Source organism: Cecembia lonarensis LW9, from assembly GCF_000298295.1.
In the GTDB taxonomy this organism is placed as follows: domain Bacteria; phylum Bacteroidota; class Bacteroidia; order Cytophagales; family Cyclobacteriaceae; genus Cecembia; species Cecembia lonarensis.
This window is the reverse complement of sequence record NZ_AMGM01000014.1, coordinates 1-57,671: the sequence shown is the minus strand read 5'-3', so window position 1 is coordinate 57,671 and position 57,671 is coordinate 1. Positions and strand designations below refer to the sequence as shown.

The following is a 57,671-nucleotide window of genomic DNA, read 5'->3' as shown; positions in this document are numbered from 1 at the left end:
TTTTTAAGAGATTTCGCTGATAAATCGATTTGAGGATAGAATCTAATCTCTACTTTTCCGTCATTTTCAAGTGCGACAGATTTCATGTAAGAAATATATTTTTCTTTTTTAGTTAAGTTTTCATTATCAAATTCTGACCTGCTTAGAAGTTTTCCCGAAAAGACAATATTTGTATCAATATGAGGGGTAAATGCATGGGGAATATCCACGCTAGACAAATGGTACATAAAATCCAATGTTGAATCATGGGCTTCAAGGATAAGTCCTGGTAGTCCATTTAATCTCCAAGGTCCAAATGGCACTTGGATTTCAGGGGTAAACCAAGCTTCCCAGTCCCTGCCTAATATTGTTGCTGTGGCCTTAATGCTAGCATATTTCCCAATTATTTTCTTCTCGTCAGTGATTTTCCACTCGATCGGTAAAATCTCCTCTTTAATGTTTGCGAACGTACTTTTATTCCAGAATGACTCTCTGGCATATTGTTCCTGTGTCAAAAAATCCAGAAAAAAAACTGTACCATAAGGGTCAAGATTGTTTCTTGGAACCTCTATCCGTTCAGTTCCATTAGGAGAGGAAATGAATTGGACAACTACCTTATTTTGATCCTGAATATAAAGGGACTTTGAGGCCGAGAAATATAAGGTCGCCTTTTCGATTTCATATTCATTTGGATAACCGTTTTCATTTGGAGGGGATGCGATAGCCAATTTTCCTGAATAGGCACGATAAGTAATTTTACCTTCCTGAGCTAGTATTTGTGATGGGAAAAGACCTATCACAATCGTGAAGATTAGTAATAATATGTAAGTTTTCATGATTCTTGGTTTTGGTTTTCAAAATGAATTAGATAGGTGTTCATATTTGTTTCACCAAAAATCATTTAATTATTCCTGACTAAGCGTTATGCAGTGTTAACCAGTGTTAAATCTTCCGTTAATAGATTTTTTGAATTTATATTAGCATATTATGCAACAGGTGAATTTTAAAAAAATGTGGGTCATGGTATGGCTTGTTGCCTCATTGGCACTGGCCTTACAGCTATTCCGAATTTGGGACACCTATACGTCTCTACAGCAAAAATTTCATAGGGACATCAAAACAGCATTGGATAGAGCTGTCGAGCATTATTATCTAGAATATGGAACCCGGACTATATCCATTAGAACTGATTTTTTTGAAAAGCTAAATGAAATTGACGAGGGTATACCTATTCCAAAGGAACCAAGCAATTCAAAAGTACAACGTCAGGGGAATGAATTAGAGAAAGAGGATTTTACTCAAAACAATCTGGCTGTAGTCAAGGTCTCCAATGACACCGTAAATATGCTGCTGCTCAAAGGTTTTCTTGAAAATGAAATGGACTATTATGGCTTAAAAGGAGTTTACAGTATCAGTCATTCCTTAAGGGGCATAGAATTAAACAAAATAGCAACAGGGAACATTTCAGCCCAAGGATACAACATTACATCGGATACAAGAGAAATACCCTTAAACCATAGGATTGAATTAACTTATCACCCAGATTTTTCTTACATATTCGTTCAAGGAGGAATAGAGATATTGCTGTCAATGGTATTTCTGCTCCTATTTATTTTTGCACTTTGGAAGTTGTATAGTACAGCAAAAAGGCAAAGAGATTTGGTAACTTTGAAAAATGATTTTGTTAATAATTTAAGCCATGAATTTAAAACACCCATTTCAGCTGCAAAAGTTGCAATCGAGGCCGCTCAGAACTTCAACCCTGAAAACAACATAGAAAAAAATAAAAAATACCTCGCAACTGCCGGCAACTATCTCGATCAGGTATCAGATATGATTAACCGATTATTGGAGGCTGCAAGTTTTGAATCTGAAAGTAATGTTTTGGAGAAAATTAAAGTCGATTTGGTGAAACTGGTTGAAGGCATTTTAAAAGAATCTCCATTTGATCATCATTCTAACCGAATTGAATTTTTTAGCAATATTTCTTCTGTTAACATTCAGGCAGATCAATTCCATTTGAAAAGATCACTTGTGAATGTATTGGATAATGCCTTAAAATACGGTGGGCAAAAAATAATCATTAGACTTGAAACAGACCAAAATGAAGTATCCTTGTCCATTTCTGATAATGGTCCTGGCATTGCCAAGGAACAAATTCCTAAAATCTTCGAACAGTTCTACAGAATTCCAGGGGAAAATCTACATCTCATAAAGGGTCATGGGATAGGACTGTTCTTTGCCAAAAAAGTCATTGAGGCACATAATGGTTCAATTGAGTTGAACTTGAAAAACGGATGGACTAATTTTATAATTAAAATACCGAAAGTATCATGAAAGGAAAGATTTTACTGGCAGAAGACGAGATTTCTTTGGGAGAAATCATCAAAGAAAGTCTTGATAGTAGAGGTTTTTTAGTAGAACATGTTGCATGTGGCAAAAAAGCAATCGAGGTTTTCAAGTCGTTCTCACCTGATATTGTCGTTTTGGACATTATGATGCCCCATAAAGATGGATTTGAGGTTTCAAGAGAGATCAGAATGTTGGACCGAAATGTTCCAATAATTTTTCTAACAGCAAAAAACAGAACCCAAGATGTTATAGATGGATTTGAAAACGGGGCCAATGATTTTATAAAGAAGCCTTTCAGCATGGAAGAACTCATAGTTAGGATAAATTCCCATTTACGAATTTCGAAAATCAATTTTGAACAACAGTGGGTATCAATTGGAAAATATAAATTCAATTTTGAACACCAGATTTTGGACCTACATGGGAAAGAAACCACTCTAACCTATAAGGAATCATTACTTTTAAACGAATTGATCAAAAAGCGGAATCAAGTTTTGGACAGGTCTTACATTTTAAATCTTGTCTGGGGGACTGATGATTTTTTCTCCGCAAGAAGCATGGATGTATTTATCACCAAAATCCGAAAATATCTTAAAGATGATCCTTTAATAAAAATTGTTAACATCAGAGGTATTGGATATAAGTTGGTTGTTTGAATTTTATTAAAGGTATTTAAACTTTTAAATCAGCACCGACTCCAAAATAATCAAGGTACCCATATAAAATCCTCCCGTCATTTTCTCGCTTTCCCCAAAATTAGAACAACCTCAATGACCAATTGTATTAGGTTAAGAACAACCGACAAGATTTATACTCGGTCTGGCTAAATTTCCTAATTCACCTTTTGTAATTCACTAAAAGTAAATTACAAAAGGTGAATCAAATTGCAGAATGTTTATTTTATCTTTTCCGGGAGTCAGCAAAGTATCTTAAACGAACTGTTCAGCAGTCCCTCCAGACCATTTTTCAGAAGTGCCACTCCCATTAAAATAGAAAAAATACATAGGCCCGAATATAAGGAATTCATCATCCGCCATTTTAGCTTAGCTGGAAAATCCATACCCGAGCAAATGGTAGATGAAGTGCTGGAATGGACCAAATGCTATACGTACTATGTCCAAATGCTTTGCAATAGGCTATATCAATTGCCTAATAGACAATATTTAAAGGAAGATTGGCTAAAATGCGCCAAGGACATACTTAAGGAACAGGAAGCATTCTTCATCCATTACAGAACTCTTCTGAGCCCACAACAATGGAAGCTTCTTGTCGCCATTGCCAAAACAGGTGAAGTAACAGCACCAACTTCCAAAGATTTTATAGGAAAAAATAACCTTGGCAATCCCTCAACTGTCTTTAAATCTCTGGATGCGCTTAGAGATAAAGAAATGATTATCAAAGCATACGATAAAGATGGTAACACAACCTACGAAGTATATGATGTTTTTTTTGAAAGATGGATACAGGGGCTGTATTAAATACCGAAAGGCTATCAACTATGCAGAAAATGTAAATCAAAAGTGAAGAGAATACAAGAACCAAAAATAGAGTTTTTCTAATCATAGCTAGGGAGAGATACTGGAAGCTTATTTTAAAAATATTACCTAACATTAGGCATTACTAGGTTTTGGGATTGTGAATATGTATGGTTTTTGTTAATAAAACCATAAATATATCCCTTAAGCCCTCAACAGGTTATTTCCCTTTGCCTTTCTTTTAAGGTAATAATTGTATGCCGGATAAATCAGCACCGACACCAAAATGATCAAAGTACCCAAATAAAATCCTCCGGTCATTTTTTCCTTCTCCCCAAAAATCAATACAGCCAGAATGATCCCATAAACAGGTTCCAGGTTGATGGTCAGGTTGACTGCAAAAGCTGTAATCCTACGCATCAGTTCTACGGATACAGAAAAAGCATAAACCGTACAAATACCACTAAGAATCAACAACCAAAACCAATCCATCATATCAGGCTGCATTAAGAGTCCCTCAGGAGCAAAAAAATAACCATAGAAGGGCAGCAGAAATGCCGAAAAAAGAAAAGCCCCAAACATTTCATAAAATGTCAACACATAGGGACTGTGACGCTTGGCAAAGCGCCCATTAATAACAGTGAATACCGCGCTCAAAAAAGCAGAACCGATGGCCATTACCAAACCCAGCCAATAATCCAATTCAAACCTGAAAATCACATATAGTCCTGCGATCACCATCAATCCCAAAAAAATTTCAAAAGGCTTTATCTTTTTTTTATTGGCGAGCGGTTCTAGGAATGCGGTCCACAAAGAAGTAGTGGCCATCCCGGCCAGGCAAACGGAGGCAGTGGATACCCTGGCCGCCCCAAAAAACAGCAACCAATGAAGGGAAATGATAAAACCAGTTCCAATGATTTTACCCAACTCCTTTCGGGGAAGACGGATGGAAGTTTTTCTCCAAAAGAAAATCAATCCCAAGATTATCGTGGCCAGAAGTGTCCTATAAAATACAATCTCCAAAGACCCGATACTGATCAAGAGGCCTAAAATAGCGGTGAAACCCCAAATCAATACTATGAAATGAAGCATCAAATAATCTTTGACAGTGGAGTCAGGTTGCATATTATCTTGGAACAGTCTTATATAGTACCAAACCTGTGATGGCGAAAACGATATTCGGAATCCAAACAGACAAAAGCGGGTAGGCAGTGCCTGCCTCCGCAAAAGTTCTGGAAAGCAAAAACATCAAAATATAAATGAAAGCCAAAAGGAAACCCAATGCAATCTGAAAACCTGATCCCCCTCTTGTTTTTCGGGAAGAAACGATGACACCAATAAAAGTCAGGATTACCGCAGCAAATGGAGACATAAACCTGACATACTTTTCTATCCGATAGTAATTGACGTTATCTGCTCCCCTATCTTCCAATATCTTGATCTGCCTATTGAGATCAGGTAACTTCAAGGTCTCGTGGTGGTTGACCGGCAGATCGAAGTCATTGGGTGTTATGGAAAGCAAAGTATCCAGTGACTCCCCTACAGTATATTCCTCTCCCCAGTCATGCAGTTCTCTCAACCTCCAGTTTTTGATGGACCAGGAGTTGATGGCAGTATCCCATACAATACGGTCTGCTGAAAGTTTGGCCATCAACTGTCCATCCCTAATCTGTTCCAGGGTGAAATTGTATCCTGTATTTCCTGAAGAGTAATACCTGGAAATGTAGGCGTACACATCAGGGGCAACTTTAATATGTATGTTGTTTTCCGTGTAAAATTTACTCTCCTCCATCCATCTGGATTTAAACTCGGTAACTCCTGCTGTAGCTCCGGGCAATACCCATCCATTCAAAAGGAAAGCTGCTATACCAATCATAGAGGCCCCAATAAAATAGGGTACAAGGAGCCTTACAAAGCTAACACCACTACTCAAAATGGCAATAATTTCTGTCCTACCTGCCATTTTTGAGGTAATAAAGATTACAGAAATAAACACTGTTATGGGCGTAAGGAGGTTGTTCAGGTAGAGACCGTAATTTCCCAAATAGATAAGAATATCCTTTGCGGGGACCTTATTGCGGATAAAGGCATCATTCTTCTCGGTAAAATCCAGTACCAAGACAATCAAAATCAACATCAAGACCACAAAGAAATAGGTCTTGAGAAAATCCTTGATGATGAGTTTATCCAGTATTTTCATATCAGAGTCTGCGGCTAACTTTTTCTACCATCTGGTTTTTCCAAACAGCAAAATCTCCTGCAATAATATGTTCCCTAGCCTGACCTACCAACCATATGTAGAAACTTAAATTATGAATACTCGCAATCTGCGCTGCCAGAATTTCCTTGGCTATGGTAAGATGCCTTAGGTAGGCTTTGGAATAAAACGAACTGACATAGGAATTGATATGTGGATCAATAGCACTGAAATCATCCTTCCATTTTTCATTCCTGATGTTGATAATCCCCTCTGAGGTAAACAACATGCCATTTCGGGCATTTCTGGTGGGCATCACACAATCAAACATGTCAACACCTAATGCAATCCCTTCCAATATATTGGCAGGCGTACCCACGCCCATGAGGTACCTGGGCTTATCTTTTGGAAGGATATCGGTTACCATGTCGGTCATGGCATACATTTCCTCCACTGGTTCACCTACTGATAAACCGCCTATGGCATTGCCTTCTCTATCACAAGAAGCCACAAACTCTGCAGATTGTTTCCTTAATTCCGGAAATACAGAACCCTGTACGATAGGAAAAAGTGTCTGGCTGTATCCATATTTTCCTTCTGTACTATCAAATCTATCGATGCAACGTTTCAGCCAGCGATGGGTGAGTTCCATGGATTTTCTAGCATATCCAAAATCACAGGGATAAGGCGGGCATTCATCAAAGGCCATGATGATATCTGCACCTATGATCCTTTGGATATCCATTACCCGCTCCGGGCTGAACAAATGCTTGGAACCATCTATGTGGGATTTGAAAACCGCACCCTCCTCGGTCAGCTTACAGTTTTCTGCCAAAGAGAACACCTGATACCCCCCACTATCTGTTAAAATGGGCTTAGACCAACCATTGAATTTATGCAGTCCCCCAGCTTTTTCCAGAATATCCAAGCCTGGCCTAAGGTACAGGTGATAGGTATTCCCCAAAATAATCTGTGCTTTGACATCATACATCAATTCACGCTGATGCACCGCTTTGACAGAACCAGCTGTACCTACAGGCATAAAAATAGGAGTTTGAATATCCCCATGGTCCGTTTTTATGGTGCCTGCCCTGGCTTTACTCTTGCTATCAGTATGTTCTAATTTGAATTTCATCTTAAATATTTGATGGATAAGGCTTTCTTTCCATTTTCCTTAAAGCGATTTGAATCCGGAGACAAAAATATAAGCTTATTCTTAATCCATCCTCAATTTGATTTTATATTTGCGCCCGTAAAGGTAAGGGAATGGTTACAGAAATTCTATTGGTGTTTTTTTTGGTTGCGCTTGGGATACAGCTTTTTTATATCCTTGTCATTTTTGGCCGCATGTCATTTTGGTACAAAAAGAAAAACCAATCCTCAGATTCCCAAAGTGAAGGCGTAACGGTCATTGTGGCTGCCCATAATGAAAAAGACAATCTTAAAAAGCTGATCCCCATTCTTTGCAGTCAGGATTATCCAGATTATGATGTTTTGGTTATCAATGACCGATCTTGGGACGGCACAAGGGGACTTTTGGAAGAAATGATGTCCCAATACCCAAAACTGCGTACCGTTACCGTGGAATATACCCCCAACCACGTAACAGCCAAAAAATATGCACTCACGCTGGGCATTAAAGTAGCCAAAAACGATGTGCTTTTGCTTACAGATGCTGATTGCATTCCAAAAAGTGATCAATGGATCCGCTTGATGACCAAGCCTGTGCGCAATGAAGGAAAAACCTTTGCTTTGGGGTTTTCACAGTACAACCATGGCAAAGGTTTTCTCAACAAATGGATTCAGTTTGAAACCCTTTGGACAGGTCTCCAATACCTATCTTTTGCTGTTTGGAAGTCTCCATTCATGGGAGTGGGAAGAAATCTTTGCTACAGAAGGAATTTTTTCATGGAGAAAAAAGCCTTTAAAGGCTTATGGCACATCACAGGTGGCGATGATGACCTTTTTGTAAACCTATATGCCAAGGGTAAAAATACTGCAGTAGTAATCGATCCTGACAGCATAACCCTTTCAGAACCAAAGAACACCTGGAAATCATACTTTCTGCAAAAGAAAAGACATTTCCACGCAGGAAAATATTACAGAGTTGGTGACAAACAAAAAATAGGCATTTATGCCTTTACCCACCTGCTTTTTTGGGTTTCTTCAATTTCTTTATTAATTATTTGGGGTTCGGAGCAAAATTGGGAACATTTTGGAATCATTTTAGGTATAATTATTGTTCGATCCATACTGCTCACATCAGTATTCACATCAGCAAGAAAAAAACTGGAAGGGAAGACCAATGTTTTTTGGACAGGTTTATTCGACTTGATGTATGTGGGGTATTTTTGGATTATTGGCGCATTAGGATACCAATCAAAAAAAGTTAGATGGAAGTAAACGAAAGAGGATTTTCAAATAAGGCATTAGAAGATTTTGATCTCATTGACAGGGCTGTTCTTGAAAAGGACCAGCAAGCATTTGCCACTTTGATGAAGCGCTACAAAAAGGCGGTTTACTTCATGATCTTGAAAATGATCAGGGATGCGGATGATGCCGAAGACCTGACCATGGAAGCCTTTGCAAAAGCTTTTAAAAACCTCCATAAATTTAAAAAGGACTATACCTTCTCCACCTGGCTTTTCAGAATTGCTACCAATAATACGATTGATTTTATTCGTAAAAAGAAGCTCAAGACCATGAGTTTAAATACTACCATGAGCGATGACAGCGGAAATTCCGTTACCATTGACGTGGAAGATGATGACAACAATCCCCAGGATGAATTTATCAAATCCCAGAGGATTGAAATGGTTAGGGTTTTTGTCGATAAACTTCCCGCAAAGTACCGCAAGCTGGTTCAGTTGCGCTATTTTGATGAACTTTCTTATGAAGAGATTGCCCAAGAACTGGAAAAGCCTTTGGGTACTGTCAAGGCACAGTTACACCGATCAAGGGAATTGCTCTATGAAATAGCCCAAGGGAAGGAGCGTCACATATAATCAGACAAACAACTTTTTATCCCGAATATAATCCTCTACAGGCTGAGGTAGTAAATATTTCACCGAATGTCCGTTTTTAATAGATTCCCTTATAAAAGTGGCTGAAATATCCATTAGGGGTGCCTCTACAAATTTCACATTCGGGTGACTGAATTCCGGATGTGATCCAGGCCTGGGATAAACATAAAGTCCAAAATATTCCAGGATCTGTTCATAATTTTTCCACTTGCAGAAATGCGTAAGGTTATCCCCACCAATAATCAGTTTGAATTGGTGTTGGGGATACTTGTCTGCAAGAACGGTAAGTGTATCGATAGTATAACTGGGACGGGGCATATGGAACTCCACATCGCTAGCCCTAAAATAGAAATGATCGGCGATGGCGAGCTCTACCATTTTTAGCCGATCAAATTCATGAAGTAATGACTTTTGCTTTTTGAAGGGGTTTTGAGGACTCACTACAAACCAAATTTCATCAAGGTCTGTGTTATCCTGCATCACATTGGCAATGATTAAATGTCCAATATGAATAGGATTAAAAGATCCGAAAAAACATCCTATTTTCAAAGCTAATTAGGGATTATTTGGAAAGGAAAGCAGCAACCATTTGTTCAGCCTCTTCAAAAGAATGCTGTATATTATCATTGACAATCACTGCGTCAAATTTATCAGCAAATGTCATTTCAAACTTGGCTTTATATAACCTTCTAGAAAGACTTTCTTCTGATTCTGTCCCCCTATCTTTCAACCTTTCCTGAAGCACTTCCATAGAGGGCACTTTTACAAAAATCGCCAAGGCCTTATCTCCAAAATATCTTTTAAGATTTAGTCCACCTTTTACATCTACATCAAAAATAACATGCTTCCCATTATCCCAAAGGCGTTGGATTTCCTCTTTCAAGGTACCATAAAAATTCCCCTCATATACCTCTTCCCACTCAATAAATTCATTTTCATCTATTTTCTGCTTGAATTCTTCCGGAGAGAGGAAATAGTAATCTTTCCCATTTTGCTCTGTTCTCCCTCTTTTATCACGAGTAGAGGCAGAGATGGAGAACCCTAAGTTCGGAAATTTCCCTAAAAGGTGCTTAACGATGGTTGTTTTCCCAGACCCAGAAGGAGCTGAAAAAATAATGGCTTTACCTGAAGGCATGGGTTTTTATTTAACTTCTTGAACCTTTTTGCGGATGTTTTCGAAGAGATCCTGGGGTGTAATTTGCTGACAACACTTGGTTTTCAGCAATTCTTTGATTGCCATTTCCAAATGAAAGTACCTATAACAGGGATCACATTTTTCCAGCTTTTCTTTCAGTATCTTATCACTTTCCGGGATATTTTCTCCATCCAAGATACTTTCTAAAAGCTGGAAACATTTCTGCTGCTCGGCACAATTTACTTTCCGTTCTCCAGCTGATGATAAGTTTTTATCCATTGTATGCTAAATAAGTAATTATTTCCTCACTATCAATCCTCTTTAAAAAGCATTGATCTATTCTTCTTCATCCGTATTATAACCCATGTTCTGAGCATAGGAACGTAATTTCTCTTTCAATAAGTTCCTAGCCCTGTGCAACCTTGATCTAACTGTACCGATAGGAATATCCAAAATCTTGGCCATTTCCTCATAGGTAAACCCTTCCAAATCACATAAAATGATGACTGTCCTAAAGTCCACTGCCAAGCTATTTAAAGCATTGGAAATCTCATCCCCCAACATGTCTTTTACCGCATCCACGCGAAGATCAGTAGTCCCGCTATAATCAACATCATCCGAGTTGTAATAAGTTTCAACTTCCTGATAATCAACTTTAGCAGGCTGCTTACTTTTTTTTCTGTAGTCGTTAATGAAGGAGTTTTTGAGAATCCTAAAAAGCCAGGCTTTGGCATTGGTACCTTGCTCAAATGAATTGATAAAACGATAGGCTTTAAGGTAAGTATCCTGCACCAGATCCTTAGCATCATCCTCATCAAAAGTCAAACGGTAGGCAAAATTGTACATGGAATCTATGTGAGGCATAAATTCCTGATCAAATATATGGTTCTTTTCCTTATCGGAATATTTTTTGCGCTGCACTTCTGACATAAGCTCCAAAAGTAATCAATGGCTAAATTTATCACTAATTTTTTTCAATAAAGTCAGGGCTTTTAGCTTATTTTGAATGCTTTTAGCAGACTAACCCTGGCCGGCGGCATGTTTATATTCAAACTTATATCTTACCTACCCTTACCTGTCCTTTATCTTTTTACGGATGTATTGTATCTATTTGGCTACCATATTTTGAAATACCGACAAAAAGTCATCATTTCTAATATCCAGCATGCATTTCCTGAAAAGTCACCTCAGGAACATCGGCGTATTGCCAAAAAGTTTTTCCGAAACCTGACCGATTCTTTCGCAGAAATCATCAAGGCTTACAGTATGAGTAAAGAGGAGTTTGACAAAAGAGTGAAAATCAACAACTACAGTCTTGTAAATCAACATATTGAAAGAGCTGAAGTTCTGATCGGAATGACAGGGCACTTTTTTAATTGGGAATGGCACCTATTACAAATGATGGCTAATATTAATAATCGGGTTGATGTAGTCTATACCAAAGTCAACAATCCATTTTTTGAAAAGTTAATGATGAATATCCGCACGCGTTTCGGGGGGCAAATGGTGGAAAAAGGAGCTTTTCAGAGAGACTATCTAAGAAAAAGAAACCAACCTAGAATGATCGTATTAGCGGCTGATCAGCGTCCTGGCAACAGGGATATACGTTACTGGACAGGTTTCATGAACAGGGAAACGGCTTTTTTTGAAGGGGGCGAAAAACTCGCAAAAAGGTTTAACCACCCGGTCCTATACGCCCATGTATCCAAGCCTAGGCGTGGACACTATGTATTTAGCTATGAAATGATGGATGCGCCACCCTACACAGACCAGGCCGAACACAGTATTACCAACCGTTTTATAGCGTTATTGGAAAACAACATCAGAGAGCATCCCGAAATCTACCTTTGGAGCCATAATCGTTGGAAATGGAGGAAGGGGGAGTGAAAAAATTCCCTAAATTTGAAACTTGTTGGAAAAAAGAAGCATGGATTATTTAAAAGGACTCAATCCCCCCCAAAGAGAAGCAGTAGAACATACCGAAGGGCCCCTGATGATCATCGCTGGTGCAGGTTCAGGCAAAACCAGAGTACTCACGTACAGAATTGCCCACTTGATACATGCCAAGGGAGTTGATCCTTTCAATATTCTCTCCCTGACCTTTACAAATAAAGCTGCCGCAGAGATGAAAAACAGAATAGAGCAGCTGATCGGCCTTGAAGCCCGCAATACCTGGATGGGAACTTTTCACTCTACTTTTGCCAAAATCCTGCGGGTAGAAGCTGACAAAATCGGCTATCCTTCCAATTTTTCGATCTACGATGCCGACGACAGCAAATCCTTGATCCGAACAATTGTCAAAGAAATGAAGCTGGATGACAAAGTCTATAAGCCCAACACTGTTTTGTCCAGGATTTCAGGCGCAAAAAACAGATTAATCTCATGGGAAACTTACCTCAATGACCCCTTTATCAAAGCCGATGATGAGGCAGCCATGAAGCCTCGTATGGGTGAAATCTACAGGAATTACCAAAGAAGGCTTTTCAAGGCAGGTGCCATGGATTTTGATGACCTTCTTTTCAATACCAATGTACTCTTTAGGGACCATTTAGATGTATTGAACAAATACCAACAACGCTTCAAGTATGTGATGGTAGACGAGTTTCAGGACACCAACGTCTCTCAATATCTGATTACCAAAAAACTGGCTGCAGTCCACCAAAATATTTGTGTGGTCGGGGATGATGCACAAAGCATCTATGCCTTTAGAGGTGCAGACATACAGAACATACTCAATTTTGAGAAAGATTACCCGGATCTATTTGTCGTCAAGTTGGAACAGAACTACCGATCCACCAAAAATATTGTACAGGCAGCCAACAGTATCATTGCGAAAAACAAGGCCCAACTCAAAAAAGAAGTCTGGACACAAAATCACAATGGTGAACTGATCGAACTGATCAAGGCTTCATCGGACAATGAAGAAGGCCGGATGGTAGCCACCACCATCTTCGAGGAAAAAAACAACAAAAAACTCAACAACAGTGATTTTGCCGTTCTATACCGTACAAATTCACAGTCTAGGTCCATAGAGGAAGCATTGAGAAAAATGAACATTACCTATAAAATCGTAGGTGGACTTTCATTTTATCAAAGGAAAGAAATCAAAGACTTGATGGCTTATATGCGTTTTGTGGTCAACAAAGAAGACGAGGAAGCCTTCAAAAGAGTTATCAATTACCCCAAGAGAGGTATTGGAGATACTACAGTTGAAAAGATTCTGGTAGCGGCATATGAGCATGATATCCCCCTTTGGGAAGTACTGACAAATGCCAATAGCTTTTTAAGCGGGAGGGCAGCCAATGCAGTGGATGATTTTACCACCATGATCAAAAGTTTTGGTATAGAGATGGAGAGAAAGGATGCCTATGAGGCAGCCAATTCCATAGCCAAACAATCCGGGCTTTTGAGAGAATTGTATGAAGACAAAACCATAGAAGGGCTTAACCGCTATGAAAACGTTCAAGAGCTCCTCAATGCCATTAAGGAATACGTGGATAATCCGGAGAATGAAGATAAAAGTTTGGGCGCATTTCTTCAGGAAATAGCCTTGCTGACTGATAATGACAGGGATAAGGACACTACAGATGCCGTCACATTGATGACCATACACTCCTCAAAAGGTTTAGAGTTCAAACAGGTCTTTGTAGTAGGTATGGAGGAAGACCTTTTCCCTTCACAAATGATGATGCAAAGCAGGGAAGACCTGGAGGAAGAAAGAAGACTCTTTTATGTGGCAACTACCAGGGCCATGGAGAAATTATACCTCACCTATGCCCTGACACGTTATAGATTTGGACGCTTACTCAATTGTGAGCCCAGTAGGTTCTTGGAAGAAGTAGACCCAGCCTGTATCCGGGTAAACAAAAGGATGACATCTGCACTATCAGGGGCATTAAGAAATGAATTTTCTGAAGGAAGGTCAGGCTTTATAGGGATCAAAAAACCAGCGAATCGCCCTACGACCACTGCCAAAATCCACACCCCGAGTCCAGATTTTAAACCCTCCAATACAAATAATCTTAAGGAAGGAATGCTGGTAGAACATCCAAAATTTGGTTATGGTAAGGTCACAAAGATAGAAATTGAAGGAATTAACAAGAAAGCTAGCATACAATTTGATAACTTTGGAGAAAAGGTTTTATTACTTAGCTTTGCAAAGCTTCGGATTATAGATTAACGGGCCGACAAAAATGACTTTTCTAATTGGATCGCCCGACTAAAGCATTACTTTATGGACAACATAGAAACAAACAAACATGCCGTAACGCTCAAAGAGTACGGAAAAAACATTCAACGTCTGGCCAATCACATAGCGGGCATGGAAGACCGTGAAAAGAGGACACAGAGTGCTTTTGCATTGGTAGAATTAGTAAAGCAACTAAATCCCCAAATGAAAAGTGAAAATGACCAGAAAATCTGGGATGATATACATATCATGTCGGGCTTTAGTTTGGATGTAGATGGCCCATATCCAAAGCCGGAAAAAGACTTACTTTTTAGAAAACCGCAGCGTGTAGGCTATCCCAAAGGAGAAGTCAAATTCAAACACTATGGAAGAAATATCGAAAAGCTAATAGAAAAAGCCATAGAGATTGAAAATGATGAGGAGCAAGAGATTGCCATCATATATATTGGTCAATTGATGAGGAGTTTTCACTCGACGTGGAATAGGGACAATTTTGATGATGCCATAATCATCGATGATATCAAGACCCTTTCAAAAGGCAAGCTGCATATAGACTTGGAAAAAGTCAGGCAAATGGGCTTGTTTGAAACCAATACACGACGAGATTTTAAAATCCCCTCAGAGACAGAATCAAGCTCCTCAGGAGGAAGAAAGCGATTCAATGGTGGAGATAGAAGAAGAAACGGAGGTCATTCCAAAAAACGCAGATAAATGTCATCATTCAGAGTAAAAGGAGGCTTAAAACTTAAGGGGGAAATTACACCTCAGGGAGCCAAAAACGAAGCCTTGCAGATTCTTTGCGCAGTATTATTGACTTCAGATAAAGTCACCATCCATAAAATCCCGAATATCCGTGATGTCAACAAACTGATTGAACTCCTCACTGATATGGGGGTAAAAACCCAAAAAATTGGTCCTGAGTCCTATGATTTTCAAGCTGATAATGTGGACATCAAATACCTTGAAACAGAAGACTTCCTTAAAAAGGCTTCATCACTAAGAGGTTCAGTAATGATTTTAGGCCCCTTGTTGGCCAGATTCGGACACGGGCGTTTATCCAAGCCAGGAGGTGATAAAATAGGCCGAAGAAGGATGGATACGCATTTTTTCGGTTTTCAGAAATTGGGAGCCGAGTTTCACTACGACAGTAAAAAAGAAATTTATCATATAGACGGTAAAAACCTGAAAGGGGCTTACATGCTATTAGATGAAGCTTCCGTTACAGGAACCGCCAATATCGTCATGGCAGCCGTCATGGCAGAGGGTAAGACTACCATATACAATGCCGCATGTGAACCCTATTTACAGCAATTGTGTGACATGCTCAACCGAATGGGAGCCAAGATTACAGGAATAGGTTCAAATATGCTTCATATTGAAGGTGTGAAGAAACTCAAAGGCACAGAGCATACCATGCTCCCTGATATGATAGAAATAGGCTCTTTTATTGGTATGGCTGCGATGACCCAATCCGAAATCACCATCAAAGATGCAAAAATCCCCCGCCTAGGAATTATTCCTGACACTTTCAAAAGGATGGGGATTAAGATGGAATTCAAAGGAGATGATATTTATATACCTTCCCAAAAACATTATGAAATTGAAACTTTTATTGATGGCTCCATTCTTACTGTAGCTGATGCTATTTGGCCAGGATTTACCCCGGATCTATTAAGTATAGTTTTGGTAACAGCTACTCAAGCTAAAGGAACTGTTTTGGTTCATCAAAAAATGTTTGAAAGCCGTTTATTCTTTGTGGATAAACTGATCGATATGGGAGCCCAAATTATCCTCTGTGACCCACACAGAGCTACTGTTATAGGCCTTGATAGAAAATACCCATTGAAAGGCATTAGAATGACCTCTCCAGACATTAGAGCAGGGGTTTCTCTTTTAATTGCAGCCATGTCCGCAGATGGAACATCCATCATCGACAATATAGAACAGATTGACAGAGGATATCAATACATCGATCAAAGGCTGAATGCACTAGGAGCAGATATCGTACGCATTGATTAAAAATCGTGGTATTTAACCCTATGGTGAATCCAATGGAAATCTGAAACTAAGTCAAGTTGAGTCTGAAGCGCTCGAATCAGAAGAATAAAAAAGAGGTTGTCCGAAAAGGGCAGCCTTTTTTTGACTCAACAAAAATGTCTTTATCCGGTTGAACTTCTGCGGAATGTTGAAACAAAAAAGGCCATCCAAAAATGGATGACCTTTTATCATTTATTGCAATTAATCAAATTATTTTACTTCAAAGCTAACTCTTCTTGCCAATTGACGGGCATCTGCAGAACGCTTATCTACACTAGTATCTTCACCATAACCTTTAACAGTCAATCTGGAAGCATCAATACCAGCTGCTACAAGAATGTCATGCACTGATTTAGCTCTTCTTTCAGAAAGCTTCATGTTGTAATCTTCTGGACCTAGCTCATCAGCGAAGCCTTTCAATTCAACATTTACGCCAGGGTTTCTCTTAAGGAAATTAGCAACATAGTTGATACCAGAAGCTGAGAAGCCTAGTGGTTTAGCACTATCAAATGCAAAGTAAACATTTACATAACCTTCATTGATAGCTTTCTTGAAGTAGTCAATTTCTTTAACTTCTTCAATTGGACAACCGTCATTAGAAGCAGGACCAGGTACAAATGGACACTTATCCAAGTGATCAGGAATACCGTCTCCGTCAGAATCCAAAGTTCTACCATGAGAGTCTACTCTAGCACCTGCAGGCGTATTAGGCTCTTTATCCAAATAATCTGGAACACCATCTCCGTCAGAATCCTTCAACATATCTCTGATTTCTCCGATCTGTTGAGCCAGTTCATCTTTGGTAGCATATTTGTCAGCAGCTACATACCAGTCAGCATGAGTGTCTTTGCTTCCTAGGTAAATGTTCAAACCTAATGTTCCAGTCCACCAAGTACCATTGGTACCGTAGAAACCTGGATCCATTGGTCCAATTGCCGAACCTCCATCAAAAGCAACAGTTTGTCTACCATTAAGAATGGTACTGATATCACCTGTCAAGGCAATTCTTTCGGACAACTTCACCTGACCAGTAAATCCAGCAATAATGTTGTAAACATTATCGTTGAAATCAGTGAAAGCACCGGTTTGAGGTCTAACCTGACCAACACCTGCTCCCATGTGAGCGAGTAAATTAACTCTTCTGGTGAAAGATTCGAAATTCATGATTCTTCCAAGGTTAGCAACACCTTGCAAGTTAATTCTGTGATAATTCGTAGAAAACTCTGGGTTATTGTCCCTAGAAGCTTCACTAAATGAACCGAAACCAAAATCTAGTTTCGCACCGAATTTTTCATTGAACATATAGCGCACACCTAAGTCAGCATGTCCAATGTTGAGTGTTGGTGAGTAGAAGCCTGGAGTCATAGGAGCCATAGCCTTGTTGAAACCACCACCAAACTCGACAGACCACCTGTTGTAGTCAACCTGGGCATTAGCTGCGAAAGCCAATGCACCTGCCATAATTGTTGAGAGTACTATTTTTTTCATAATAAAAAATTTTTTCAAATTTTTTTAAGTGTTTGATTGATTTAACTGCAAATTTATAAACTTCTAACTAATCACAAATGTATATTTTATTTTTAAAACTTTAAACTTTATTCAAATTCTTTTGATTTTTACAGCAATTTTTTTGGACAAACTAAACCATCAGAAATCATGCCAATATGAAAACATTGAAAGAACTACTACAAATTCAAAGCATTTCGGGTGATGAATCTGAGATGAAAGCCTATTTACACAATTATGTTATGAAACGTAAACATGATTGGAAAGTTGCGCCAGAAATCTTTTCAGGTGATGAATTCCATGAATGTCTTTTACTTAAGTTTGGCAAACCAAGGACGGCTGTTTTTGCCCATATAGATACGATTGGGTTTATGGCAAGGTACGAAAATCAATTGATTCCGGTAGGTGGTCCCGAAATTATTGAGGGAACAGTTTTGATTGGAAAAGACGAAATGGGCCCGATAAGGTGTAAACTATTGTGCAGAGATGATCAGCTATACCATGATTTTGCAAGGCCAATTCAGAGGGGTACTAGGTTATCATTTGAACAAAATATTAAAATTGACAACAATTATATCGAGGCTGCCTATTTAGACAATAGGCTTGGGGTATACAATGCATTAAAGCTTTGCGAAACCATAGAAAACGGATGGGTTATTTTTTCAACATATGAAGAACACGGTGGGGGCAGCATACCTTTTTTGTTGAAATTCATCCAAAAATCTGCTCCCATACGCAAGGCACTGATTTCCGACATTACTTGGGTGACAGATGGGATTCATCATGGGGAAGGGGTGGTGATTTCACTCCGTGATAAGTTTATTCCAAGAAAAGCATTTTTAGATAAAGTCGTCAATTTGGCTAAAAAAAGCGGAATCCCCTATCAGTTGGAAGTAGAGGCTATTGGAGGAAGTGATGGACGGGAAATTCAATTTTCCCCATATGCCATTGATTGGTGTTTTATAGGTGCCCCGGAAGACAATGTACATAGCCCCAATGAAAAAGTAGCGCTTCAGGATTTGGAGGCCATGATAGACTTATACCGGTTTTTATTGGCTAATCTATAGGCTTTAGCAACTTAATAGATGCAACAGTATCATTTTTTTATATATTTGTAATGCCCTGTCAAAAGGGCTTTTTTATTAAAATCAATGATTCAGGTCAAAGACAAAACATTTAAGTCCTACATCACTCAATCAGCCATAGAAAAAAGGGTGATGGAAATGGGTAAGGCAATAACAAATGATTATGACGGGAAAAACCCCGTCATCATTGGAGTACTCAACGGGGCTTACATGTTTCTGGCAGACCTTTCTAAATTCATTGGTATCCCCGCTGAAGTCTCTTTTATCAAAATCTCTTCCTACCAGGGAGAAACTTCCACAGGAAAAGTAAAAAAAATGCTTGGGCTTGATACCGACTTGCAGGACAGGCATGTATTAATCGTAGAAGATATCGTCGACACTGGATTGAGCATGGTACATCTCTTGGGCCAGATTTATGAGAAAAATCCAGCATCTGTAAAAACTGTCACCCTTCTTCACAAGCCAGAAGCACTCCAGCATAAAGTTCCATTAGATTATGTTGGATTTGAAATCCCAAACAAATTTGTAGTAGGATATGGACTGGATTATGATGGGTATGGGAGAAACATTTCAGAAATTTATCAACTAACAACCTGATTATACCGGCATTATTATATTGAATCAAAACATTAAAGAGATGCTAAACATCGTATTATTTGGCCCTCCGGGTGCAGGAAAGGGCACACAAAGTGAAAAAATCATTGAAAAGTATCAATTGACACATTTATCTACGGGCGATCTTTTTAGAAAGCACTTGGGAGAAGGTACAGAGCTCGGCAAACTCGCAAGAAAGTATATGGATCAAGGGCATCTTGTTCCTGATGAAGTTGTTATTGGCATGGTAGATGATAAAATAGCAAATACCCCAGATACCAAGGGATTCATTTTTGATGGTTTCCCCAGGACAGTGGCCCAAGCAGAGGCATTGGACAAACTCATGCAAAAGAACAATACCGAAATTTCCGGAATGATTGCTTTGGACGTGGCAGAGGAAGAATTAAAGGAGAGAATAAGAGAAAGGGGTAAAACTTCTGGCAGGGCAGACGATCAGGATGAGGAGAAAATAGCCACTAGAATTAAAGTGTATCTTGATGAGACCCTTCCCGTGGCAGATTATTATGAAAAACAGGGTAAATTTTCCAAAATTAATGGCATAGGTACCATAGATGGTATATTCGAAGACATCTGTACGGTAATTGATCGGTTCTAATCGATAAATTATTGTTACCTTTGTATTCCCATAATTGGCTAGGCTTAAAAGCTTAGCCATTTTATTTTAAAACTAGTGAACAAGTGGCAGATAGCAACTTTATAGATTACGTAAAATTCTGTTCCAGGTCGGGTGCAGGCGGAAGTGGTTCTGTACATTTTCGCAGAGAAAAACATGTACCAAAGGGTGGACCTGATGGAGGCGATGGAGGCCGGGGAGGTCATATCATTTTGAAAGGAAACGCCCAACTTTGGACTTTACTGCACCTAAAATATAAAAAGCATGTCATTGCTGAAGACGGAAAAGGTGGAGAAGGAGGCCGAAGAAAAGGCCGTGAAGGCAAAGATGTTATCCTAGAAGTACCTCTAGGGACTGTAGCCAAGGACGCTGAAACACAAGAGGTCCGCTTTGAAATTACAGAAGACGGTCAAGAAGTCGTTCTAACCCCAGGCGGCAGAGGAGGGCTCGGTAATGATCACTTTAAAACAGCAACCAATCAGGCACCTCATTATGCCCAGCCAGGTGAACCCGGAATCGAAGAATGGATCATCTTGGAGCTGAAACTTTTGGCAGACATAGGTCTGGTAGGTTTTCCCAATGCTGGCAAATCCACTTTGCTATCCACTATTTCAGCAGCTAAACCTGAAATCGGGGATTATCCTTTTACAACCTTGGTACCTAATCTGGGCGTCATTCCCTACAGGGATGATAAATCATTTGTGATGGCAGATATCCCCGGTATTATTGAAGGTGCGGCAGAAGGGAGAGGACTGGGCTTACGGTTTCTAAGACATATTGAAAGAAACTCCATTTTACTATTTATGATCCCAGCTGATGCCGACAGCATTACAGAACAATACAACATACTTCTTTCTGAATTGCAGAAATATAATCCAGAGCTTTTGGACAAAAAAAGGCTCTTGGCCATAACAAAAGCTGATATGCTGGATGAGGAGTTGATGGCAGAAATGATGAAAGATATTCCCAAAGAATTGCCCTCGATTTTTATTTCATCTGTCACACAATTCAATTTAGACAAATTGAAGGACATGTTATGGCAGGCCATAACCAGTCAATAAAGTGTCAGTTTGTCAGGAAAACGCTACTGGCAAATTTATTGATTACTGATAGATATTAAATTTTGATCAAGATGAGTGAGAAAGAAATCATGAATGAAGAGCAAACCACTTCTCAGGAGCAAGATGTGAAACAGGGTGACTTGGATGCTTCCCAAGCAGAAGCAATAAATCCAAAAGACACAATTACATCATCAGTGGAAGAAAAGTTAGAAATCGAAGTAAAAGAGTTAAAAGATAAGTACCTCAGATTATACTCAGAATTTGAAAATTACAGAAGAAGAACTGCAAAGGAGCGTTTAGACCTTATCACCACGGCATCTGAAGATCTGATTCGGGAAATACTTCCTATTATTGATGATTTTGAAAGGGCTTTCAAGGCCAACGAAAAAGAAGAAGATGCCACAAAAGTCAGAGAGGGTAATCAGCTGGTTTTCTATAAGTTGATCAAAACATTAGAAAATAAAGGTGTGAAGGTAATGGATGACTTAATAGGGAATCCATTTAATGCAGATACACAGGAAGCTATTACCCAAATCCCAGCTCCAAATGACGAACTAAAAGGTAAGGTTATAGACGTTGTGGAAAAAGGGTATACTTTGGGCGACAAGGTAATCCGCTACGCGAAAGTAGTAACAGGAGCATAATATAATATCATGGCGAAAAGAGATTATTACGAGGTTTTAGGAGTTTCTAAGGGGGCTTCTCCCGAGGAAATAAAAAAAGCCTATAGAAAACTGGCTATCCAATACCATCCAGACAAAAACCCGGACAACCCAGAGGCCGAAGAAAAGTTCAAGGAGGCAGCGGAGGCCTATGAAGTCCTCAGCAATGCTGAAAAACGTCAACGCTATGACCAATTTGGTCACCAAGGCCTGGGTGGTAATGGTGGATTTGGTGGTGGAGGTATGAATATGGAAGACATATTCTCTCAATTTGGCGATATTTTCGGTGGTGGTGGATTCGATTCTTTTTTCGGAGGAGGACGAGGAGGAAGAAGAACCAAAAAAGGCACCAACCTTAGGGTAAAGCTTAAATTGAATCTTAAAGAGATAGCCAATGGGGTTGAAAAGAAAATCAAAGTAAAACGTCAGGTATTGGCTGACGGAGTAACTTTCAAAACATGTACTACCTGCCAAGGCTCTGGTCAGATCAAAAAAGTAGTCAATACCATGCTTGGTCAAATGGTTTCGGCCAGCACCTGTCATGCCTGCGGAGGGAATGGTCAGATTGTTGACAAAAAACCTGCTGAAGCAGATGGCAGGGGTCTTATCTTAAAAGAGGAGATCATACCCATCAATATTCCTGCAGGTGTCGCAGATGGTATGCAGTTGAGCATGTCAGGGAAAGGGAATGAAACCGCAGGTGGTATTCCAGGAGATTTATTGATTGTTATTGAAGAAATTGAAGATAATGTTCTTCAAAGAGATGGCAATAATGTAGTATATGACCTTTACATCAGTTTCATCGATGCTGCATTAGGATCGCAGATAGAAGTACCCACCATAGATGGAAAGGTAAAAATAAAGGTTGACCCCGGAACTCAGTCCGGAAAAATACTAAGACTCAAAGGTAAGGGTATAAAAGACATTAATGGCTATCATAAAGGAGATCAGCTGATTCATGTCAACGTATGGGTGCCTAAACAATTATCCAAGGAGGAAAAGCAAAGTTTGGAAGCTTTGAGGAACTCAGATAATTTCAAGCCTGATCCAGGGTCAGGAGAAAAAAGTTTCTTCGATAAAATGAAAGAATTCTTTTAAATATTTGGAGCCGGAGTAAATTCCGGCTTTTTTTATGGGGATAATAAACCTTTTGGGATGTAAGACGTAATCAATCCGTATGTTAAATAGATTATCCCTACTATTATGTCTTTTTTTTGGTTGGCAGGCTAACACCTGGGCACAGCTGACCAAAGAGTTCAAGGTAGAAGAAAAGTATGGGTTCAGCTTAGTGCAAGTTGATTTCAATATCTACAAAGGAACTTCAAAAATCGTCAGACATATAGACGATTCACCTATTAAAATTAACTGTGAGTTATCTAAGGTGAATATTCTCCCTGATTTTAGCCATAATATAAAAGATCAGGTATTGTATTCAGAACTTATCCACCGCAATGTAGAGTCTGAAAATTTAGGTAAAAGCCTTTCATATAAATTATTTTCGTCACAAAATGATGACTTTGATCACAAATGGACAGTAAATCTGAATTCCAATTACCTATACGCGCTTAATTTTCAATTTGGGATTGGAAAAGCACACTTTGACCTATCCCAATTACCAATATCCAATTGCCATATAAAATCAGCAAGTGCTGATATCACATTAGATTATAGTAAAAAGAAGGCCAATTCTGTCAAGATGGATACCATGCATATCAGCATCAATATGGGAACCCTCCAGGCCAACCATCTCAATTTAACCAACGCCAAATACATGTTGTTTGAGGCAAATTACGGAAGTTTAAATTTGAATTTTTCAGAAAGCATGCCGGAATCAAGTCAGATCTACGCTACGGTTGGAGCAGGAAAAGTTGACTTACAATTACCCAACGAAAATCAGCCTGCCATTGTCAAAATTAAATCCACTGCCATGTGCAGGACTTCAATTCCAAAACACTGGAAAGACATTGGAAACAAAACCTATGTAAACAAGTCCTACGATGAAAAAGCTGAAAATCTATTAAGCTTGATGATAGATGTCTCTGTCGGATCAGTCACTATCCGATAATTTCAGAACTTTTATTAATTTTAGCCAAATACCAAGGCTTTGAACATTTTAGAAATTCAGCAACTCAACAAATCTTACGGAAATAACAAAGCGTTAAGCAATGTCAACCTATCTATCCCTTCAGGTGGTATTTTTGGCGTTTTGGGGCCAAACGGTGCTGGTAAAACAACATTGATCCGCATAATCAATCAGATTATTGACCAAGACTCCGGAGAAGTACTGTTTAAAAACCAGCCATTAAAAAGAACCCACATAAAGAATATAGGCTATCTGCCCGAAGAAAGGGGGCTATACAAAAAAATGAAGGTTTGGGACCAATTGATCTATTTCACAAGATTAAAAGGTCTGTCTTCTGAGGAGACTAAAAATAAAGTAGAGGCTTGGCTGGAAAGGTTGGAAATCAGCCATTGGAAACACAAGCGCATTGACGATCTTTCTAAGGGTATGGCTCAAAAAGTACAGTTTATCTCTGCCGTACTTCATGAACCGGAACTTCTGATCTTGGACGAACCTTTTTCAGGTTTTGACCCCGTTAATGCTGAACTTATCAAAAATGAAATCCTTTCATTAAAAGAAAAAGGAGTTACAATTTTATTGTCCACCCATAGAATGGAATCTGTTGAACTTCTCTGTGATGAGATCGCCATGTTTAATAAATCTGAAAAAATACTTTCGGGTAAACTAAAATCAGTAAAAAATCAGTTCAGGACCAATACATTTGAGTTGAAAATTAAAAACCCTGACACTTTGAATGTCCCAGCGACATGGCACTGCATGGAAAGCGGCGAGTATCATTCCTACCATATACTCATTGAAGAAGGCAAGGTCAATGAGCTGCTACAACAAGCTTTAGGGATTGGGGAGATTGTCGGCTTTAAAGAAATTCTGCCTAGCATGGAGGAAATATTTATCCAACAGGTTAAAATGCACGAAAATGGATAAAGTTTGGCTTGTCATCAAAAGAGAATACCTTTCCAGAGTACAGAAAAAATCCTTTCTTTTGGCCACCTTGCTGACGCCTTTGATTTTTCCTGCCATAATGGGGATTTTCATTTGGATAGCGTTGGATGATGTGGACCGTCTCTATTTAAGTATAATTGAAGTAGTAGATGAAAATAACCTTTTTTTCATTGAAAGCTCAGAACAATATGCCTTTTCCTTTTCCAATACATCTTTTGAGGAGGCCAAGAGAATGGTTAGGGATGGGGAAAGATTTGGCGCGATCCATATTCCCTCCTTGGACCTTTCCAATCCTTCCGGAATCACATTTTACAGCAGCACCACACCTAGCATCGGCCTAAGAACCTTCATAGAAAATAGTTTAAAAAGAAGAATAGAGGAACAGAAGCTTTTTGAAGCTGGCATAGACCCAGATGTTTTGGATGCATACAGAACTAAAGTGACACTTCAAACGGTGACGCTTGACATTTCAGGAGAAGAAAAAATCTCTGATGCCTCTGTAAACTATATTATCGGCTTCATCTCAGGTATACTGATTTATATTTTCATTTTTATCTATGGTAACCAGATTATGCAGGGGGTAATAGAAGAAAAATCAAGCAGAATCATCGAAATATTGGTTTCTTCTATCCGGCCTTTTCAGTTGATGTTGGGTAAAATCATAGGGATCGGTGCTGTTGGTCTTACCCAGTTTTTAATATGGATAGTTCTAATAGGTTCACTTTCTGCTTTTGTAATGGGCTACTTAGGACTCCAAATGCCACAACAGCAACTGATGGAGTTAGGTAGTCCTGAGTTAAGCGGACAGATGTACCCCGATAATAATGTTTACCAAACCTTTATGGTACTTCAAAGTATCAACTTCTTTCAGTTGATCATGACTTTTATTTTTTATTTTCTTGGTGGTTATCTACTATATGGTGCTTTATTCGCCGCCATTGGAGCTGCAATAGATGCACCATCAGAAGCTCAGCAATTCATGTTACCCATCACAATACCACTTCTTATTGCCTATATGGGTTTATTCATCTTTGTTTTGGATGATCCCAATAGCAATGCATCGTTTTGGCTTTCCATCATACCACTGACTTCACCAATTGCCATGATGGGCAGAGCAAGCTATGGAATCCCTTTTTCAGAGCTATTATTATCAATTGGCCTGCTCATCACGGGATTTATTTGCACTACCTGGCTGGCTGGAAAAATCTATCGCATTGGCATACTGATTCATGGTACAAAGGTAAACTACAAAACAATATGGAAATGGGTCAAATCAGATTAAAACAAAGAGCTTGTATCATAAGTGAAATGAAGGACCTGAGACTTGGCTATATGAAATTTGATTCAGATACCTGCCAGAATAAAAAAGTGGCTGTCTTATAAATAGGGACAGCCACTTTTTTATTCCTCGGCATAATTGAAGCTATCTACCTGCTCCTTTATCCAGTCTTTGTATTTATCCAGTCTGTAGGAAATCCATTTGTCTCTGTATTTACCCGAGCTGTCTATTAAAAACTTAAATGCTGTAGCTGCTTTAGGCTTACTGAGTGCATTGAATAAATCATCCTGAAAATTCCTTTCTTTGACAATCCTGTCTGCAAAAGTTTCCATCATTTGATGTTCCTGTGCAGGCTCCATTTTGGTGAACTCTGCATAATTCTCCGGATTATCATCTATTTCATCCAAAATGTCCTCTTCCTCTGGAGTAAGGTCATAATTGAAATAATCCTCGTCGTCTGGTAAGTGATGAATTTTTTTCTTATCCAACTGGTAAAAACAGATCATCCCTTTAAGCAGCTGAGCCGCTATATTTTCAACTTCTTTTTCAGATAGGGTTAGCATTTGAAACAAATCATAAAATTTTGAGAAAATTAACTATCTGTCAATTAAAATCAAACTCTTTTTTCGACTCAGTTGAGTCTATTTATTTTCCTCAATCAGACTTTCCAATACACTGATATCCAAATCATGTCCTCCTGAATAACTTACTTTGTCGGCAGTAACGCCTAAAGCACTGATCAGGGCTTCCTGCTTTTCTAAGGATTCCTGGGTAATGATTTCATCCTTATCACCTATTGCGAGATAACATTTGCTACCATTCAATTTCTGAGCTGTTGTGACGGGATGTAAATCATGGGCAAACCCGCCGCCCCACAACACCAAAGTTTTGACCGGATATTCAAGCTGACTCACCCATCTTGTAGCAGTAGCTGCCCCCTGTGAAAAGCCAAGTACTTTTAAGAGAGGTTTATGGGTGTACTTAACCAAAATAGCCTCCAAGAGGGTATTAAGATAATTAATATTGTTTGCTATGGCTGATTCCCTTTCATGTTTGGTCATCCAGTTAGACCCTACCCGACCGGAAAACCCCTCCAAATACGCATAATTGGTGGCTTCAGGAACTACGATCAATCGTTCATCACTGAAGATGGGACGTAGTTTTTTAAGAAAATATTCCGAAAGTTGCCCATATCCATGTAAAGCAAATAGGATTTCTTCTTCCTTTCTGTTCACCAAATGAGATAGCCGATAATGGGCTTGGTGTTCGTATCTGACAATGTTTTTCATTAGGCATTTAAATCGTTGAATCTAAAGGGCAACAAGGCCTCAATGCTTTGTGCCAATAAGAGATCACCGTTAGGACTTAACATCATGATCTGAATAGGGGCATCGAACTTCACTTCATATTCATTGATGGTTTGCCTACACAAGCCACAAGGCGTCACAGTGGCATACCTTCCTGCCTCCCTCTTTTTTGCAACAATAATGATCTTTACGGGCCTGGATTCAGGGAAGTTGCCTATAGCATAACTTAAAACAGCCCTTTCAGCACAGACGCCAACAGGAAAAGATACGTTTTCCTGATTATTGGCAGCAAACATTTTACCATTGTCCAAGAGTAAGGCTGCACCAACCAAAAAATCAGAATATGGAGCATGCGCCTTATGCATGATTTCTTTGGCCATTTCTGTTAAAACCCGATCTTGATCGGACCATTCATGAGGTGGATAAACCTCAAGAAACACTTTCATCTCAATCTTTTGACGCATAATTTTCCATTAAAAAGGGATTCAATTAACGAAAAAAAAATCGGAAAGTTCCCTAGAATCTAATTTATAGCTACTGGCTTTTGCTGCTGATACTTTTTTACCAACTTGTAGATTCAATTTAATATCACTGACGCGATGCAAAAAATACTGATTTTCGGAGCTGGTAAATCCTCTACATACCTGATTGAATATTTATTGAATTCGGCAATCGACAAAAAAAGACAGGTAATTGTAGCAGATATTCAACTGGAAAATGCCCAGCAAAAAGTGAAAGATCATCCTGCTGGAAAAGCAATAGAAGTGGCCATAGATCATGAGAAATCCAGGAGAAAGTTTATTGCCGAGGCAGACCTTATCGTATCTATGCTTCCCGCTTTTATGCATCCCATAATTGCAAAAGATTGCCTTGATTTAGGTAAGCATTTTTTTACTGCATCTTATGAGTCAGAAGAATTGCGAGCCATGAAAGCTGACATTGAGTCCAACAATCTTCTTTTTTTGAATGAATGTGGGTTGGACCCAGGGATTGACCATATGTCCGCTATGAAAATCATCGATGATGAAAAAAAGAAAGGACATAAAATCGTAGCCTTCAAATCCTTTACAGGCGGGGTTTTGGCCCCTGAAAGCGAAGACAATCCATGGAAATATAAATTTACCTGGAACCCGAGAAATGTGGTATTGGCCGGTCAGGGCATGTCAAGATTTATCCGTAATGGAAAATACAAATACGTTCCCTACCACATGCTGTTCAGGAGATTGGAAAAAATCCATTTTGAAGAAGTTGGTGAATTTGAAGGTTATCCCAATAGAGATTCATTGACTTACAGAACTGTTTATGGTTTAGAAAATATACCGACACTGCTGCGGGGAACTTTAAGAAGGGCGGGGTTTTGCAGGAGCTGGGATGTATTCGTGCAGCTTGGAATGACCAATGATACTTTTGAAATGGATCTACCGGAAGGTTTTACTTATAGGGAGTTTATCAATACTTTTTTACCCTACCATGAATCCAATCAGGTAGAGGAAAAAATCAAGGATTTATTGCCTTGGGTAAATGAAGAAATATTGGATAAAATAAAATGGCTTGGCTTATTAGATAATAAGCCCATGACAAAAACCAAGGGCAGCCCAGCTAGCCTACTTCAGGATTTATTAGAAGTGAAATGGGCGCTCAAACCAGAAGACAAAGACATGATCGTCATGCAGCACTTATTTGATGTAGAAACCCCATCTGGCATCAAAACCATCACCTCAAGCTTGGTGTGCAAAGGAGAAGACCAGATATACACCGCCATGGCCAAAACCGTGGGGTTACCCTTGGCGATTACCATAGATTTATTCCTGGATGGATTGATCCAGGCCACTGGTCTGAAACTGCCCATTTCTTCAGATTTCTATGAACCAATCCTCCAAAAACTCAAAGAGGAAGGCATTGTTTTCAAAGAAACTTCTGAATTAAAAAAGGCTTAATTCGCAGGTGGATTCCAAAATGGGGGAGGGTTAATTGAGGCATTGGGTACCAGCCTGCAATCATCTGGAATTATTCTTGGGGTTGCGCGAAACTCCAAATCCGCGTTGTTGATATATAACACCTGAGACTGTACATCTGCAGCAATAAAATATCCAAGTACCAGTTCATTTGGATCATCTAAACTGATCATATTTCCCCTAATATTTGCAGGTGGTTGATCAAAAACACTCCCTGTAATGCTCAGTTGCTGATCGACTAACTTAAGGAAACGGTGGGCTTCTGGAGATATGCCCATTTGAAGCACTTCTGTTCTGAAAGTTCTCCTAAACCTGGTACCATTGTCTTCAATGAAAGTAATGATTTGTGAAGTTTCCAGCCCATTGAAGTCCTCATCTGAGGCTATGCTAAAATCCCGTAGCCGGTTATTTTCAGTCAAATAACAAATATCACAGCAGTCTTTTGGGTTGGGTCCTCTCGGATTAGTAGGATGAGTGGGAGGGTTGGTGAATAATTCAGGATTGGCCACCACCACATAAGTCCCGGGCTTGGTCCTCCAATAATAATAATTATTTTGTTCTTCCGGATCCTTGAAATGCGCCACCAATTGCACCCCTACCCGATCCTGTAATCTGTTTTCGGTGGCAATCTGCACACTTCTAATCGAAACAGAATCAATGGGAGCCACAGGGTTGACCCTTTCTGGGAAAGAGGTATATTCTCTACCATTCAATAAGCGAATCTGCAAGGTATAGCTTAAACCGATACGGGCAGCAAATCCAGCTGGCGTTTGGTATTCACCTGGTTCAATCTCTTCCAAAAAGGTCACCAATCCCTCTGAATCCCTCACAATCACCTGCGCTTGTCTTACAGGCCTGATCAAACCTTCAAAAACTGATCCATAGGTATCTGTACGGGTCAACTTGATTACATGCGGACCTGGCATGGTATTGATAAACCCTTCAACGGTAAGCAGCTGTTCCCCTTCCTCAAGTCCGATATTGTATGGATCAATGCAGGAAAGAGGTATCAATAAGCATATAACTAGTAATCTTTTCAACATGTACTTTAGAATTTAAGGGAATAACTCAATGTGGGTAGTGGTACCCCAAGAATTGCTAATCGGTAAGCTTGTGGCGGTGATCCAGGCTGATCAGCAAAAAATATGGAGAATGGGTTTTTTCTTCCATAAACATTCATCACGGCAAAGGTCCAATCGCCATCATAAAACTTGCCTTTGCCTTCAAATTTAAAATTTAGAGATAAATCGAGCCTGTGAAAATCTGGAATCCTTTGCAGGTTTCTATCTCTGAAAAAGGCTAAAGAATTCCCTGCAAAATCAAATTTTGCTTCAGGGAAAGTTACAGGTCTACCGGTACTGTAAAAGAAAGTGGCAGACAAAGAAGTAAAGGAACTGAGCTTGTAATTTCCTATTAGGGTCAGGTCATGGGGCCTGTCAAAATTGGAAGGAAACCAATTCCCATCGTTGATTATTTCCTCCTCAAAGGGAGTAATCACCCTTCTGAGCGCCCTTGAGTAGGTATAGCTAGCCCAGCCTGTAGCTCTACCCAGATTTTTCTTCACATACATCTCTACGCCATAAGCTTGGCCTTGCCCTGGTATGATTTCAGTTTCTAGATTATTTTGGAGCAATAGCCTGGCACCATCCTTATATTCTACCACATTTTGAATGTCCTTATAATATACCTCTACAGAAGTTTCGAAAATGTTTCCTTTGAAGTTTTTATAGATACCTAGAGAGTACTGATCTACAATCTGAGGCCTTAAAAACTGATCACTCAATTTCCAAACATCCGTTGGGGCAATCGTGGCCGTATTGGAAATTAAATGGATAAACTGATACATTTTATTATAACCTGCTTTTATGGAAGTCCTAGGATCTATAGAATAACGCATAGATACTCTAGGCCCCCAGCCATCATAAGTTTGAATCAATTCCCCATCCTCATAAGTTCTTTCTCCAATGACATTCGCACTGTTTATGGGAAGATTCGGAGCATATTCTCTAACGGTTCTAGGACCAAAATATTGATAAATATCATAACGAATTCCATAAGAAAACCCGAGTTTCTCCCCTACCTCAAAATCATGCTGAAAGTAAAAACCTGACTCATTGGCATATTCATTCTGTACCTTTTGTGGTAATACCCCTGACTCACCATTGCCTCCTGGAATCAATTCTCCAGGTTGAATGGTGATTCTTTTGGTATCCCCTCCAAAACTGATACTGTTTCTTTCACTGAAATTATACCTGAGATTTAGCCTAAGTCCGGTATCAATAATGCCTGATAACAGGTCAAAATTATTAATTCCGGATTGATTGAAAATACTAAAATCGTACAGGGTGTGGAAACCTATCAAATCCACCTCGGTTTTTTCACCAAATCTTCCAGAATAATGAACGGATTGACTTTGATTCGTCCGGGAAATGGTCGTGTCTGAAGCCAAAGCAAAATCATCATAACTTCGATAAAAACTGTACGTAATGTTGTGATTTTCATTGATCTCGCCATAAATAATACCATTGACATCATTGAAATTAGCCTGACTGGTTCTTAATTCTGGATTATTGAGAGAATTCAACAACCAGTTGATATAGGAACCTCTAAAACTTAATTGGGCAGAAACAACATCTTTGACGATGGGACCGTTGACTGAGGCTTTACCAGTAACGGTACCTACCATCATATCCCCCCCCCATCTGGTGAGACTTCCTGATTTTGGTGCTATATCCAAAATGGATGAACCTCTACCCCCAAATCTTGCAGGGATAATAGCCTTATAAAGGGTAAAATCATTGACTACATCAGGGTTAAATGCTGTAAATAACCCAAATAAATGCGAAGGGTTGTAAACAGGTGCACCTGCAAACATGATCAAATTCTGATCAGCACCTCCACCCCTAACATTAAGACCTGAGGAGGCTTCTCCCACTTGAGAAACTCCGGGCAATGTAGCCACAGACCGAATAATATCCACTTCTCCCAAAAATGGAGGCAACTCCTTCAGGGTATTCATACTGACACTGATGGCACCCATCTCCGTACTTCTGATATTCTTTTCGGGATCTCTGCCAAAAATCACCACATCATCCAAGGTAAAATCCTCTTGGATCATGGTGATATTGATCCTTCCCTCCCCTACAGCTACAATTGGATAGATTACAGTTTCATAACCTACATACCTGAATTCAAGGATATATTCTGCCCTATCCAACACCAGGTTAAAATTTCCATTGGTATTGGTAATTTCAGTTTTGTTTATTTCCCGGACAGTAACAGTAGCGCCAACAAGGGCCTCTCCAGTGATCTGATCAATAATCCTTCCACTGATTTTAAGATTTTTCAATTCACCGATATCACGGCCTACAACATTCCTCGTTTGGGAAAACCCTTGAAAAATAAAAATCAAAACCAATGAAAGTATTAATAGTAGTTTTATTTTCATATTGACCTTATTTTAGAATCGATCAGGATCAAAAACCCAAAATTCAGATCGAATTCCAGGAAACTGCCCTTGAGGACTTCTCACAAAATATATTTTTCCGTCATGTACATATACACCTTCTGTTCTTGCCAGACTGATCCCATTAAAATTGATTTTTGGGGTCCAAATGCCATTGTTGAAATCATATTCCCATAATTGCGCAGTTCCAGTACCAAGCCCTAAATAGGCCTTATTACCAACTACTGTAGCCACTCCCTTTCCTGCCCCTAACGTACCAGGAAATAGGGTAATACCTTCCCAATTTTCAAGGACTGGATTGTAAGCAAGTATCTGACTGTCTTCTGGATTAACAAAATACTGCTTATTTTCAAAAGTAAATGATAGCGTACTGCTACTGACTAAAAATGGTGTATTTCCTGCAGTACTCCAATTGCCCGTAGTGGGATCATATTTCCTGATGACATTTCCCAAACTTCCTCCCGCCAAATACAACTTTCCAGAAATTTCAAAGGCCACTGCATCGGAAACGTTAAAGGGCAAATCTGCAAGTTGGGTAATTATCCCATTCTGTAATCTAAAGAATGTCCTCGTATTGGGTGAAGATACATTTACACCTAAAAACCCTCCACCAAAATACCTGCTACTTGAGAAGGCATTCCATTTATTTTCCTCTAGGAGATCAATTTCCTGCCAGTTTACATCTCCTACTTGATAACGCCACATCTTTTCGTTAAGTGATTGCCCAGTATTTGAACCTTTACCCAGATAGAAAACATCACCTTCCTGCAAGGATATCCCATCAAATACACGTACCGTTGAAGGGAACTCAGCAATCAATGTATATCTTCCCAAAATATACCTGAAGCTAGTTTCAGATACTATTTCTAAATTCTGATTCACCACCCTAATACTAACAGTAGGAATATCTCCTCCTGAAGGTACCCGTACCCGTATAGAAGATTCAAAAGAAATATCTATTACATCTGCTTTTAGATCCCCAAAAAACACTTCTGTATCAGAAGTAAAGTTCTTACCATTGATTGTCACAATATCACCCGCTGGTGCAGTCTGGGGTGTAAAGCTTAAAATGGCTGGCGATAAGGTACTGGCTTCAATTGTATTTCCAAATAAAGACTGCCCCCCAATCTCGATGTATGCCTTTATATAGTAATTGGTATTTAAATTTAACCCATCAACTTCACCAAGGAATCTTCCTGGGTTTTCTCTTTCTCCCAATGAAACAATGATGGGTTGGTTGAACTGAGGATTATCCGCGATTTGAAATCCATGATCACTGGCATCTATCCTCTGATTGGTAATAATCCTTCCTGAAATCCTAAATCTCTCAGCACTTGCAAAAATCACATCTTCTGTAACAATCGCAGGATTAAAATCAAGGTCCTCTTCACAAGAAAAAAATATACCTGCCAGTAAGCTCAGGCAAGATAAAGCTACTACTATTCTTACTTTCATTTAAGGTTTATACTTTAAAGAGCGTTAAATTTAATTGAATATTACTTTAAAAAAAATTTGTCCCTGTTCTCAGGGATGAATTTTTGGAACATTTAAAAAATTAATAGAAAATCCTTCAGTAAAGCTGCATAGGTGTCCGAAAATTTTCCGTTTTCATCTTTAATTATTAAATCTTGGGACTCAAAACCACCTTCCTGACGGGAAAAGTTGCCCATTTTTCTTAACAAAGGCTTACTTGCTTTATCCCTGATCAAAAATTCTTTTTTTTGAAAAAGCCCCTTTTGCATTGCTAGGTGTTTAAATTGGGCCATTTCTACAGGTGGAAGTATGACAAATACCTCACCATCATCTGCTAATATTTCAATAGTCCCGTCCAATAAGGCTTCAAAGTTTAAACTTGACTGGTGTAGGGCTAAATTTCTTTTGGGATCAATAGAGAGAAGAGACCCTTTAAAATAAGGGGGGTTACTGACAACCAAGTCAAACTTCCTTATTGAAGTTTTGGAAAACAGCTTAAAGTCTTCATTTATAAAGCATATCCTGTCGGCCCAAGGACTATTTTCTGCATTTTGAGACGCCTGACTCCATGTCTCTTGGTCAATTTCAACACCCGTAATATCCAAATTGGGATAACGTTGGGCCATCATTAGCGAAACAACTCCTGTGCCTACTCCAATTTCTAACATTTGAGTAGCATTATCCGCCCTGGATAAGGCACCCAATAAGACCCCATCTGTTCCGACTTTCATAGCGCAGTGGTCCTGATGGATGCCAAATTGCTTAAATTGGAAAAATGACTTGGACATACTTACAGTATAAATTAAACTCAAGCGATCAAAGATATATTTGGCTTAGAACATAAAGCCCTATTCAGGGTTTTCATAACCTTGATCTGGAGGAAGATACGGCTTTTCAGCAGCAGCTACGGCCAGTTGATCACAGCGTTCATTCTCCGGATGACCGGCATGTCCTTTCACCCAGATCAATTTTGGTTTGTATTTTAAATGCAAGGGAATATACTTGCGCCAAAGGTCAGGATTTTTCTTGTCTTTAAACCCTTTTTTCTGCCAAGACCAAAGCCAGCCCTTTTCCACTGCATCCACTACATATTTGCTATCGGAATATATGGTTACCGGAATACCATTTACTTTGATTTCCTGGAGGGCTTTGATCACTGCCAAAAGCTCCATTCTGTTATTGGTAGTCATTCTGAAACCCTCTGAAAGCTCTTTCCTGTGCTGTTTGTACTGAAGAACGGCTCCATACCCCCCCGGACCGGGATTACCTCTGGCCGCTCCATCTGTATGAATGATAATCATGGCACAAAGAAATAAAGATTAATTGACAACTGGGACATTACTCCCTTAGAAGCTCAGAAAAGAAATTATAACAATTCGCTTCCCGATAAGGCAGTTTTGAAAATCTTAATAGCAATAGACAAAAGGATGATACCAAAGATCCTCCTTAAAACGTCCAATCCAGTCTTCCCCAACTTTCTTTCCAACCAGTTGGTGCTTTTCAATACCACATACACAATACCCAAATTGATGATGATTCCAACAGCGATGTTCCATTGGCTAAACTCAGATTTAAGCGTGAGAATAGTAGTAAGCGTACCTGCCCCTGCAATCAATGGGAAGGCGATAGGCACAATGGATGCAGAGGTGGTGGATGCTTCAGGGTCAGGCTTAAACAGTTCTATGCCCAGTATCATTTCAGCCCCTAAAGCGAAAATGATCAAGGCTCCTGCAATGGCAAAATCCTCCACCCCGATACCAAACAGGGAAAGGATGGATCTACCTACCAATAAAAACAACAACATCAGCACCCCCGCTGCAATGGTGGCTTTACCGGACTGGATATGCCCTACTTTTTTTCTGAGGTTGATGATGATTGGGACAGAACCCAGAATATCAATCACCGAAAACAATATCAGCGTAACTGAAAATATTTCTTTAATATCAAACATGCTTAATATTTCTTGAGAAAGGTAATCAATCGCTCCATCTCTTGATCCGTGATGGCGGGAAAGTTGGCGATTCGGAAACTGGTAGGTTTCAATGCCCCATAACCACTTCCTAATTGCATGCCTTCCTTTTCAGCATTTTTCTTAATTTCTGAAATAAACTCTTCTCTCCCGGTTACCGCCATTACTGTACTGCTTCGGGCGTCCGGATTCTGAATCAATAGTCTGAATTTTGAAGTATAGGCAATAGCATCTTCCAACATTCTCATTCTGTCCCTGGTATGCTTGTCTACATGTTGGATTTCAGGCATGTCCTGAAGTACCCTGTTAAGAAGGTAAATTCCAAAAACATTTGGGGTATAATGCGTCTGGTAATTTTCTGCATTCTCCAACATGAAATTGAGGCTATTGTACCTGCCTACCTCTCCTTTGTCCTTTGCTTTTGCTATAGCTTTGGGAGAGACAATCAAAAGACCTAGTCCAGCCGGAAGACCGAAGCACTTTTGAACAGAGGCATACCAAATATCAGCCAGATTAAAGTCTAATTCTATACCTGCCATGGAAGAAGTAGTGTCCACGGCAATCATCTTTTCCGGATACTTATTGGCGATGGCAGCAATCGTAGCATTGTGGACCTGAGTGGCATTGGAGGTTTCATTTTGGGTAAGAGCAACCAGGTCATAGTCATTACCAATTTGTAAAGCTTCTACATTTATCGTTTCCTCTGCATCAATTTTATGAGCAAAAGTCTTGGGTTCAATGTATTTGGCATATTCAAACCATTTCTTGCCAAATGAACCTGAAAAAATATGGCAACCCGCCGACTGCACGATCGACTGCGTAATAATTTCCCAATTTTCTGTCGCAGAAGATGTAAACAAAAGCTTATACCCCTCAGGCATGTGTAGTTTTTCACGCATCAAAGTTTCTGTTTCTTGATACAGGTTCATAAAAACAGCCGATCGGTGATTGGCACTCAGGATACCCTGCGCATAAGCATCCATCATATATTGGGGCAATTTATCGTAGACTTTCGATGGCCCCGCTGCAAATGTTATCATCCTCGTTAACGGTTAAGAAAATACAAAATTCCCAATTCATATCCTTGCAGACCCAATCCTGAAATCATACCCACACAAGCTTTGGATATGATGCTCTTGTGTCTGAACTCCTCCCTTTTATAAATGTTGGATATATGGACCTCAAGTACAGGTGTATTTACCCCGGCAATGGCATCTGAAATCGCCACAGAGGTATGGGTATAGCCTCCCGCATTCAATAAAATCGCATCATAACTGAATCCTACTTCATGGATTTTATTGATCAGTTCTCCCTCGACATTGCTTTGGTAATAGCTGAGGTCGATTTCTGAAAACTTAGCTTGGAGTGCCTTGAAAAAATCTTCAAAGGAAGTACTTCCATATATGTCAGGCTCTCTTTTTCCCAAAAGATTGAGATTAGGCCCGTTGATAATAATGATCTTCAAAATCTTTGATGGTTAGTGGTTTTGAATCCCAAAGTTAATCAAGGTTTCTCATTGAAAAGGGAATAAATCTAGAATAATCTGGAAACACCATTAAATTTGAGGCAATCTGTTTACTTAATTTTTAAAAATAAGAGAAAAACAATGAACGATTGGGCCAGCTATATCCTGCAATTTCAACATTACTTGAAAATTGAAAGGTCTTTGAGTAAAAACTCGATCCTTGCTTACCAACAGGACATGCAGAAACTCAGCCGCTTCATGGAAAATAATTTTCCTGAAACAGGCCCAAAAGAAGTCAAATTGCAACATCTCAGGTATTTTGTTAATGGATTGGCCGAATTGGAAATTTCAGCTTTCACCCAGGCCAGGATCATTTCAGGCATCAAAGCCTTTTACAAATTCCTCATGTACGAGGACAAAATCAATGAGGATCCTGCACAACTTTTGGAGACGCCCAAACTTGGCAGAAAATTGCCTGACACCTTAAGCTATGAAGAAATCAACCAAATCCTGGAAAGTATCCCACTCGGAGAACCTGAAGGCCATAGAAACCGGGCCATATTGGAGATTTTGTACAGTTCAGGTTTAAGGGTTTCTGAATTGACGGATTTAAAACTGGGCAACATATATGCTGATGTAGGCTTTTTAAGAGTGATTGGAAAAGGTAACAAAGAACGTTTGGTGCCCATTGGGCGGGATGCCCTAAAATATCTGAAGCTTTATCTAGAGGAATTTAGAAATTACATGCAGGTAGCCAAAGGACACGAGCAGTTTGTATTTTTGAATAGACGGGGTAAAAAACTAAGCCGGGTGATGGTATTTTTGATCATCAAAAAACAAGTAGAAGCTATTGGACTTAATAAAAATGTCAGTCCCCATACTTTTCGGCACAGTTTTGCTACCCATTTGATAGAAGGAGGGGCAGACCTTAGAGCCGTACAGGAAATGTTGGGCCACGAAAGCATTACCACAACAGAGATATACACCCATTTGGACAGGGAGTATCTCAGGCAGGTACTCAATGAATTCCATCCCAGGAAATAAGGTCCAAAGCCAAATTGGATTCCATAAATTGGGTTTTTCTATGGTTACAACTAAAATATTTTTATTTTTATTGAATTGCTGAAACAATCCCAAAATCACTGTCGTCTTACCTATGCGGAAAAGCGAGTGCAAAAATTGGTTACTGCTTCCCCGTATTTGTAGCATTAGTTTTTAATCCAACCTTTGAATGAAAAAAGCGCTCTTTCCCCTGACTATCATGCTGCTGGGCATCTTCAACCCAACTTTAGTATTTGCCCAACTTCAAAAGGGGAATTTAATGATTGGAGGCGGCATAAACTACAACCGTTCAAATACTGAAGCTTTTGATTTTTTCAGTGCAGCAAGCCAATCCGAAATAAGAACATTTACTTTAAATCCGAAGGTCGGTTTTTTAATTTCTGATACTTGGGTAGTCGGGTTAGAAGGTAGGTTTTCCAGTTTTAATAGTAATGTTGAAGTCATGCCCCCCTCACCTGCTACCAATGTTTTAGAAATAAAAGATATAGGAGCTGGGGCTTTCGCAAGAAAGTTTTTCCCAATCCACGAAAAGCTCGCATTCTTTGGACAATTCAGCACTACCTATTTGAGTAATAACCAAGAAAATTCCATTGATCAGAATAACAGTTCACTTGTTTTTGAAAGCAATGCTCGTAGGTGGGAGAATCAAATTGGTGCAGGATTGGCATTCTTTCCTACACCATGGATAGCCATTGAACTGAAGGCAGTTCCGATAAATTTTGGATTAAAATGGAATGAAACCAAAAGTTCAGGTGCTACAGGATGGAGTACAGAAATCTCCTCTTCTTATTTCAATTTAGATTTGAATACTACTTCTGTTTTTTTAGTGGTTAACTTTTTTATCAATAGGAAAAAATGAAAAAATTCTTGCTCCTACCTATCCTGATATGCTTATCCCATCAATTAGCCTATGGGCAATTCCAACAAGGAACTTTCATGGGCAGGGGTAATGTCAGTATCAACCGTGTCAGTACTGACAGAACATTCATCAATCCCCAGTTTCCAAATTCGGATAAGCAAACGGAGAACATTTGGACATTGCTTCCTGGATTAGGCTATTTCATAAGGGAAAATCTGGCAATTGGAGCCCAGGGAGGAATCGGTAGAGGTACCAATTCCCTATCAATGGAAGGTTATTCCGGCTCTAGAACAGTTACTAGGGATTTTTATGCCGGTATATTTGTGAGAAAGTTTCTGGTCTTGGATGAAAATTTCTCTTTTTTTCTGGAAGGTCAGGGAAGCAGAATCTGGGAAAGACCATTTTTTGAAGGTTCCGATAGCAGATTTTATGATACCAAGGGTGATGGCTGGCATGCGGGAATGTCCATAGGATTTCATTATATGCTTTCAAAAACCATTGGCATAGAGTTAAAGTCCGGTCTTTTGGAGTACAATACCTCAACAACCTATAACTTAATGGAAGATGTACAGATCAATAGACAAAATGGATTCAACATCAGTCTTCTTTCACAATTTGGACTAGGTTTGAACATCTTTTTCTAGGCTCCCTGTTCCTTAAATCATCCAATATTGTATTTATTGAAATTCAAGTTTTTGCAGGATTATCCCTTTGATTGGCTATTGTTGGAGAAGATCATCAAACTTTATTCCCAGACTTTATCCAAAACCTTTATTTTTGCTGGCGTTATAAACCTGATACAGCGTGTACAAATCTATCATCAAGCCAATCCTTTTTAAAAAAGACCCGGAAGCAGCCCATCACTTCACCTTTTCCTGGATAAAAAGAATTTTTAACCTGCCGGTTGCCAAATCCTCTATCAAGTCCATTTTCAATTATGAAAACCCAGTCCTTGAAAGAGAGGTGTTTGGACTGAAATTCAAAAACCCAGTTGGTCTCGCTGCTGGTTTTGACAAAGATGCCAAACTGATTGATGAAATGGCCATGCTAGGCTTTGGTTTTATAGAAATTGGCACCTTGACACCTAGGCCTCAAGAAGGTAATCCCTTACCTCGACTGTTTCGTCTTCCTAAGGACAAAGCACTCATAAATCGTATGGGTTTTAACAACGGAGGTGTAGAAGAAGCGGTAAAAAGGCTTAAAAAAAGAAATTCGTCAGTTTTAATAGGAGGCAATATCGGGAAAAACAAGGTTACTTCAAATGAGGATGCCGTATTGGATTACCTGTATTGCCTGGAAGTTTTACACCCTTATGTAGATTATTTTGTAGTCAATGTCAGTTCTCCCAATACGCCGAACTTAAGGGAACTGCAAGAGAAAGAGCCTTTAAAAAAATTGCTCTCCGCAGTGAAAAACGCCAATACCAAAAAAAGCAAACCCAAACCCATTTTATTAAAAATTGCGCCTGACCTTACCGTAGGGCAATTGGACGACATCATAGACATTGTTCTGGAAACAAAAATAGACGGGGTGATCGCTACCAATACCACCATTGACAGAAATCAACTGAAATCTCCGAAGGCATTAATTGAAAATATAGGTGCAGGAGGCGTGAGTGGTAAAGTTTTATCCAAACGCAGTACTGATGTAATCAAATATCTGTCCATTCAATCCAATCAAGCTTTCCCTATTATTGGTGTGGGAGGAATATTTACCGCAAAAGATGCTATAGAAAAACTAGAAGCAGGAGCATCTTTGGTTCAAATATACACAGGCATGATTTATGAGGGTCCGGGTATTGTCAAGCGGATTAAGAAAGGTTTGGCCGAATATTTGGAAAAACAACCCAAGTAAATCCGTAAATTTAAATTATCTTCATTCCAAGAAAGAGACTGACTGAATCAAAAATGGCTTCAGAAACACCCAGAACGAATACTTTTAGAAAAAAGAACGAACCGAAATCAAAATCAAAGTCTGGAAATGGAAAGCGGTTTTCCCTTTCTTTTACCCAAGACAAAAGAATTCCTTTGACTTTTGGTATCATTCTGATTTCCCTTTCTATATTCATGGTTTTTGCTTTTATCAGTTACCTTTTTGAAGGAAAAGCGGATCAGGATATCGTAGTATCCCCTATGAATCAAAATCTTAGCAGTACAGCTGAGGAAGCCAGAAATTGGTTGGGTTTTTGGGGTGCTCAGGTTTCTCATCTTTTTATCCATAAATGGTTTGGAATTGCTGCTTTTTTAGTGCCTCCATTTTTGTTCATTCTGGGAGTTAAGGTTGCTTTCAAAAAATTAATTTATCCGTTATCCAGATACCTGGCATTTGCACTCTTTTTTACCTTTTGGCTTTGTTTGTTAACAGGTTACTTGGTACAAAAATCCGATGGTTACCATAGTTTGGGAGATCTCAGTGGAGGGTTTGGTGTTGAATTGGGAATTTTAGCAGACAATTTCCTGGGCTGGGGCACCTTTATTCTTATCGTAGGTTCATTTTTGATATTTATCGTATTCTTTTTCAATATTGATCAGTTAAATTGGTTTTCCTCTTCTGAAAAACCAGAAAGTACCGCTTCATCCAAAGAAACAGAGGCGGATGATGGAAGTCAAGAAAATGAGAGTGATACAGATGAAAACCCTGAGGAAGAGTTAGCCCTTGAAGATGATGGAAGTTCATGGACCATCAGCAAGGAAGACAAGCAGGCAAAATCACCTGTTCCCTCTCCAGTATTTAATGTAGAGGGAGGGGAAGACATCCCAGATGAGCCGCCCGTTGTTTCAAAGCAGGAAGAAGACAAAAGATTCTCTGTGGTCACTTCGGAAGGAGAAGAAAAAACCGCGGAAGAAGTAGAAAACCTAGATCCTTACGACCCCAAACTGGACCTTCCACAATATCAGTATCCTACATTAGACCTGCTAAACGAATATGATTTTCAAAAAGTCACTGTATCCAGGCAGGAATTGGAAGAAAATAAAAATAAGATCGTCGAGACCCTGGTCAACTTTAAAATTGGCATACAGGAAATCAAGGCAACAATCGGACCGACAGTAACTTTATATGAAATAGTGCCTGATCCAGGGGTAAAAATCTCCAAAATCAAAAACCTGGAAGATGACATAGCCCTTAACCTGGCAGCTTTGGGAATCAGGATCATTGCTCCCATGCCGGGAAAAGGGACTATCGGCATTGAAGTTCCCAACAAAAACAGGGAATTGGTTCCTGCCAAATCCGTCTTAGGCACGGAGAAATTTATGAAGAGCGACAAAGACCTTCCTGTTGCCTTAGGCAAAACAATTTCCAATGAAGTCTTTGTCATTGACCTGGCCAAAATGCCCCATCTTTTGATGGCCGGGGCTACAGGGCAAGGGAAATCAGTGGGTTTAAATATGATTCTAGCTTCTTTGGTCTATAAGAAGCATCCTGCTCAACTTAAATTTGTTTTGGTGGATCCCAAAAAAGTGGAACTGACCCTATTCAACAAAATTGAGCGTCATTTCCTTGCAAAATTACCCGGGTCAGAGGAAGCCATTATCACCGATACCAAAAAGGTCATCTACACACTGAATTCCCTTTGTATTGAAATGGACAGACGCTATGACCTGCTCAAGGATGCCGGTTGTAGAAACCTGAAAGAATACAATGCCAAATTCATTGCCAGAAAGTTGAATCCCGAAAAGGGGCATCGGTTCATGCCTTATATTGTTTTGGTGATTGATGAATTGGCCGACCTAATGATGACTGCAGGCAAAGAAATTGAAGGCCCCATTGCCCGTTTGGCCCAGTTGGCGAGGGCCATTGGTATACACCTGGTAGTTGCTACCCAGCGACCATCTGTGAATGTCATCACGGGTATCATCAAGGCCAACTTCCCGGCACGACTGTCATTCAGAGTGACTTCGAAAATTGACAGCCGCACCATTTTAGATTCTGGCGGTGCAGAACAATTGATCGGCATGGGTGATATGCTATTGTCTCATGGTTCGGATGTCACCAGACTTCAATGCGCATTTTTGGATACACCTGAGGTGGATGCCATTTGTGATTGGATTGGTGAGCAGAAAGGTTATCCTGACGCCTATTTATTGCCTGAATTTGAAGGTGAGGATGGGGATAGTAGTGTTGGAGACATAGATTTGGCCGATAGAGATCCTCTTTTTGACGATGCGGCCAGACTGATTGTACTGCACCAACAGGGTAGTACCTCTCTTATTCAAAGGAAATTAAAACTAGGCTATAACAGGGCTGGAAGAATTGTGGATCAACTGGAAGCAGCTGGCATCGTAGGCCCATTTGAAGGCAGCAAAGCCCGGGAAGTTTTGATACAAGATGAAGAAAGTTTGGAACGGTTATTGAACAGTTTGTAAAACCGTGAAATGTCCTTGAATTACGTATTAACAAAAAAATCAAATGTTTCAGAAATTAGTAAGGTTTGTCCTTTTATTGGTGCTTATTTCCAATACAGCCTTTAGCCAAAAAGACCCAAAAGCCAAGGCCATTTTAGATGGTGTCAGTCAAAAATACCAATCGCTTAAAGGAATGAAAGCCAGCTTTGAGTTTTCTGATGGACGCATGCAGCCCAGGAAAGGAGAAGTAGCCATTAAGGGAGAAAAATACCGCATCAAATTGCCTGAACAGGAAATTTTTAACAATGGAAAAACAGTTTGGACATTTATTGAATCCGGAAATTACAAAGAAGTAACCATCAACAATGCCAGCGATATGGGAGATGAGCTTACACCTTCTTCGGTGTATAACATTTACAAAAAAGGATACAATTACAGGTTGATTGGAGAACGAACAGAGAACAAAAAAATCCTTCAAGATATAGAATTACTGGCTGAAAGTGCCAGTGCCCCATTCAAGCGGGTTATTCTTACCGTCGACAAAGAGCAAAAAGACCTTTTGGGATGGGAAATTTACGATGACCAAGGAGACATGTTCAAATATACTTTTACCAACATTAATACCAACGTGGACATCCCGAATGACTATTTTAACTTCGATCCACAGCAATACGGAAAAGTAGAAATTATAGATTTGAGATGATTTTGATCCCGCTGCACATGCGGGATTATTTTTTATCCCTACTTTTGGAAAAAGGATATCCAAGATGAACCGAGAATCACTATTTAGAGAAATACAAAAAAAAGCCTCCTTTTTATGTGTGGGCCTGGATACTGACTTTTCTAAAATCCCTCCTCATCTTCACCGGGAAGAAGATCCTGTTTTTGAATTCAATAAACAAATCATTGATGCCACTTCGGACTTTGCTGTGGCTTACAAACCCAACATCGCCTTTTATGAGGCTTTGGGGCCTAAAGGTTGGGAGAGTTTACAAAAAACCCTAGACTATATCCCCAAAGATATTTTTACCATCGCCGATGCCAAAAGAGGCGATATCGGCAATACTTCTTCATTGTATGCCAAAGCATTTTTTGAAACCATGGAATTTGATTCCGTTACGGTAGCGCCCTACATGGGAGTGGACAGTGTCCAACCATTTTTAGAATTTAAGGATAAATGGGTGATTCTTTTGGCCTTGACATCCAATGAAGGAAGCAAGGATTTTCAGCTTATCACTTCCCAAGATGGTAAACCCCTTTTTCAGGAAGTTTTGGAAAAAAGTGCCACTTGGGGTACCCCTGAAAACATGATGTATGTGGTAGGGGCAACGAGAGGAGAGAAAATTGCTGAAGTCAGAAAGATCGTACCGGATCATTTTTTCCTAGTACCCGGAGTAGGGGCACAGGGGGGAAGTCTTAAAGAGGTGGCTCAAAATGGCATGAACAGTCAATGTGGCCTGTTAGTAAACTCCTCCCGGGGAATTATATATGCCGCCAATGATCTAAATTTTGCAGCGGCAGCCAAATCAGAGGCTAAAAAACTCCAGCAGGAAATGGAGGCACTTTTAAACAAACACCTTTAGCCCAAATCAGTGATTTAACGCTTCCTCAAAAAAATAAATATATTTATCGCACCGGCTATCTCCAATGACCCATAGCCTGTCCAGCTTTTTTGAGTTACTTTTTGAAAATAATCGGATAAGATCGGAAGTGACATTCCTTTTTTAAAATTTCTGCTATAAATTAAATGATTATTTAAAATCGATGGTTTCAATTTTTAAAAAGACTTTTGGCTATGGATTTTCAGGAAAACTTTCTCCATACAATCTGGAAATACCAGTATTTTGACAAAAAAAATCTCCAGACCACTACTGGTCAAAACTTGGAAATAAATAAAATCGGCTTTCATAATTTTCATGAAGGGCCTGACTTTTTGGAGGCCCAAATCCAATTAGGAACCATGCAATACCATGGTAATATTGAAATCCACAGAAAATCATCTGACTGGATCAGCCACGGACACTCTGATGATGAAAATTACAATGCTGTCATGCTGCATGTGGTCTTCGAGCACGACCGCCCCATTCTTCGATCGGATGGAACAGAGATTCCTACATTGGAATTGAAAGGTAGAATATTTCTTGAAGTGATCAGAAACTATGAAAGGTTGAGTGAAAGCAAAGATGAAATTCTATGTGGCTCCAGATTACAGGAAACACCAGAAATCATCCGCTATTCCATGTTGGAAAAATCTCTTGTAGAACGTCTTGAACTCAAATCAGACCAAATCCTATACATCATGGGAAATACCAAAAACGACTGGGAAGAAACTGCCTACAGGTGGCTTTTCCGGTGTTTTGGTTTCAAAACAAATGCCGAAACCATGTTTAACCTTGCCAAATCAATCCCCTATAAAATCTTAAAAAAGCAAGGGGACAAAGCTCAAGTCATTGAAGCCATTCTTTTTGGTCAGGCAGGCTTATTGCCTGTAAATGGACATGATGCCTACAGCCATTTTTTGGTTTCCGAATATGGTTTTTACCAAAAGAAATATGGATTAAAGCCAGCCCTATCCTTTCAAGATTGGAAATTTATGGGGGTAAGACCAGGTAACTTCCCCTATCGTCGAATAGCCCAGCTCGCAAAAATCCTGGCCGCAAACAGTTCCCTTTTCTCTGTAGTCCTAGATTGTTCCAAAGAGATAGCCCAATTCCGGAAAATGTTTGATGTGAATGTGGATGTTTATTGGCAACATCACATCAAACCTGGCATTATTTCAAAGAATAAACTTGCCAGCAATTTGAGTAAAAATACTTTTGATTTACTCATCATCAATTTTATCAGTCCATTATGGTACAGCTATGGAAAATTCATGAATGAAGTGCACTGGAAAGAAAAGGGTTTTGAACTGCTTCAGGACCTTAATTCTGAAAATAATTTCATTTCAAGGAAATTTGAAAAAATAGGCTGGCATGTGCATAATGCGTTTGATTCCCAGGGCATGTTGGGACTATATCATAATTACTGTAGAGAAAAACGCTGTATGGACTGTAAAATAGGGCAGAATCTTTTGAAGCCACCAAAAGTCGGCCTTTTGGTTTAAACTTTGATTTACCGTACTTTTGTGCTCCAATTGAAAATAAAATGGATAAACCGGTAATCATCTTAGGAGCAAAAGGAATAGCACATCCTGCATTGGAAATTTTCAACAGCAACCAAGTCATTGTTTATGGCTTTTTGGATGAACACGAAAAATTGCATGGCAGTGAAATCAATGTAGTACCCATATTGGGACATCCTGAGGATGATGGTTACCTCAAACTCATCGGTAAAAAATGTGAAGCATTTGTCGCCGTAGACGACAATAAGTACAGGCAATTCCTGGTACAAATGCTCAATGAAAAAAGGAAGGTACAACCCGTAAATGCCATCCATGAGCGTGCCTACATTTCTACAGACGCCAGTATAGGTCATGGGAATTTTGTCAATGCCCAAGTAACTGTTGGAGCAGGTGCTAAAGTAGGAAGTCATTGCATTTTCCATACGGGTGCGATCATTGACCACACCTGTGAATTGGAAGACTTTGTGCAAATTGGTGCTGGCTCCATCATCAATGCGGGTGTGACCATCAAAGAAGGGGCCTTTATCGGTTCTGGAGTAACCATAGTTTCCGGCATTACCATTGGTAAAGAAGCCAGGGTAGGTGCAGGTTCCGTAGTAATTGCTGATGTCAAAGATGGGGAGACCGTATTTGGAAATCCAGCTGCACCCATCAAAAAGTAAAATATTCAATTCAATTATATACCAAAACACCCTGTCGGAAACAGGGCTTAAGTTATGGAAAACAACAATTACAGTATCCTGCTTTATTATTGCTATGCCAATATAGAAGATACAGAGGCATACAGAGAGGAGCATCATCTCTTCTGCATTGAAAATAACATCCGAGGAAGGATCATAATCTCCCCTGAAGGCTTGAATGGAACAGTTTCAGGTCTTAAAGAGGATTGTGAAAAATACATGGCATATATCCATGCAGATCCCCGCTTTGCCAAAACAGAATTCAAAATTGAATCCCATGACAAGCATGCTTTTGCCAAAATCCATGTAAGGGTTAAACCTGAAATCGTCCACAGCAGCCTGCGCCATATAGATCCCAATGTAAAAACCGGGAAACATTTGGCACCTGAGGAATTTAAAGCACTCAAAGATCAGAACGATGTGGTAATATTGGATGTAAGGTCAAATTATGAACACGAATTGGGCAGGTTCAAAAATGCCATTACCCTAGATATTGACAACTTCCGTGATTTTCCAGAAAAAGTAAAAGAGCTGGAGCACCTCAAGAACAAAAAAGTACTGACTTACTGTACGGGTGGCATCAAATGTGAAAAAGCATCGGCTTTCCTTTTAGAGCAAGGATTCCAAGATGTCTACCAGCTGCACGGAGGAATCATAAAATATGGCTTGGAAGCCGGTGGTGAGGATTTCGAAGGCAAATGTTACGTCTTTGACAACAGAATTGCCGTAGATATCAATAAGGTCAACCCCGTAGTGATTTCAACCTGCCATGTTTGTGGTACCGAGTGTGACCGTATGGTCAATTGTGCAAACCCGAGCTGTAATGCTCACCTGCCAATTTGTGAAAAATGTGGCTGGGAAATGGAAGGTGCATGTTCAGTGGAATGTAAAGATCACCCTGAAAAGCGCCCTTACGATGGTACAGGTTATTACCAGAAAAATACCAACGGGTATAATCCCTACAAAGGTCTTTTTAGACAGAAGGACAAAGAAAAAATAAAGTCAATTTCAGATGAGTAAGAGAATTCCAGAGTCCGAGCTGATCATTAATGCTGACGGTAGTGTATATCATCTCAACTTGAAGCCAGAACACCTGGCTTCAACTGTTATAGCAGTAGGTGATCCAGATAGGGTAAAAAAGGTCTCTCAACATTTCGATACCATTGAATTTGAAATTTCAAAAAGAGAATTTGTAACCCATACCGGTCTTTATAAAGGAAAGCGGATTACAGCCATCAGTACTGGAATGGGAACAGACAATATTGAGATTTTCATGACTGAATTGGATGCACTCGTCAATGTCGATTTCAATACCCGATTATCAAAAGAAACACACACGCCTCTTGAAATAATCCGCATTGGAACTTCTGGAAGCATGCAAAAAGATATCCCAGCAGGCTCACTCTTGGCATCTGCCTATGGTATTGGGCTGGATACATTGATGGTATTTTATCAAACTGATTATTCAGCAATGGAGCAAACCATTGGTAAAGTGATCCAAAAGGAATTGGATATTCCCTTTACACCTTATTGTATAAAAGGTTCTGAAAAATTACTCAATAAAGTCGGTAAAGGTCTGCTTATCGGAAATACCGTAACCTGCCCTGGATTTTTTGGCCCACAGGGAAGAGAAGTGAGGATCAAGCCTGCAATCCCAAATATCATTGAGAAATTGGGGAATATTAAAATCGGCGATTTTCAACTTACCAACTTCGAAATGGAAACTGCGGGTTACTATGCAATGGGCAGGTTATTGGGGCATGAAGTCATGAGCCTAAATGCCATCATCGCCAACCGTATTACCCATAAATTTGCTAATAATGCTTACAGCATTGTGGATCAATTAATTATCCAGACATTGGAAAACCTTGCTAAGGATTAATAGCTTTTTACAACAGAAGGAGCGTGCCATATATGGCGCGCCTCTTTTTCATCTATCCACAAACTTTTCAAATATTTCAACCCCAATCTTAAATCGCTGAAATTTTAATACCACTCACATAAGCATACTACAGAACAAACCTACTTTTTACACTTTAATGTATATACACGCTTTTTTAGAACCACTTCAAGCTGAGCGCGTTAATAATGTAGGGCTTTATGGATTTAACCATGATTATATTAAACTTAATCAGTGTTTACCTGTTAAACAACATTCCATATTATCAAAATTTTATTTTATTTAATTTCCATTAATTACAATTAAAAACTGTATAATTAATCCTATCACAAATATTATAAAATTATAAATTGTAATTTTGAAAACCGCCAACTATAAAAAAAATTAAAAATGAAATCTGTTTTATCTTATTTTGGATTAATCGCAATGCTTTTTTTAAGCCTGTCTTCGCAGGCCCAGAATTACACCATCAAAGGAAAGGTAACCAATAGGGAGTCAAATCAACCCATGGAATTTGCCAATATTGCATTGCTCAATGTGGCTGACACTTCACTTGTGACCGGTGGAATGAGTGATTTAGACGGTACATTCTCCTTTGATACAGACCAAAGCGGAGATTTTTTATTAAGAGTAGGGTTTATTGGGTACGAAAATTATTTTAAGAACATCACCTTAAGTGACAAAGAGGTTTTGAATGTTGGAAACTTAAGAATCAGGCCTGATGCTACAAACTTGGAAGAGGTTGTAGTAGAAGGTGTTACTTCCATGTTTGAAAGTGACATAGATAAAAGAACCTTCAATGTAGAAAACAGCATTGTTGCGGAAGGAGCCACTGCAACTGAACTATTGGAAACATTGCCTTCTATTCAAGTCGATGATGAAGGAGGGATCTCTATGCGGGGAAGTGGGAATATCCTGATCTACATAAACGGGCGTCCATCCAATCTTTCTGGAGATGATGCAGAAAGTATATTGGCACAGTTTCCCGCCAACAGCATCAAATCTGTCGAGTTGATCACCAACCCATCTTCAAGATATGATGCAGCTGGTGTAGGTGGGATCATCAATATCATCCTGAAAAAAAATGAAAAAACAGGCTTAAATGGTCAGGCTAATTTTTCCGTTGGTACCAGGGATAAATATCAGGCTGGAATCAATATGAACTATGGAACTGGAATTGTGAACATCTACGGTTCTTACAATTATCAAAACCGAAGATTGTTTAGAGAAGGAGAAGGGCTGAGACAATCCTTTCTTCAAAGTACATCACCGTTTTTAGATCAAGACAATTATGGCGAAAGGATTGATGTAAATCACCTTGTGAGAACCGGGTTGGATGTAAATTTCTCAGACAACAAAACACTGGGATTTTATGTACAGGGTAACTTTAGAGACAGAACTGCATTTAATGAGCTAAACCAGAGAAATGAAAATAGTCTAAGGCAATTAGACAGTCTTTTCGTAAGAAATACAGATGACAGCAGGCAAAGTTACAATATAGAAAGTGGGCTTAATTATACTTGGGACATTGACACTTTGGGGCAACGCTTATTTACATCGATATCTTATTCCTATGACAGCAGGTTTCAAGAAGAAATTTACGATCAATTGTTTTTCAATCAATTTAACCAAGAAGTTCCTACCAACAGACTACTTCAGATCAATGAAAGGCCCCAGAGCAGCAACTTTTATGTCTTGCAATTAGACTATGAAAAACCTTTTGCCAATGGTGGCAAACTCGAATCTGGCCTTAAGGGGACTTTCGGAGAATGGGACAGAGGTCAGGATTTCTTCCAAGGGGATGCCAGTACGGAATTTATACCAGTCAGAAGTGATTTCTTTAGCGATGGTTTCAACTTTAAAGAAGATGTGTATGCTGCATACTTAAGCTATCGGAATCGAATAGGTAAATTAGGCTATCAGGGTGGATTAAGAGGGGAGTATACAGAAACACGCTCTATACAGGAAAGTAATCAAAATGTGGTAATTAATAATTATTTCAACCTTTTCCCCAGCCTCTATTTTTCTTATGACTTAGGACAAGAAGAGGAATTTACCGCTAATTTCAGCAGGAGGATCTCCAGACCTAACATGTGGGCTTTGGCTCCCATTTTTAGGGTATCTGACTTGTTCAATCTTTCTGTTGGTAATCCTTTTTTACAACCTGAGCTCACCAATAGCTATGAGGTAGGCTACATGAAAGGCTGGGAAAAGTACTTACTTAACGCTACAGTTTATCATAGATTTTCAACTGATATCCTTACAAGAGTAATCCGATTAGATGAAAATAATGTGGCGGTTCAGACCAGAGAAAACGCAAATAGCAGAAGCTCTACAGGTTTTGAAATGGTCAACCAAATCCAGGTAACCCAGTGGTTTGATGCTACCCTTACCGGTAATGTTTTTTATTCTGAAATAATTGGAGATAATATAGAGTCTGGATTCAATAATTCCAACCTGAGTTGGACGGTTGCACTACTCGGAAATATGGCCATTCCTAATTTTGCGACTGTACAGATTCAGGGTAACTATAGAGGACCGATTGTACTGCCACAGGGAGAAATTGAACCCATGTGGGGCATCAATGCAGGAGTTAGGAAAAACATCATGAATAACAGGGCCACTGTCAGTCTGAATGTCAGCGATATTTTTAATACCCGGATTTTCAGAATCAGAACAGAGGACTCAAGGTTTGTGCAGGACAGGATGTTCAACCGGGAGACCAGAATCGGGACCATTTCCTTTGCCTATAGGTTTGGTGGTTTCAAAGACCGAAACGGAAGAAGTGGAGATAGAGAAGAATTTGATGAAGACATGGACTTTTAGTAAAAGTTGCCCATTCACCCACGTACCCTTTAGATGCAATATCTAAAGGGTTTTTTTTATGAAAACAGCTTAATTTGTGATAATCTTTTCATGATATGGACCAATCCCTCAAAGCAAAAGAAATTATTCAATCCCGTCCAAGTCGCTTAGTTCTAACCAACGCATCTCCATTTCTTCGAGCTTGCCTTCTATTTCCTCAATTCTTTGAGACCATTTTACCAAGGCTTCATGGTCTTCTGTACCTGAAGAAATCTGCTCTACCAAGTTGGATTTTTCAGTATTTAGCGCTTCCATCTGAACACTCAAACTTTCAAATTCCTTTTTCTCCTTAAAACTCGCCTTTGCTTTTGAAGTATTGGATTTAGGTTCAGGAGAAACGGCTTTTTCTACCTTTTCGCTTTTCTCTGCTGACTTCTGTTCTTTTTCCCATTCCCTGAAGTCCGTGTAATTGCCAGGAAAATCTTTAATCTTCCCCTCCCCTTCAAACACAAAGAGATGTTCTACCAACCTGTCCATAAAATACCGGTCATGGGATACAATGATCAAACAGCCCGGAAAAGTATCTAAAAACTCCTCCAAGGTATTCAAAGTCATGATATCCAAATCATTGGTTGGCTCATCCAAAATCAGGAAATTAGGACTTTTTATCAGCACCATAAGGAGTTGGAGACGACGTCTTTCCCCTCCACTCAATTTGGCAATAGGGGTATGCTGTTGTTTGGGTGGAAAACCGAATTTATTCAGGAATTGGGATACTGTGATCGTACTTCCTCCCGCAACGGTGACTACTTCAGCCACTTCTTTGACGATATCTATCAGACGTTTTTCTTCATCAAAGCGATCCTCTTCCTGTCTGTAATAACCAATGGCTGTCGTTTGTCCCAAACTTACAGTACCCGAATCAGGCTGTATCAGTCCCGTTATCATATTCAGAAAAGTAGTCTTCCCAGCTCCATTAGGGCCTACAATCCCAATTTTATCTCCTTTTTTGAAAGTATAGGAAAAATCCTTCACAATGGATTTTGCATCAAAGGATTTACTGATTTTCTCAATTTCAATAATTTTATTACCTAGGCGCTGACTGGTAACAGTCAGCTCTATTTCCCTTTCTTCTTTCTTTTGGAAAGCTTTTTCCTTGGTCTGTTCGAAGGCATCCACCCTGTATTTGGCTTTTGTACCCCTAGCCTTGGGCTGACGTCGGATCCACTCCAATTCCTTTTTGTACAAACTCTTGGCTTTTTCCTGCTCGGTTTGTTCTATTTCTCTGCGCTCAGCCTTTTTTTCAAGAAAGTAACCATAATTTCCTTGGTAACGGAAAATTTTTCCATTGTCCAGTTCCAGAATTTCATTGGTAACTTTTTCCAAGAAATACCGGTCGTGTGTTACCATAAACAATGCAAGATTGGCCTTGGACAGGTAGTCTTCCAGCCATTCAATGGTTTCAAGATCCAGGTGATTGGTCGGTTCATCCAAAAGCAAAAGATCCGGTTTTTCCAAAATGGCTTTGGCCAAGGCTACCCGTTTCCTTTGTCCCCCACTCAGATTGCCAACAGGCAATTCAGTATCATGCAAGCCTAATCTGCCAAGGACTTCCTTGATCTGAAACTCATAATCCCAAGCTTGTAAGGCATCCATTTTTTCGAAAAGTTTCTGAAGAACATCACCATTATCCTTACCCATTTCGGAATCAAGCATGGCTTTGTTATAATCTTCAATGACTTGGAGGGTTTCATTTTTAGTCCCCTCAAAAATGGTTTGGAAAATGGTTAAATCACCCAAAAAAACTGGATTCTGATGCACATAACTCACCTTCACTTGCTGATTGATCCCAATTTCACCTGAATCGGGCACTTCTATTCCCATGATGATTTTCATCAAGGTGGACTTGCCAGCCCCATTTACTCCGACTAAAGCAATTTTTTGTCCCTGATCAATCCCAAAAGAAATATTTTGAAACAATACACGCTCCCCAAAAGACTTGCTGAGGTTTTCTACAGATAGGTAATTCATGGGGCAAAGATAAGTGAAAAAGTATCGAAAAGTCTTTTCAGACCAAGATTAAGCAATCAGCTTTGAGGTATCGATAAAAAAACTATTTTTGTAAACAGATGCTCTCCAAAAAAACCAAATATGCTTTCCATGCCCTGACTTATCTGGGCAAACACAGGGACCAAAAAACGGTATTGATCCAGGATATCTCGGAGGAGTACGGTATCTCCCATAAATTTTTGGAAAATATCCTGCTTGAATTGCGAAAAGCAGGAATTCTGGGCAGTAAAAAAGGAAAAGGAGGCGGTTATTACCTCATCAAAGATCCTAATGACGTGCCCTTAAGCAAAGTAATTAGGCTGTTGGAAGGCCCTATTGCCCTGCTGCCTTGTGTCAGCCTCAATTATTACGAACCCTGTGCAGAATGTAAAGATGAGACGAAATGTGGCTTAAATAAGGTGATGATTCAGGTCAGAGATGAAATGCTCAAAGTGCTGGAAAACAAAACATTAGCAGATATTTTAGATAAAGAATAAAAAAATTTCCCTAATAACCCTATCTTTTATATAGGTTTTATATACTTTTGTCATTAAACTCAATTTGAATCGTATATGATCCTAGATCAAGCTATCAAAAAATGGTTCATCACTAAGAAAGGACGTGACAGCAATGCCAAAAGTCTGGCCAAATCCATTTCATGGCGAGTAGTAGGAACCTTGGACACTATGGTGATTTCATTTTTTGTAACAGGCCAACTCTTGATGGCCGTTTCTATCGGTTCCATTGAGGTCGTCACCAAAATTGCCCTGTATTATCTGCATGAACGTGCTTGGGAAACTGCCACCAAACCGAAAAAAAATGAGCTTGAAGAAGAATTTGCATAAGTTAGGTCTAAAAATTGACTCCCTTTCTCCTACAGAGGGACTGGCCTTTTTATCCGATTTATTTTATGGAAAAGTAGCATTTTCCACCTCTCTGGGGCAGGAAGATCAGATAATCACGCAACTGATAGCAGCAAATAGCCTACCTGTTACAATATTTTCTTTGGATACAGGAAGGCTATTCCCTGAAACATTAGACCTGCTGGCCAGAACAGAAAGCAAATACAAAATCAAAATCAAAGTTTATTACCCAGACAGGAAATCTGTGGAAACTTTAGTCGACAATATTGGCATCAATGGTTTCTACGAATCTGTAGAAAACAGGAAGTCATGTTGTCATGTGAGAAAAGTAGAACCTTTACAAAGGGCTTTGGAAGGCAATAGTATTTGGGTCACTGGTCTGCGGGCAGAACAAAGTGCCAATAGATTGGGAATGAAAAAACTGGAATGGGATGCTGCAAACAACATCATAAAATACAACCCTTTATTGGATTGGACTTATGATCAAATGTTGGATTACATCAAAACCCATCAAATCCCTTATAACCCCTTACATGACAGAAATTTCATCAGTATTGGTTGTGCTCCCTGTACCCGAGCCATTCAGCCCGGCGAAGATCCAAGAGCAGGCAGATGGTGGTGGGAAGCGTCGAAGAAAGAGTGTGGATTGCATGGGAAGTAGAAGCGAGAGTTTAGACTTGCCTGCTGAAAGCAGGAGCGAGAAGCGAGAAAGCTAAATCGAGAGATGGTGAGGAGTATTGGGTGAAATATGCTTTGCGAAATAAGTTGATATATGCCTCGCGATATAGTTCATTTAGTGTTGAAATAAAGATTAGTCTATAATTGCCATTCGGAAAATGGTCTAATCTCTAAAGAAAAACCAATGTGTTAGTCGTGAGTTTTACTAAACCAAAACAGATGGCCAATAAAAAATCTAATAGTTGGTCTTAAAAGACAATAGGAGATAAATAAAATGTTGAACTAGTCATCAAATGTATTTAATGTCTGATAATCATCATTTAAAACTTTATATAAATACTAGAATAATCGTTTTCCAACGAGAATCTGAGTCTTATTTCTAACCTCTCGCTTCTCGCTTCTCTTTCAAAAAATCTGAAATCTAAGATCTAAAATAACATGTCCCTAATATATTTCAATCCTAAAGAAGCAGAATCCATCCATATCCTCAGAGAAGTGGCGGCGCAGTTTGAGCGGCCCGTTTTGCTTTTCTCAGGCGGGAAGGATTCCATTACCTTGGTGCGCTTGGCTCAAAAGGCTTTTTATCCTGCCAGGATTCCATTCCCGTTATTGCACATCGATACCGGACACAATTTTCCTGAAACCATTCAATTCAGGGATGAATTGGTAAAGGAATTGGGTTTGGAGTTGATCGTGCGGAATGTCCAGGACTCCATCGATCAAGGGAAAGTGAGAGAGGAAAAAGGACGCTATGCCAGCCGTAACACCTTGCAGACAACTACGCTTCTGGATGCCATTGAAGAATTCAAATTCGATGCTTGTATTGGAGGTGCGAGAAGGGACGAGGAAAAAGCCAGAGCTAAAGAGCGGGTGTTCTCCGTAAGAGATGACTTCGGACAATGGGATGAAAAAAACCAACGCCCCGAACTCTTCGATATGCTCAATGGACGAATCGAGCAAGGCCAACATGTACGGGTATTCCCTATCTCCAATTGGACGGAATTGGATGTATGGGAATACATCAAAACCGAAAACATCAAAATCCCTTCCATTTATTTCGCTCATAAGCGGGAAGTATTCTTCCGTGATGGCTTGATCTGGACAGCGAATGAACATGTATACAGGGAACCTCATGAAGAGGTGATTGAGAAAATGGTGCGCTTCCGTACAGTCGGCGATATGACCTGTACAGCAGCGGTCTTATCCGAAGCAGATACCTTGGATACAGTGGTCGAAGAAATTCGCTTGTCAACTCTGTCGGAACGCGGCGCCAGAATCGATGACAAGCGTTCAGAAGCAGCGATGGAGAAACGGAAAAAGGTCGGGTATTTCTAGAAGCGAGAGGCGAGAAACGAGCGTTTAGAAACAAGAAACAAAGCCTGCCCGAAATATCTGGGAGTCAAAAAAAGGTGAGAATGTAGAATTAGGAATGAAGAATGACAT

Annotated in this window: 56 protein-coding genes (1 of these 56 running past the window's edge); 35 read left to right on the top strand and 21 right to left on the bottom strand. The window is 39.5% G+C overall.

Annotated elements, in window-relative coordinates; genetic code table 11:
* Window positions 1–815, bottom strand: the 5' portion of a protein-coding gene (locus tag B879_RS06640; protein ID WP_009184388.1) for a GLPGLI family protein. The gene continues 4 nt to the left of window position 1, outside the view; only the first 815 of its 819 coding nucleotides appear in the window; its start codon is at window positions 813–815; its stop codon lies off the left edge, out of view.
* 184 nt (window positions 816–999) lie between these two features.
* On the opposite strand from B879_RS06640, the gene B879_RS06635 reads away from it, so the two are divergent.
* From B879_RS06635 to B879_RS06625, 3 genes are all read left to right on the top strand, one after another.
* The gene (locus tag B879_RS06635) at window positions 1,000–2,316 is read left to right on the top strand and encodes a sensor histidine kinase (RefSeq protein WP_009184387.1); all 1,317 of its coding nucleotides are present in this window, start codon (window positions 1,000–1,002) and stop codon (window positions 2,314–2,316) included.
* Window positions 2,313–2,987, top strand: a complete 675-nt coding sequence (locus tag B879_RS06630; protein ID WP_009184386.1) for a response regulator transcription factor — start codon at window positions 2,313–2,315, stop codon at window positions 2,985–2,987. Before B879_RS06635 ends, B879_RS06630 begins: the two co-directional genes overlap by 4 nt.
* A 228-nt stretch (window positions 2,988–3,215) precedes the next feature.
* Complete coding sequence (locus tag B879_RS06625) at window positions 3,216–3,809, top strand: ATP-binding protein (protein ID WP_009184385.1); 594 nt, start codon at window positions 3,216–3,218, stop codon at window positions 3,807–3,809.
* Window positions 3,810–4,010: 201 nt separating this feature from the next.
* Here the strand turns inward: B879_RS06625 and B879_RS06620 are convergent, their stop codons facing one another.
* Genes B879_RS06620 through tgt form a run of 3 tightly spaced genes read right to left on the bottom strand, consistent with a single transcriptional unit; the run spans window position 4,011 to window position 7,138 of the window.
* On the bottom strand, window positions 4,011–4,931 hold the full coding sequence (locus tag B879_RS06620) for a DMT family transporter (protein ID WP_009184384.1): 921 nt from the start codon (window positions 4,929–4,931) through the stop codon (window positions 4,011–4,013).
* Window position 4,932: 1 nt separating this feature from the next.
* Window positions 4,933–6,006: an LptF/LptG family permease gene (locus B879_RS06615; protein ID WP_009184383.1), complete on the bottom strand. Its 1,074-nt coding sequence runs from the start codon at window positions 6,004–6,006 to the stop codon at window positions 4,933–4,935.
* 1 nt (window position 6,007) lies between these two features.
* Window positions 6,008–7,138, bottom strand: coding sequence for a tRNA guanosine(34) transglycosylase Tgt (gene tgt, locus B879_RS06610; RefSeq protein WP_009184382.1), 1,131 nt, complete (start codon window positions 7,136–7,138; stop codon window positions 6,008–6,010).
* 131 nt (window positions 7,139–7,269) lie between these two features.
* Here tgt and B879_RS06605 point away from each other — a divergent pair, with 131 nt between their 5' ends.
* Window positions 7,270–8,406 carry a glycosyltransferase gene (locus B879_RS06605; protein WP_009184381.1) on the top strand — a complete coding sequence of 379 codons (1,137 nt, stop codon included), beginning with the start codon at window positions 7,270–7,272 and terminating at the stop codon, window positions 8,404–8,406.
* On the top strand, window positions 8,397–9,008 hold the full coding sequence (locus B879_RS06600; protein ID WP_009184380.1) for an RNA polymerase sigma factor: 612 nt from the start codon (window positions 8,397–8,399) through the stop codon (window positions 9,006–9,008). The genes B879_RS06605 and B879_RS06600 overlap by 10 nt, the downstream gene beginning before the upstream one ends.
* Here the strand turns inward: B879_RS06600 and nadD are convergent, their stop codons facing one another.
* From nadD to B879_RS06580, 4 genes are read right to left on the bottom strand one after another with little or no spacing between them, the layout of a single operon-like run.
* Complete coding sequence (nadD, locus tag B879_RS06595) at window positions 9,009–9,575, bottom strand: nicotinate (nicotinamide) nucleotide adenylyltransferase (protein ID WP_040400337.1); 567 nt, start codon at window positions 9,573–9,575, stop codon at window positions 9,009–9,011. It abuts the gene before it with no gap.
* A 13-nt stretch (window positions 9,576–9,588) separates the two neighbouring features.
* Window positions 9,589–10,161 (bottom strand): guanylate kinase, encoded by a 573-nt coding sequence (gene gmk, locus B879_RS06590; protein ID WP_009184378.1) that lies wholly within the window; start codon window positions 10,159–10,161, stop codon window positions 9,589–9,591.
* 6 nt (window positions 10,162–10,167) lie between these two features.
* On the bottom strand, window positions 10,168–10,440 hold the full coding sequence (locus B879_RS06585) for an anti-sigma factor (protein ID WP_009184377.1): 273 nt from the start codon (window positions 10,438–10,440) through the stop codon (window positions 10,168–10,170).
* Between the two features lie 57 nt (window positions 10,441–10,497).
* A complete protein-coding gene (locus B879_RS06580; RefSeq protein WP_009184376.1) occupies window positions 10,498–11,091 on the bottom strand; it encodes a sigma-70 family RNA polymerase sigma factor in 594 nt (197 codons plus the stop codon).
* 108 nt (window positions 11,092–11,199) lie between these two features.
* Here B879_RS06580 and B879_RS06575 point away from each other — a divergent pair, with 108 nt between their 5' ends.
* The 4 genes from B879_RS06575 to murA are packed head-to-tail and all read left to right on the top strand — an operon-like array spanning window position 11,200 to window position 16,369.
* Entirely contained in the window at window positions 11,200–12,048 is an 849-nt protein-coding gene (locus B879_RS06575; RefSeq protein WP_009184375.1) for a lysophospholipid acyltransferase family protein, read from the top strand.
* Window positions 12,049–12,088: 40 nt separating this feature from the next.
* Window positions 12,089–14,341 (top strand): ATP-dependent helicase, encoded by a 2,253-nt coding sequence (locus tag B879_RS06570; RefSeq protein WP_009184374.1) that lies wholly within the window; start codon window positions 12,089–12,091, stop codon window positions 14,339–14,341.
* A 54-nt stretch (window positions 14,342–14,395) separates the two neighbouring features.
* A complete protein-coding gene (locus B879_RS06565) occupies window positions 14,396–15,061 on the top strand; it encodes a DUF4290 domain-containing protein (RefSeq protein ID WP_009184373.1) in 666 nt (221 codons plus the stop codon).
* Window positions 15,062–16,369, top strand: a complete 1,308-nt coding sequence (murA, locus tag B879_RS06560; RefSeq protein WP_009184372.1) for a UDP-N-acetylglucosamine 1-carboxyvinyltransferase — start codon at window positions 15,062–15,064, stop codon at window positions 16,367–16,369.
* Window positions 16,370–16,597: 228 nt separating this feature from the next.
* Here murA and B879_RS06555 read toward each other — a convergent pair whose 3' ends face one another.
* A complete protein-coding gene (locus tag B879_RS06555; protein ID WP_009184371.1) occupies window positions 16,598–17,875 on the bottom strand; it encodes an OmpA family protein in 1,278 nt (425 codons plus the stop codon).
* Window positions 17,876–18,051: 176 nt separating this feature from the next.
* Between B879_RS06555 and B879_RS06550 the strand changes: the two genes are divergently transcribed.
* The 9 genes from B879_RS06550 to B879_RS06510 all read left to right on the top strand — a co-directional run bounded on the left by B879_RS06550 (window position 18,052) and on the right by B879_RS06510 (window position 26,236).
* Window positions 18,052–18,960 (top strand): M20/M25/M40 family metallo-hydrolase, encoded by a 909-nt coding sequence (locus tag B879_RS06550; protein ID WP_009184370.1) that lies wholly within the window; start codon window positions 18,052–18,054, stop codon window positions 18,958–18,960.
* Between the two features lie 84 nt (window positions 18,961–19,044).
* On the top strand, window positions 19,045–19,575 hold the full coding sequence (gene hpt, locus B879_RS06545; protein ID WP_009184369.1) for a hypoxanthine phosphoribosyltransferase: 531 nt from the start codon (window positions 19,045–19,047) through the stop codon (window positions 19,573–19,575).
* A gap of 40 nt (window positions 19,576–19,615) precedes the next feature.
* Entirely contained in the window at window positions 19,616–20,188 is a 573-nt protein-coding gene (locus tag B879_RS06540) for an adenylate kinase (protein WP_009184368.1), read from the top strand.
* 83 nt (window positions 20,189–20,271) lie between these two features.
* Window positions 20,272–21,267: a GTPase ObgE gene (obgE, locus tag B879_RS06535; protein ID WP_009184367.1), complete on the top strand. Its 996-nt coding sequence runs from the start codon at window positions 20,272–20,274 to the stop codon at window positions 21,265–21,267.
* A gap of 71 nt (window positions 21,268–21,338) precedes the next feature.
* Window positions 21,339–21,911 (top strand): nucleotide exchange factor GrpE, encoded by a 573-nt coding sequence (locus B879_RS06530; protein WP_009184366.1) that lies wholly within the window; start codon window positions 21,339–21,341, stop codon window positions 21,909–21,911.
* A gap of 9 nt (window positions 21,912–21,920) precedes the next feature.
* Window positions 21,921–23,027: a molecular chaperone DnaJ gene (gene dnaJ, locus B879_RS06525; protein WP_009184365.1), complete on the top strand. Its 1,107-nt coding sequence runs from the start codon at window positions 21,921–21,923 to the stop codon at window positions 23,025–23,027.
* A 79-nt stretch (window positions 23,028–23,106) separates the two neighbouring features.
* Window positions 23,107–23,994, top strand: coding sequence for a toast rack family protein (locus B879_RS06520; RefSeq protein ID WP_009184364.1), 888 nt, complete (start codon window positions 23,107–23,109; stop codon window positions 23,992–23,994).
* A gap of 39 nt (window positions 23,995–24,033) precedes the next feature.
* Window positions 24,034–24,936, top strand: coding sequence for an ABC transporter ATP-binding protein (locus tag B879_RS06515; RefSeq protein WP_009184363.1), 903 nt, complete (start codon window positions 24,034–24,036; stop codon window positions 24,934–24,936).
* Window positions 24,929–26,236 (top strand): ABC transporter permease, encoded by a 1,308-nt coding sequence (locus tag B879_RS06510; RefSeq protein WP_009184362.1) that lies wholly within the window; start codon window positions 24,929–24,931, stop codon window positions 26,234–26,236. The genes B879_RS06515 and B879_RS06510 overlap by 8 nt, the downstream gene beginning before the upstream one ends.
* Window positions 26,237–26,355: 119 nt before the next feature.
* Here B879_RS06510 and B879_RS06505 read toward each other — a convergent pair whose 3' ends face one another.
* From B879_RS06505 to B879_RS06495, 3 genes are all read right to left on the bottom strand, one after another.
* On the bottom strand, window positions 26,356–26,796 hold the full coding sequence (locus B879_RS06505) for a UPF0158 family protein (RefSeq protein WP_009184360.1): 441 nt from the start codon (window positions 26,794–26,796) through the stop codon (window positions 26,356–26,358).
* Between the two features lie 78 nt (window positions 26,797–26,874).
* Entirely contained in the window at window positions 26,875–27,522 is a 648-nt protein-coding gene (locus B879_RS06500) for an alpha/beta hydrolase (RefSeq protein WP_009184359.1), read from the bottom strand.
* Window positions 27,522–28,004 (bottom strand): cytidine deaminase, encoded by a 483-nt coding sequence (locus tag B879_RS06495; protein WP_009184358.1) that lies wholly within the window; start codon window positions 28,002–28,004, stop codon window positions 27,522–27,524. The genes B879_RS06500 and B879_RS06495 overlap by 1 nt, the downstream gene beginning before the upstream one ends.
* A gap of 135 nt (window positions 28,005–28,139) precedes the next feature.
* Between B879_RS06495 and B879_RS06490 the strand changes: the two genes are divergently transcribed.
* Entirely contained in the window at window positions 28,140–29,477 is a 1,338-nt protein-coding gene (locus B879_RS06490) for a saccharopine dehydrogenase C-terminal domain-containing protein (protein WP_009184357.1), read from the top strand.
* Here B879_RS06490 and B879_RS06485 read toward each other — a convergent pair.
* The 8 genes from B879_RS06485 to aroQ all read right to left on the bottom strand — a co-directional run bounded on the left by B879_RS06485 (window position 29,474) and on the right by aroQ (window position 37,868).
* Window positions 29,474–30,538, bottom strand: a complete 1,065-nt coding sequence (locus B879_RS06485; protein ID WP_009184356.1) for a DUF4249 domain-containing protein — start codon at window positions 30,536–30,538, stop codon at window positions 29,474–29,476. The two genes, B879_RS06490 and B879_RS06485, sit on opposite strands and share 4 nt — an antisense overlap.
* A gap of 5 nt (window positions 30,539–30,543) precedes the next feature.
* Complete coding sequence (locus B879_RS06480) at window positions 30,544–32,943, bottom strand: TonB-dependent receptor (protein WP_009184355.1); 2,400 nt, start codon at window positions 32,941–32,943, stop codon at window positions 30,544–30,546.
* A gap of 12 nt (window positions 32,944–32,955) precedes the next feature.
* A complete protein-coding gene (locus tag B879_RS06475; protein ID WP_009184354.1) occupies window positions 32,956–34,416 on the bottom strand; it encodes an IPT/TIG domain-containing protein in 1,461 nt (486 codons plus the stop codon).
* Between the two features lie 92 nt (window positions 34,417–34,508).
* Window positions 34,509–35,222 (bottom strand): tRNA1(Val) (adenine(37)-N6)-methyltransferase, encoded by a 714-nt coding sequence (locus B879_RS06470; protein ID WP_009184353.1) that lies wholly within the window; start codon window positions 35,220–35,222, stop codon window positions 34,509–34,511.
* A gap of 60 nt (window positions 35,223–35,282) precedes the next feature.
* Complete coding sequence (rnhA, locus tag B879_RS06465) at window positions 35,283–35,735, bottom strand: ribonuclease HI (RefSeq protein WP_009184352.1); 453 nt, start codon at window positions 35,733–35,735, stop codon at window positions 35,283–35,285.
* Between the two features lie 65 nt (window positions 35,736–35,800).
* Complete coding sequence (locus tag B879_RS06460) at window positions 35,801–36,385, bottom strand: MarC family protein (RefSeq protein WP_009184351.1); 585 nt, start codon at window positions 36,383–36,385, stop codon at window positions 35,801–35,803.
* Between the two features lie 2 nt (window positions 36,386–36,387).
* Window positions 36,388–37,443, bottom strand: coding sequence for an aminotransferase class V-fold PLP-dependent enzyme (locus tag B879_RS06455; RefSeq protein WP_009184350.1), 1,056 nt, complete (start codon window positions 37,441–37,443; stop codon window positions 36,388–36,390).
* Window positions 37,444–37,448: 5 nt separating this feature from the next.
* Window positions 37,449–37,868, bottom strand: coding sequence for a type II 3-dehydroquinate dehydratase (aroQ, locus tag B879_RS06450; RefSeq protein WP_009184349.1), 420 nt, complete (start codon window positions 37,866–37,868; stop codon window positions 37,449–37,451).
* A gap of 141 nt (window positions 37,869–38,009) precedes the next feature.
* On the opposite strand from aroQ, the gene xerD reads away from it, so the two are divergent.
* The 12 genes from xerD to B879_RS06390 all read left to right on the top strand — a co-directional run bounded on the left by xerD (window position 38,010) and on the right by B879_RS06390 (window position 52,659).
* Window positions 38,010–38,912 (top strand): site-specific tyrosine recombinase XerD, encoded by a 903-nt coding sequence (gene xerD, locus B879_RS06445; RefSeq protein ID WP_009184348.1) that lies wholly within the window; start codon window positions 38,010–38,012, stop codon window positions 38,910–38,912.
* 187 nt (window positions 38,913–39,099) lie between these two features.
* Window positions 39,100–39,789: a hypothetical protein gene (locus B879_RS06440; protein ID WP_009184347.1), complete on the top strand. Its 690-nt coding sequence runs from the start codon at window positions 39,100–39,102 to the stop codon at window positions 39,787–39,789.
* Entirely contained in the window at window positions 39,786–40,433 is a 648-nt protein-coding gene (locus B879_RS06435) for a hypothetical protein (RefSeq protein WP_009184346.1), read from the top strand. Before B879_RS06440 ends, B879_RS06435 begins: the two co-directional genes overlap by 4 nt.
* Window positions 40,434–40,593: 160 nt before the next feature.
* Window positions 40,594–41,643, top strand: coding sequence for a quinone-dependent dihydroorotate dehydrogenase (locus B879_RS06430; RefSeq protein WP_009184345.1), 1,050 nt, complete (start codon window positions 40,594–40,596; stop codon window positions 41,641–41,643).
* 53 nt (window positions 41,644–41,696) lie between these two features.
* Window positions 41,697–44,153, top strand: coding sequence for an FtsK/SpoIIIE family DNA translocase (locus tag B879_RS06425; protein ID WP_009184344.1), 2,457 nt, complete (start codon window positions 41,697–41,699; stop codon window positions 44,151–44,153).
* A 43-nt stretch (window positions 44,154–44,196) separates the two neighbouring features.
* Window positions 44,197–44,835, top strand: coding sequence for an outer membrane lipoprotein periplasmic chaperone LolA1 (lolA1, locus tag B879_RS06420; protein ID WP_009184343.1), 639 nt, complete (start codon window positions 44,197–44,199; stop codon window positions 44,833–44,835).
* A gap of 64 nt (window positions 44,836–44,899) precedes the next feature.
* Window positions 44,900–45,715 carry an orotidine-5'-phosphate decarboxylase gene (pyrF, locus tag B879_RS06415; RefSeq protein WP_009184342.1) on the top strand — a complete coding sequence of 272 codons (816 nt, stop codon included), beginning with the start codon at window positions 44,900–44,902 and terminating at the stop codon, window positions 45,713–45,715.
* A gap of 212 nt (window positions 45,716–45,927) precedes the next feature.
* Window positions 45,928–47,235, top strand: coding sequence for a DUF2851 family protein (locus tag B879_RS06410; RefSeq protein ID WP_009184341.1), 1,308 nt, complete (start codon window positions 45,928–45,930; stop codon window positions 47,233–47,235).
* A 41-nt stretch (window positions 47,236–47,276) separates the two neighbouring features.
* Window positions 47,277–47,915, top strand: a complete 639-nt coding sequence (locus B879_RS06405) for an acetyltransferase (RefSeq protein ID WP_009184340.1) — start codon at window positions 47,277–47,279, stop codon at window positions 47,913–47,915.
* A gap of 54 nt (window positions 47,916–47,969) precedes the next feature.
* A complete protein-coding gene (gene trhO, locus B879_RS06400) occupies window positions 47,970–48,953 on the top strand; it encodes an oxygen-dependent tRNA uridine(34) hydroxylase TrhO (protein ID WP_009184339.1) in 984 nt (327 codons plus the stop codon).
* Entirely contained in the window at window positions 48,946–49,815 is an 870-nt protein-coding gene (locus B879_RS06395; RefSeq protein WP_009184338.1) for a nucleoside phosphorylase, read from the top strand. The genes trhO and B879_RS06395 overlap by 8 nt, the downstream gene beginning before the upstream one ends.
* A 408-nt stretch (window positions 49,816–50,223) precedes the next feature.
* Entirely contained in the window at window positions 50,224–52,659 is a 2,436-nt protein-coding gene (locus B879_RS06390; protein ID WP_009184337.1) for a TonB-dependent receptor domain-containing protein, read from the top strand.
* Between the two features lie 123 nt (window positions 52,660–52,782).
* Here B879_RS06390 and B879_RS06385 read toward each other — a convergent pair whose 3' ends face one another.
* On the bottom strand, window positions 52,783–54,669 hold the full coding sequence (locus tag B879_RS06385; protein ID WP_009184336.1) for an ABC-F family ATP-binding cassette domain-containing protein: 1,887 nt from the start codon (window positions 54,667–54,669) through the stop codon (window positions 52,783–52,785).
* 98 nt (window positions 54,670–54,767) lie between these two features.
* Between B879_RS06385 and B879_RS06380 the strand changes: the two genes are divergently transcribed.
* From B879_RS06380 to cysD, 4 genes are all read left to right on the top strand, one after another.
* Window positions 54,768–55,184 carry an RrF2 family transcriptional regulator gene (locus B879_RS06380; RefSeq protein ID WP_009184335.1) on the top strand — a complete coding sequence of 139 codons (417 nt, stop codon included), beginning with the start codon at window positions 54,768–54,770 and terminating at the stop codon, window positions 55,182–55,184.
* Window positions 55,185–55,259: 75 nt separating this feature from the next.
* A complete protein-coding gene (locus B879_RS06375) occupies window positions 55,260–55,532 on the top strand; it encodes a DUF2061 domain-containing protein (protein ID WP_009184334.1) in 273 nt (90 codons plus the stop codon).
* Complete coding sequence (locus tag B879_RS06370) at window positions 55,507–56,211, top strand: phosphoadenylyl-sulfate reductase (protein ID WP_009184333.1); 705 nt, start codon at window positions 55,507–55,509, stop codon at window positions 56,209–56,211. Before B879_RS06375 ends, B879_RS06370 begins: the two co-directional genes overlap by 26 nt.
* 455 nt (window positions 56,212–56,666) lie before the next feature.
* Window positions 56,667–57,563: a sulfate adenylyltransferase subunit CysD gene (cysD, locus tag B879_RS06365; protein WP_009184332.1), complete on the top strand. Its 897-nt coding sequence runs from the start codon at window positions 56,667–56,669 to the stop codon at window positions 57,561–57,563.
* Window positions 57,564–57,671: the final 108 nt, after the last annotated feature.

Coding starts and splice junctions, on each gene's coding strand:
- B879_RS06635 (WP_009184387.1), top strand. CDS start 1,000: ATGGTATGGCTTGTTGCCTCATTGGCACTGGCCTTACAGCTATTCCGA.
- B879_RS06630 (WP_009184386.1), top strand. CDS start 2,313: ATGAAAGGAAAGATTTTACTGGCAGAAGACGAGATTTCTTTGGGAGAA.
- B879_RS06620 (WP_009184384.1), bottom strand. CDS start 4,931: ATGCAACCTGACTCCACTGTCAAAGATTATTTGATGCTTCATTTCATA.
- B879_RS06615 (WP_009184383.1), bottom strand. CDS start 6,006: ATGAAAATACTGGATAAACTCATCATCAAGGATTTTCTCAAGACCTAT.
- tgt (WP_009184382.1), bottom strand. CDS start 7,138: ATGAAATTCAAATTAGAACATACTGATAGCAAGAGTAAAGCCAGGGCA.
- B879_RS06605 (WP_009184381.1), top strand. CDS start 7,270: ATGGTTACAGAAATTCTATTGGTGTTTTTTTTGGTTGCGCTTGGGATA.
- B879_RS06600 (WP_009184380.1), top strand. CDS start 8,397: ATGGAAGTAAACGAAAGAGGATTTTCAAATAAGGCATTAGAAGATTTT.
- gmk (WP_009184378.1), bottom strand. CDS start 10,161: ATGCCTTCAGGTAAAGCCATTATTTTTTCAGCTCCTTCTGGGTCTGGG.
- B879_RS06585 (WP_009184377.1), bottom strand. CDS start 10,440: ATGGATAAAAACTTATCATCAGCTGGAGAACGGAAAGTAAATTGTGCC.
- B879_RS06580 (WP_009184376.1), bottom strand. CDS start 11,091: ATGTCAGAAGTGCAGCGCAAAAAATATTCCGATAAGGAAAAGAACCAT.
- B879_RS06575 (WP_009184375.1), top strand. CDS start 11,200: ATGTTTATATTCAAACTTATATCTTACCTACCCTTACCTGTCCTTTAT.
- B879_RS06570 (WP_009184374.1), top strand. CDS start 12,089: ATGGATTATTTAAAAGGACTCAATCCCCCCCAAAGAGAAGCAGTAGAA.
- B879_RS06565 (WP_009184373.1), top strand. CDS start 14,396: ATGGACAACATAGAAACAAACAAACATGCCGTAACGCTCAAAGAGTAC.
- murA (WP_009184372.1), top strand. CDS start 15,062: ATGTCATCATTCAGAGTAAAAGGAGGCTTAAAACTTAAGGGGGAAATT.
- B879_RS06555 (WP_009184371.1), bottom strand. CDS start 17,875: ATGAAAAAAATAGTACTCTCAACAATTATGGCAGGTGCATTGGCTTTC.
- B879_RS06550 (WP_009184370.1), top strand. CDS start 18,052: ATGAAAACATTGAAAGAACTACTACAAATTCAAAGCATTTCGGGTGAT.
- hpt (WP_009184369.1), top strand. CDS start 19,045: ATGATTCAGGTCAAAGACAAAACATTTAAGTCCTACATCACTCAATCA.
- B879_RS06540 (WP_009184368.1), top strand. CDS start 19,616: ATGCTAAACATCGTATTATTTGGCCCTCCGGGTGCAGGAAAGGGCACA.
- B879_RS06530 (WP_009184366.1), top strand. CDS start 21,339: ATGAGTGAGAAAGAAATCATGAATGAAGAGCAAACCACTTCTCAGGAG.
- dnaJ (WP_009184365.1), top strand. CDS start 21,921: ATGGCGAAAAGAGATTATTACGAGGTTTTAGGAGTTTCTAAGGGGGCT.
- B879_RS06520 (WP_009184364.1), top strand. CDS start 23,107: ATGTTAAATAGATTATCCCTACTATTATGTCTTTTTTTTGGTTGGCAG.
- B879_RS06510 (WP_009184362.1), top strand. CDS start 24,929: ATGGATAAAGTTTGGCTTGTCATCAAAAGAGAATACCTTTCCAGAGTA.
- B879_RS06505 (WP_009184360.1), bottom strand. CDS start 26,796: ATGCTAACCCTATCTGAAAAAGAAGTTGAAAATATAGCGGCTCAGCTG.
- B879_RS06500 (WP_009184359.1), bottom strand. CDS start 27,522: ATGAAAAACATTGTCAGATACGAACACCAAGCCCATTATCGGCTATCT.
- B879_RS06495 (WP_009184358.1), bottom strand. CDS start 28,004: ATGCGTCAAAAGATTGAGATGAAAGTGTTTCTTGAGGTTTATCCACCT.
- B879_RS06490 (WP_009184357.1), top strand. CDS start 28,140: ATGCAAAAAATACTGATTTTCGGAGCTGGTAAATCCTCTACATACCTG.
- B879_RS06485 (WP_009184356.1), bottom strand. CDS start 30,538: ATGTTGAAAAGATTACTAGTTATATGCTTATTGATACCTCTTTCCTGC.
- B879_RS06480 (WP_009184355.1), bottom strand. CDS start 32,943: ATGAAAATAAAACTACTATTAATACTTTCATTGGTTTTGATTTTTATT.
- B879_RS06475 (WP_009184354.1), bottom strand. CDS start 34,416: ATGAAAGTAAGAATAGTAGTAGCTTTATCTTGCCTGAGCTTACTGGCA.
- B879_RS06470 (WP_009184353.1), bottom strand. CDS start 35,222: ATGTCCAAGTCATTTTTCCAATTTAAGCAATTTGGCATCCATCAGGAC.
- rnhA (WP_009184352.1), bottom strand. CDS start 35,735: ATGATTATCATTCATACAGATGGAGCGGCCAGAGGTAATCCCGGTCCG.
- B879_RS06460 (WP_009184351.1), bottom strand. CDS start 36,385: ATGTTTGATATTAAAGAAATATTTTCAGTTACGCTGATATTGTTTTCG.
- B879_RS06455 (WP_009184350.1), bottom strand. CDS start 37,443: ATGATAACATTTGCAGCGGGGCCATCGAAAGTCTACGATAAATTGCCC.
- xerD (WP_009184348.1), top strand. CDS start 38,010: ATGAACGATTGGGCCAGCTATATCCTGCAATTTCAACATTACTTGAAA.
- B879_RS06440 (WP_009184347.1), top strand. CDS start 39,100: ATGAAAAAAGCGCTCTTTCCCCTGACTATCATGCTGCTGGGCATCTTC.
- B879_RS06435 (WP_009184346.1), top strand. CDS start 39,786: ATGAAAAAATTCTTGCTCCTACCTATCCTGATATGCTTATCCCATCAA.
- B879_RS06425 (WP_009184344.1), top strand. CDS start 41,697: ATGGCTTCAGAAACACCCAGAACGAATACTTTTAGAAAAAAGAACGAA.
- lolA1 (WP_009184343.1), top strand. CDS start 44,197: ATGTTTCAGAAATTAGTAAGGTTTGTCCTTTTATTGGTGCTTATTTCC.
- pyrF (WP_009184342.1), top strand. CDS start 44,900: ATGAACCGAGAATCACTATTTAGAGAAATACAAAAAAAAGCCTCCTTT.
- B879_RS06410 (WP_009184341.1), top strand. CDS start 45,928: ATGGATTTTCAGGAAAACTTTCTCCATACAATCTGGAAATACCAGTAT.
- B879_RS06405 (WP_009184340.1), top strand. CDS start 47,277: ATGGATAAACCGGTAATCATCTTAGGAGCAAAAGGAATAGCACATCCT.
- trhO (WP_009184339.1), top strand. CDS start 47,970: ATGGAAAACAACAATTACAGTATCCTGCTTTATTATTGCTATGCCAAT.
- B879_RS06395 (WP_009184338.1), top strand. CDS start 48,946: ATGAGTAAGAGAATTCCAGAGTCCGAGCTGATCATTAATGCTGACGGT.
- B879_RS06390 (WP_009184337.1), top strand. CDS start 50,224: ATGAAATCTGTTTTATCTTATTTTGGATTAATCGCAATGCTTTTTTTA.
- B879_RS06385 (WP_009184336.1), bottom strand. CDS start 54,669: ATGAATTACCTATCTGTAGAAAACCTCAGCAAGTCTTTTGGGGAGCGT.
- B879_RS06380 (WP_009184335.1), top strand. CDS start 54,768: ATGCTCTCCAAAAAAACCAAATATGCTTTCCATGCCCTGACTTATCTG.
- B879_RS06375 (WP_009184334.1), top strand. CDS start 55,260: ATGATCCTAGATCAAGCTATCAAAAAATGGTTCATCACTAAGAAAGGA.
- B879_RS06370 (WP_009184333.1), top strand. CDS start 55,507: ATGAGCTTGAAGAAGAATTTGCATAAGTTAGGTCTAAAAATTGACTCC.
- cysD (WP_009184332.1), top strand. CDS start 56,667: ATGTCCCTAATATATTTCAATCCTAAAGAAGCAGAATCCATCCATATC.